The organism is Streptomyces sp. NPDC107550, assembly GCF_055639095.1.
Genome location: NZ_JBVKBC010000018.1, coordinates 56,350 through 113,501, shown reverse-complemented (window position 1 = coordinate 113,501; position 57,152 = coordinate 56,350). Strand labels below are relative to the sequence as shown.

49 protein-coding genes and 1 pseudogene (2 of these 50 only partly in view) are annotated in these 57,152 nt (G+C 73.0%); 26 read left to right on the top strand and 24 right to left on the bottom strand.

The window, feature by feature from the left end; all coding sequences use genetic code 11:
• The 6 genes from ACZ7LY_RS23115 to ACZ7LY_RS23090 form a co-directional block, all read right to left on the bottom strand.
• A protein-coding gene (locus ACZ7LY_RS23115) for a hypothetical protein (RefSeq protein WP_471626560.1) crosses the window boundary here: on the bottom strand, positions 1-290 show its 5' portion. Its footprint begins 226 nt before the window's first position; only the first 290 of its 516 coding nucleotides appear in the window; the start codon lies at positions 288-290; its stop codon lies off the left edge, out of view.
• A gap of 34 nt (positions 291-324) precedes the next feature.
• Positions 325-723 (bottom strand): hypothetical protein, encoded by a 399-nt coding sequence (locus tag ACZ7LY_RS23110; protein WP_471626559.1) that lies wholly within the window; start codon positions 721-723, stop codon positions 325-327.
• A gap of 130 nt (positions 724-853) precedes the next feature.
• Positions 854-1,327, bottom strand: a complete 474-nt coding sequence (locus tag ACZ7LY_RS23105) for a hypothetical protein (protein ID WP_471626558.1) — start codon at positions 1,325-1,327, stop codon at positions 854-856.
• Positions 1,328-1,422: 95 nt separating this feature from the next.
• Complete coding sequence (locus ACZ7LY_RS23100; protein WP_471626557.1) at positions 1,423-3,207, bottom strand: alpha/beta hydrolase; 1,785 nt, start codon at positions 3,205-3,207, stop codon at positions 1,423-1,425.
• A 5-nt stretch (positions 3,208-3,212) separates the two neighbouring features.
• A complete protein-coding gene (locus tag ACZ7LY_RS23095; protein ID WP_471626556.1) occupies positions 3,213-3,659 on the bottom strand; it encodes a hypothetical protein in 447 nt (148 codons plus the stop codon).
• 825 nt (positions 3,660-4,484) lie between these two features.
• The gene (locus ACZ7LY_RS23090) at positions 4,485-4,997 is read right to left on the bottom strand and encodes a hypothetical protein (protein WP_471626555.1); all 513 of its coding nucleotides are present in this window, start codon (positions 4,995-4,997) and stop codon (positions 4,485-4,487) included.
• A gap of 356 nt (positions 4,998-5,353) precedes the next feature.
• Between ACZ7LY_RS23090 and ACZ7LY_RS23085 the strand changes: the two genes are divergently transcribed.
• The 4 genes from ACZ7LY_RS23085 to ACZ7LY_RS23070 all read left to right on the top strand — a co-directional run bounded on the left by ACZ7LY_RS23085 (position 5,354) and on the right by ACZ7LY_RS23070 (position 8,145).
• Complete coding sequence (locus tag ACZ7LY_RS23085) at positions 5,354-5,653, top strand: WXG100 family type VII secretion target (RefSeq protein WP_471626554.1); 300 nt, start codon at positions 5,354-5,356, stop codon at positions 5,651-5,653.
• 146 nt (positions 5,654-5,799) lie between these two features.
• Entirely contained in the window at positions 5,800-6,105 is a 306-nt protein-coding gene (locus ACZ7LY_RS23080) for a hypothetical protein (RefSeq protein WP_471626553.1), read from the top strand.
• Complete coding sequence (locus tag ACZ7LY_RS23075; protein WP_471626552.1) at positions 6,102-6,806, top strand: hypothetical protein; 705 nt, start codon at positions 6,102-6,104, stop codon at positions 6,804-6,806. The genes ACZ7LY_RS23080 and ACZ7LY_RS23075 overlap by 4 nt, the downstream gene beginning before the upstream one ends.
• A 10-nt stretch (positions 6,807-6,816) precedes the next feature.
• The gene (locus tag ACZ7LY_RS23070; protein WP_471626551.1) at positions 6,817-8,145 is read left to right on the top strand and encodes a hypothetical protein; all 1,329 of its coding nucleotides are present in this window, start codon (positions 6,817-6,819) and stop codon (positions 8,143-8,145) included.
• A gap of 76 nt (positions 8,146-8,221) precedes the next feature.
• Here the strand turns inward: ACZ7LY_RS23070 and ACZ7LY_RS23065 are convergent, their stop codons facing one another.
• Entirely contained in the window at positions 8,222-12,646 is a 4,425-nt protein-coding gene (locus ACZ7LY_RS23065) for an FtsK/SpoIIIE domain-containing protein (RefSeq protein WP_471626550.1), read from the bottom strand.
• A 239-nt stretch (positions 12,647-12,885) separates the two neighbouring features.
• Between ACZ7LY_RS23065 and ACZ7LY_RS23060 the strand changes: the two genes are divergently transcribed.
• Complete coding sequence (locus ACZ7LY_RS23060; protein WP_471626549.1) at positions 12,886-13,827, top strand: hypothetical protein; 942 nt, start codon at positions 12,886-12,888, stop codon at positions 13,825-13,827.
• A gap of 20 nt (positions 13,828-13,847) precedes the next feature.
• Here the strand turns inward: ACZ7LY_RS23060 and ACZ7LY_RS23055 are convergent, their stop codons facing one another.
• Together ACZ7LY_RS23055 and ACZ7LY_RS23050 are read right to left on the bottom strand one after the other, a co-directional pair.
• Entirely contained in the window at positions 13,848-14,453 is a 606-nt protein-coding gene (locus ACZ7LY_RS23055; RefSeq protein WP_471626548.1) for a sigma-70 family RNA polymerase sigma factor, read from the bottom strand.
• A 160-nt stretch (positions 14,454-14,613) separates the two neighbouring features.
• Positions 14,614-15,390: a LamG domain-containing protein gene (locus ACZ7LY_RS23050; RefSeq protein ID WP_471626547.1), complete on the bottom strand. Its 777-nt coding sequence runs from the start codon at positions 15,388-15,390 to the stop codon at positions 14,614-14,616.
• A 418-nt stretch (positions 15,391-15,808) separates the two neighbouring features.
• On the opposite strand from ACZ7LY_RS23050, the gene ACZ7LY_RS23045 reads away from it, so the two are divergent.
• Complete coding sequence (locus ACZ7LY_RS23045; protein WP_471626546.1) at positions 15,809-16,630, top strand: alpha/beta fold hydrolase; 822 nt, start codon at positions 15,809-15,811, stop codon at positions 16,628-16,630.
• 8 nt (positions 16,631-16,638) lie between these two features.
• Positions 16,639-17,496: an alpha/beta hydrolase gene (locus tag ACZ7LY_RS23040; protein ID WP_471626545.1), complete on the top strand. Its 858-nt coding sequence runs from the start codon at positions 16,639-16,641 to the stop codon at positions 17,494-17,496.
• Between the two features lie 78 nt (positions 17,497-17,574).
• Here ACZ7LY_RS23040 and ACZ7LY_RS23035 read toward each other — a convergent pair whose 3' ends face one another.
• Positions 17,575-19,032 carry an amidohydrolase family protein gene (locus tag ACZ7LY_RS23035; protein WP_471626544.1) on the bottom strand — a complete coding sequence of 486 codons (1,458 nt, stop codon included), beginning with the start codon at positions 19,030-19,032 and terminating at the stop codon, positions 17,575-17,577.
• A 194-nt stretch (positions 19,033-19,226) separates the two neighbouring features.
• Between ACZ7LY_RS23035 and ACZ7LY_RS23030 the strand changes: the two genes are divergently transcribed.
• The 16 genes from ACZ7LY_RS23030 (at position 19,227) to ACZ7LY_RS22955 (ending at position 35,249) form a co-directional block, all read left to right on the top strand.
• A complete protein-coding gene (locus ACZ7LY_RS23030; RefSeq protein ID WP_471626543.1) occupies positions 19,227-20,156 on the top strand; it encodes a LysR substrate-binding domain-containing protein in 930 nt (309 codons plus the stop codon).
• A 676-nt stretch (positions 20,157-20,832) separates the two neighbouring features.
• The gene (locus tag ACZ7LY_RS23025) at positions 20,833-22,278 is read left to right on the top strand and encodes a 2-hydroxymuconic semialdehyde dehydrogenase (RefSeq protein WP_471626542.1); all 1,446 of its coding nucleotides are present in this window, start codon (positions 20,833-20,835) and stop codon (positions 22,276-22,278) included.
• Positions 22,279-22,328: 50 nt separating this feature from the next.
• The gene (locus ACZ7LY_RS23020; RefSeq protein ID WP_471626541.1) at positions 22,329-23,186 is read left to right on the top strand and encodes a 2-keto-4-pentenoate hydratase; all 858 of its coding nucleotides are present in this window, start codon (positions 22,329-22,331) and stop codon (positions 23,184-23,186) included.
• On the top strand, positions 23,183-23,974 hold the full coding sequence (locus ACZ7LY_RS23015) for a 2-keto-4-pentenoate hydratase (RefSeq protein WP_471626540.1): 792 nt from the start codon (positions 23,183-23,185) through the stop codon (positions 23,972-23,974). The genes ACZ7LY_RS23020 and ACZ7LY_RS23015 overlap by 4 nt, the downstream gene beginning before the upstream one ends.
• Positions 23,971-24,462, top strand: a complete 492-nt coding sequence (locus tag ACZ7LY_RS23010; protein WP_471626539.1) for a RidA family protein — start codon at positions 23,971-23,973, stop codon at positions 24,460-24,462. Before ACZ7LY_RS23015 ends, ACZ7LY_RS23010 begins: the two co-directional genes overlap by 4 nt.
• Complete coding sequence (locus ACZ7LY_RS23005; protein ID WP_471626538.1) at positions 24,459-25,040, top strand: 3-hydroxyanthranilate 3,4-dioxygenase; 582 nt, start codon at positions 24,459-24,461, stop codon at positions 25,038-25,040. Before ACZ7LY_RS23010 ends, ACZ7LY_RS23005 begins: the two co-directional genes overlap by 4 nt.
• A 54-nt stretch (positions 25,041-25,094) precedes the next feature.
• A complete protein-coding gene (locus ACZ7LY_RS23000) occupies positions 25,095-26,108 on the top strand; it encodes an amidohydrolase family protein (protein ID WP_471626537.1) in 1,014 nt (337 codons plus the stop codon).
• A complete protein-coding gene (locus ACZ7LY_RS22995; RefSeq protein WP_471626536.1) occupies positions 26,101-27,057 on the top strand; it encodes an acetaldehyde dehydrogenase (acetylating) in 957 nt (318 codons plus the stop codon). The genes ACZ7LY_RS23000 and ACZ7LY_RS22995 overlap by 8 nt, the downstream gene beginning before the upstream one ends.
• Complete coding sequence (dmpG, locus tag ACZ7LY_RS22990; RefSeq protein ID WP_471626535.1) at positions 27,054-28,073, top strand: 4-hydroxy-2-oxovalerate aldolase; 1,020 nt, start codon at positions 27,054-27,056, stop codon at positions 28,071-28,073. Before ACZ7LY_RS22995 ends, dmpG begins: the two co-directional genes overlap by 4 nt.
• A 74-nt stretch (positions 28,074-28,147) precedes the next feature.
• Positions 28,148-29,311 (top strand): 3-hydroxy-9,10-secoandrosta-1,3,5(10)-triene-9,17-dione monooxygenase oxygenase subunit, encoded by a 1,164-nt coding sequence (hsaA, locus tag ACZ7LY_RS22985; RefSeq protein WP_471626534.1) that lies wholly within the window; start codon positions 28,148-28,150, stop codon positions 29,309-29,311.
• A complete protein-coding gene (hsaB, locus tag ACZ7LY_RS22980; RefSeq protein ID WP_471626533.1) occupies positions 29,308-29,877 on the top strand; it encodes a 3-hydroxy-9,10-secoandrosta-1,3,5(10)-triene-9,17-dione monooxygenase reductase subunit in 570 nt (189 codons plus the stop codon). The genes hsaA and hsaB overlap by 4 nt, the downstream gene beginning before the upstream one ends.
• A 573-nt stretch (positions 29,878-30,450) precedes the next feature.
• On the top strand, positions 30,451-30,981 hold the full coding sequence (locus ACZ7LY_RS22975) for a toxin-antitoxin system HicB family antitoxin (protein WP_471626532.1): 531 nt from the start codon (positions 30,451-30,453) through the stop codon (positions 30,979-30,981).
• Between the two features lie 103 nt (positions 30,982-31,084).
• The gene (locus ACZ7LY_RS22970; RefSeq protein WP_471626531.1) at positions 31,085-31,927 is read left to right on the top strand and encodes a DUF4097 family beta strand repeat-containing protein; all 843 of its coding nucleotides are present in this window, start codon (positions 31,085-31,087) and stop codon (positions 31,925-31,927) included.
• Positions 31,928-32,042: 115 nt separating this feature from the next.
• Positions 32,043-33,029 carry an ATP-binding cassette domain-containing protein gene (locus tag ACZ7LY_RS22965; RefSeq protein WP_471626580.1) on the top strand — a complete coding sequence of 329 codons (987 nt, stop codon included), beginning with the start codon at positions 32,043-32,045 and terminating at the stop codon, positions 33,027-33,029.
• Positions 33,026-33,814 (top strand): ABC transporter permease, encoded by a 789-nt coding sequence (locus ACZ7LY_RS22960; RefSeq protein ID WP_471626530.1) that lies wholly within the window; start codon positions 33,026-33,028, stop codon positions 33,812-33,814. Before ACZ7LY_RS22965 ends, ACZ7LY_RS22960 begins: the two co-directional genes overlap by 4 nt.
• Before the next feature lie 106 nt (positions 33,815-33,920).
• Positions 33,921-35,249, top strand: coding sequence for a peptidoglycan-binding protein (locus ACZ7LY_RS22955; protein ID WP_471626529.1), 1,329 nt, complete (start codon positions 33,921-33,923; stop codon positions 35,247-35,249).
• Between the two features lie 103 nt (positions 35,250-35,352).
• Here ACZ7LY_RS22955 and ACZ7LY_RS22950 read toward each other — a convergent pair whose 3' ends face one another.
• From ACZ7LY_RS22950 to ACZ7LY_RS22925, 6 genes are all read right to left on the bottom strand, one after another.
• Complete coding sequence (locus ACZ7LY_RS22950) at positions 35,353-36,582, bottom strand: SPFH domain-containing protein (RefSeq protein WP_471626528.1); 1,230 nt, start codon at positions 36,580-36,582, stop codon at positions 35,353-35,355.
• Positions 36,579-37,394 carry an RNA polymerase sigma factor gene (locus tag ACZ7LY_RS22945; protein WP_471626527.1) on the bottom strand — a complete coding sequence of 272 codons (816 nt, stop codon included), beginning with the start codon at positions 37,392-37,394 and terminating at the stop codon, positions 36,579-36,581. Before ACZ7LY_RS22945 ends, ACZ7LY_RS22950 begins: the two co-directional genes overlap by 4 nt.
• 45 nt (positions 37,395-37,439) lie before the next feature.
• Entirely contained in the window at positions 37,440-38,195 is a 756-nt protein-coding gene (locus tag ACZ7LY_RS22940) for a response regulator (protein ID WP_471626526.1), read from the bottom strand.
• A gap of 75 nt (positions 38,196-38,270) precedes the next feature.
• Entirely contained in the window at positions 38,271-40,085 is a 1,815-nt protein-coding gene (locus ACZ7LY_RS22935) for a GMC family oxidoreductase N-terminal domain-containing protein (protein WP_471626525.1), read from the bottom strand.
• Positions 40,078-42,009, bottom strand: coding sequence for an AMP-dependent synthetase/ligase (locus ACZ7LY_RS22930; RefSeq protein ID WP_471626524.1), 1,932 nt, complete (start codon positions 42,007-42,009; stop codon positions 40,078-40,080). Before ACZ7LY_RS22930 ends, ACZ7LY_RS22935 begins: the two co-directional genes overlap by 8 nt.
• Positions 42,010-42,140: 131 nt before the next feature.
• Entirely contained in the window at positions 42,141-42,809 is a 669-nt protein-coding gene (locus tag ACZ7LY_RS22925; protein ID WP_471626523.1) for a TetR/AcrR family transcriptional regulator, read from the bottom strand.
• Positions 42,810-42,882: 73 nt separating this feature from the next.
• Here ACZ7LY_RS22925 and ACZ7LY_RS22920 point away from each other — a divergent pair, with 73 nt between their 5' ends.
• Entirely contained in the window at positions 42,883-43,350 is a 468-nt protein-coding gene (locus ACZ7LY_RS22920) for an SCP2 sterol-binding domain-containing protein (RefSeq protein WP_471626522.1), read from the top strand.
• 9 nt (positions 43,351-43,359) lie between these two features.
• A complete protein-coding gene (locus ACZ7LY_RS22915) occupies positions 43,360-44,571 on the top strand; it encodes an acyl-CoA dehydrogenase family protein (RefSeq protein WP_471626521.1) in 1,212 nt (403 codons plus the stop codon).
• Positions 44,572-44,928: 357 nt separating this feature from the next.
• On the opposite strand, the gene ACZ7LY_RS22910 is transcribed toward ACZ7LY_RS22915, so the two are convergent.
• The 8 genes and pseudogenes from ACZ7LY_RS22910 to iolC all read right to left on the bottom strand — a co-directional run.
• Positions 44,929-45,807 carry an ABC transporter permease gene (locus tag ACZ7LY_RS22910; RefSeq protein WP_471626520.1) on the bottom strand — a complete coding sequence of 293 codons (879 nt, stop codon included), beginning with the start codon at positions 45,805-45,807 and terminating at the stop codon, positions 44,929-44,931.
• On the bottom strand, positions 45,804-48,497 hold the full coding sequence (locus ACZ7LY_RS22905) for an alpha/beta fold hydrolase (RefSeq protein ID WP_471626519.1): 2,694 nt from the start codon (positions 48,495-48,497) through the stop codon (positions 45,804-45,806). The genes ACZ7LY_RS22910 and ACZ7LY_RS22905 overlap by 4 nt, the downstream gene beginning before the upstream one ends.
• A 66-nt stretch (positions 48,498-48,563) precedes the next feature.
• On the bottom strand, positions 48,564-49,967 hold the full coding sequence (locus ACZ7LY_RS22900; protein WP_471626518.1) for an APC family permease: 1,404 nt from the start codon (positions 49,965-49,967) through the stop codon (positions 48,564-48,566).
• A gap of 576 nt (positions 49,968-50,543) precedes the next feature.
• Positions 50,544-52,052, bottom strand: coding sequence for a CoA-acylating methylmalonate-semialdehyde dehydrogenase (gene mmsA, locus ACZ7LY_RS22895; RefSeq protein WP_471626517.1), 1,509 nt, complete (start codon positions 52,050-52,052; stop codon positions 50,544-50,546).
• A 40-nt stretch (positions 52,053-52,092) separates the two neighbouring features.
• On the bottom strand, positions 52,093-53,970 hold the full coding sequence (iolD, locus tag ACZ7LY_RS22890) for a 3D-(3,5/4)-trihydroxycyclohexane-1,2-dione acylhydrolase (decyclizing) (protein WP_471626516.1): 1,878 nt from the start codon (positions 53,968-53,970) through the stop codon (positions 52,093-52,095).
• Between the two features lie 13 nt (positions 53,971-53,983).
• A complete protein-coding gene (gene iolB, locus ACZ7LY_RS22885) occupies positions 53,984-54,787 on the bottom strand; it encodes a 5-deoxy-glucuronate isomerase (RefSeq protein ID WP_471626515.1) in 804 nt (267 codons plus the stop codon).
• The gene (locus ACZ7LY_RS22880; RefSeq protein ID WP_471626579.1) at positions 54,784-55,728 is read right to left on the bottom strand and encodes a Cgl0159 family (beta/alpha)8-fold protein; all 945 of its coding nucleotides are present in this window, start codon (positions 55,726-55,728) and stop codon (positions 54,784-54,786) included. The genes iolB and ACZ7LY_RS22880 overlap by 4 nt, the downstream gene beginning before the upstream one ends.
• A 33-nt stretch (positions 55,729-55,761) precedes the next feature.
• A pseudogene (gene iolC, locus ACZ7LY_RS22875) lies at positions 55,762-56,763 on the bottom strand (5-dehydro-2-deoxygluconokinase); the annotation flags it as partial.
• A 184-nt stretch (positions 56,764-56,947) separates the two neighbouring features.
• Here iolC and ACZ7LY_RS22870 point away from each other — a divergent pair.
• On the top strand, positions 56,948-57,152 hold the beginning of the coding sequence (locus tag ACZ7LY_RS22870; RefSeq protein ID WP_471626514.1) for a sugar phosphate isomerase/epimerase family protein. Its footprint extends 698 nt past the window's final position; the window shows 205 of its 903 coding nt (coding positions 1-205); the start codon lies at positions 56,948-56,950; its stop codon lies beyond the right edge, outside the window.

Below are 57,152 nucleotides of genomic sequence, written 5' to 3'. Positions count from 1 at the left end.
TCGATGTCGACGCAGACTTCGGCCTCGTGGGTCGCGCCGTTCAGTCGTATCCGGAACTTCACCGTGCGCTCGACCTGCCGTCGTCCTCGTCCGCTGCCAGTCGCCGGGTCGGTCACGTTCCACTCCGCCACCACGTCCGCGTTCTCTCGGGAGAATCCAGCGCGCACGCGGTAGGGCTTGTCGGGGCCGTTGAGCGCGAGCAAGGCCGCCTCGACATGGGAGCGTTCCATCGGCTCGACACCCTCATCCGGGTATCTGTTTCCATACCGCCAGTCCAGATAGCGGCCCATAGGCACTTCCTTCCACAGCGGAGTTGAGCCGCCGTCAGAGCTGGAACACTCCCCGCCAGGTCCACCCCGCCCGCAGGACCGCGACCTCCAGGGGGTTCGTCATCTCCCGGGTGTCGAAACGGAACACCTCAACGCGTCGCTTCCGGCCGTCGGGCCCCGTCACCGTTTCCTTCTGAGTGAATACCGCAGACGCGTGACCACGCCCGTACTCCTTGTCGGCGTTGCCAGCGGCACGGTTCACCCACCGCTCGTGGAGGACGCGCACCTCGTGCTTCTCCGGGACCAGGCGCATGCTGATCTTCATTCTCAGGCCGACCCTCTTGATGTGGCACTCCGCCACCAGGTCCGCCTTCTCCCCCTGCTGTCCTTCCCGCACGCTGAACGGTAGGTCCGGGCGGTTCAGCGAGAGCAGGGCCTCACGGACGTCGGTCACCGGCTTCGGGGCACGGCCGTCCGGGAACCTCGTACCGGTCCACCTACTCAAGAACCCCACTGCTCTGCCTGCCTGCACCTCGGCGTCGGAGTGAATTGCGCGGATGAAGTCCTGAAGCTCCCCAGCGCGGCTAGTACTCCTTGTTGAGGTCCGTGCCCTTCGGAGCCTTGAAGCAGCCAGAGACGACAGTGACTTCGAGGAGTGGTTCCTTCTTGCCGGACTCGCCGGTGATGTGCAGGGAAGCGTTGACGGAGAACCGTTCGGTCTTGGAGTCCGCGGTCAGTTCGAGGTTCTTGTTGGGGCTGCTGTCCTGCCCGTAGTCGACGATCTTCCAGCCGTGACTGGGCAGCGCGTCCTTGAGCCTTTGGAACCCCGCCTGGAGCTTCTCGGGTGCCACTTCGTAGATCGACCACGGGTGACGCGTCTTGTACAGGTGGTCGGGATCCTCGTCGCAGGTGGAGATGCCAGGCCCGGGTTCGGTGACCTTGCCTTCTTTGATGGCGATCATGTCGAGGATCTGGCTGGAGAGGGAGCTGGCCTTCTCGCGGGCCTTGTCGACGGACAGGGTGGGGGGCGGTGTCTTGTGGCCGGGGTCGTCTTTCACGTCCTTGGAACATCCTGTCAACAGAAGCGGAAGGGCCACGGCCATGGTGAAGGTGCCCCACCGCCAGCTGGGCCGATTCCTGAGCGAGTTCACGATCATTCCTTCACGTCGCCGTATTTGCCGACCACTACGGCCCCCTGGTTCTGCAAAGACACAGAACCATAGTCCCAGTAGCCGCTGTGGCCACTGGTGTCGACGTCCATGCGGTGCGCGCCGAACGCCTCGTCGGTAGGGATGTTCTGGATGTATCCGGCGTTGTACGGGATGTGGTGCCAGGTCGAGACGCCCATCTCGCTTCCGGCGAGGAATCTCTTTCCCAGAGCGGGGACGGGGTCGTTTCGGGCGCCTTCCGCCCACACGTGGTCGCTGCCGACGTCGAGGTCGTCAGCGTTGCCGACGAGCATGCCGGGACTGCCGGCGACCAGGATGTCGTCGGCTGCGATGTGGCCGTCCGCCTTGACGGCGGCGCCGACGGTGGTGGAGCCGTAGCTGTGGCCGATGAGCGTGGTGTGGCTGGAGTCCGGGCCACCCTGGGCAGTCTGGAGGCCGTCCATGAACTGATTGAGCGGCGCTGCAGCATCCTCGGCATAGTGCTTGACGGTGGCGTTGGGGATCTGGTCCGGCGCGTCGTAGCCGATCCACGTGATGGTGGACGTGCTCTGAGTTGGGGACTGTTGGTTGGCATTTCGCCATAGGTCCGACATCCGGCCGATGTCGCCATGGGCGTTGGCCAAACTCGCTCCAGTTCCCGGCACGTAAACCGCCGTGTTGTCGGCGGTATCGGGGTTGCCCGTGGCGACGATCGCGCGCCCGTCACCCTCGGTACTGAAGCCCAGGAGGTAGGCCTGCGGCAATCCCGCGTGGGTGTTGCCCTGCTTGTCCTTCTCGGACAGGCCGCTCGCATCGAGGCGGCCCTGGATCGCCTGCATGCCCGTCATTCGGTCGTGGAGCGGGACCCACTTCTGCCACGCCGGATTCACCACCGAGGAGGGCGGGTCGCCCTTCATGATGTACTGCGGCGGGTTCGTGGGCAGCTGGTCCAGTTCGAGCTGCGTCTGCGCCATCGTCTGCGCGAGCACCATCCGGTTCGAGGTGTCGCGGGCGATGCTCGGGATGCCGTCGAGGGCGCCGATCTGCGCCGGGTACAGCGTCATGTACTCGTCGCGCTGTTCCTGGGTGAGGTGGTCCCACCAGCCCTTGTTCTCTGCCGGACTCTTGCCGTGCGGAATGTCGCCCTTGTCGACCACGTTGCCCGCGGTCTTCTGGACGGCCTGCATATCCTTGCCCGAGTCGGCGAGCATCTCCTTGGTGACTGCCAGCCCTGGCGGGGCTTTGAGTCTGCGCAGCGTCCCGGCGTAGCGGCTGTCGATCTCGGCCGCGTCGTTGACCGCGGTGGAGATGCGTTCGGCGATGTCTTCGGCCTTGCCCTTGTTCTCGTTGCCCTGGGCCTCGCCCTTGCCGGGCAGGAACGGCAGCTGCGAGCCGGCGGTGGCCTTGCCGTTGCCGGGGACAAGTGGCACCGGGTTGTGGTAGGTCACCGAGCCGTCGGAATTGACCGTGAACCCGAGCGACTCCGCGTCCTCCAGGGCCTGTTTCAGCTTGCGCTGCGGCGCGGCCAGCTCGGTGGCGAGTGCGTTCAGGGTGGTGCGGATCAAGCCGCACTCGCTGTGCAGGTACTGGTAGTTGTCCCGCAGCTGGTTCAACCGGCCGACCGCCGCGTCCGGCGTCTCGCCCTTCTGCGTGCTGCGCACGGGGATGGACATCTCCTGGTCCACCCGGACCCGGGCGGCATCCGAGCGGTTGCTGACGTTGTTCCAGCCGTCGGCGGCATCCTCGTACTCGGTGATCTTCAAATCGCGCAGCTGCTGCCAGGTAGGCATCTAGATCACCTGGCCCAGCCGGGCTTGTTGGGCGTGTGCACACCGTCGACATCGCCCTTGACCTTGTGGTCGGTCTCGCCGAACTTCTTGCCCGTCTTGCCGAGCGTGCCGTGCAGGTGGTCGCATTCGTCGCGGACCGCTGTCAGCCTGGCTTCCCAGGTCGGCTGGATCTCCTTCAGCGCGGCCGTGCAGTCGAACCCCTCGGTGCCGCCGCCGACGCCGTCGTCCGACTTCTTCAATTCCGTCAGACCGGTATTGGTGGAGGTCCGCAGTTCTTTCGCGACGCGGGCGGCACCCGTCCACGGGGTGTCAGTGATCAGCAGATCCGGGCCGCCGCTGCCGGTGGTGGGCTGAGAGTAGCCGCCCTCGCCTGTCAGGCTGTTGAGCTGCGTGTGGGTGGTGTTTCGCTCGGCCGCTTGGCTCTTGAGCTGCTCCCACTCGTCCCACGCCATGCGCGTTCCCCCCTTACCCGGTCTCCTACCGGGAAGCTCCTCGGCCCAGCCCTCGATCCCGATCCTCATTGCTACTGCACACGTTACGAGTGCTGGCTTTCTGATGCCTCCGTGCGATCACTCAAAGTCGAGCCTGAGTATCTGTACCTAGACCCTCATCACGGGCACCGAACACGCAGGCAGAATTTGGGTGTGGCTCAATACGATCGGCGCTCGTCCTGCGGATTCGTGCTGGATGGTCCATACGTAGGTGGCGGTCCGTATGGCCCCTGAGGGTGGGCAACCTGTCCGAATCCGGCCGTACGTTTGCGGCGCCGCATGACCGTGAAGCCGACCACAGCACCGGCCACGACCACGGCACCGACTCCCGCCGCTACCCATGTCGTAGTGCTCGACGAGTTGTCATCGCTCTTCGCTGCCGTCTGGTGGTCCTTGCCGCCGCCCGCTCCGGTGGCGGCAGACGAGGACGGCTTCGCGGATGCCTTCACCGGGAAGTCGGGCAGCGGGTACTGGTCGGCCGGGCCCGGGTTTCCGGGGTTGGTCAGGGCGATACGCGGGCGGACGATGCCGTAGCCGATCGCGTCCGTACGCTTCGACCCGTCGACCGGGGCGCCTTCCACCGGCACCACCCGCGCCCGCCCCTCCACTCGCACCGTCGCACAAACCCGTAGGTCAGCGCAGTGCGCAACACCAGCCATGTTCGCTGGCTCCCGCCGGGGCGCCTAGCCTTCTGAACAGCGGAAAAGCTGGCCTTCTTCTTTTGGCCGCATTGTGCAGCAGCCCGGTCGCCGCCTGCGGATCAGCGGGCCAGGGCGGCCGGACCCCTCAGTACTCCGTGTTCAGGTCTGTGCCCTTCGGTGCCCGGAAGCAGCCCGACACGACCGTGACGGCGAGCAGCGGCTCCTTTTCGTGGCCTGCCGCGGGGCTGGAGACAAGCAGTTCCACGTTGATCGAGAACCGCTTGGCCGTCGAGTCAGCGGTCAATCCGAGGGTCTTGGCCTTACTGGCGTCGTGACCGTATCGGACGGTCTTCCAGCCGTGCCGGGGAAGCGCCCTGTGGAGGCGTTCGAAGCCCTGCTTCAGGACCTCCTCGGACGACACTTGATAGATCGACCACGGATGACGCGTCCTGTACAGGTGGTCCGGGTCTTCGTCGCACGGGGAGACGCCTGGTCCGGGCTCGGTGACCTTGCCTTCCTTGATGCCGGTCAAGTCGAGGATCTGGCTGGAGACGGCGCTCGTCTGCTCGCGGGCCTTACCGACGGCGAGGGTGGGAGGGGTGGGGCCGGAAGCGGCAGAGCGGGTGGGGGACTTCGGGCCCGGGGCGGGATCATTCACGTTCTTGGCGCATCCCGCGGTGAGGAGGGACACGGCGAGACCGATGGCTGCCGCGCCCGCCCAAGACCGGCGGGGACAGCGTGGTGGACGTCGTGCGAGTGCGCAGTTCATCAGCCTTCTTTCATCCGGTTGTATCGGCCAACCACCACATTCGCCTGGTTCTGGGGCGACGTCGAGCCTTCGTCCCAGTACTCGCTGTGGCCGCTGGTGTCGGCGTCCATGCGATGCGCGTCGAACGCTTCGTCGGTAGCCGCATCATGGCGAATCCGGGTGGTGTGAACCGGTGATCCGTTCTCTCCGTAGTCCCCGTAGTGCGCCGGGGAAGATCCTCGGCCGGGACGAGAGGGAGGCGCTTCATGGGTGACGGGAACATCAGGATCAGCCCGGAGGACATGCGGGAGGCCTCGACGTGGCTGCATCACCAGAAGGAACTGATGCAGCAGAGCTTGCACGAGGCGAACACCAAGATGGAGGAGATGGTCGAGGCGGCGTACGCGACGCCGGGGTCCGAGACCAGGTTCCGGCCGTTCTGGGAGGAGTACAAGAACGGGACGGACAAGGCCATCGAGGGGTTGCAGGGCGTCAGCGAGTTCATTCAGCAGGTCGCCGACGCGTTCGTCGACACCGACGACCAGACCGCCGGGTCCATCGGCTGAGAGTGCGGCCCACGTCCGGCCGGTGGCGCGCCTCCGGTACGGAACCGGCTCCGGCCCCGCCGCCACGGGGCACGGAGCCGGCGCGCCGTAGGACAAGCGGGCGGGCAGGAATCAGCAGGCGCAGGAAAGAGTGAGGGGAAGCCGGGATGGGGCGCATCAGCGTGCCCGTGCAGGATCTGAAGGACACCGCCGCCGAGCTGGAGCACATCGGCGAGCTGATCGGGAACTCCGCGACGCTGTATCACGCGGCCGACGACGCCGACTCGTTCAAGAGCGTCGTCGGGGACTCCACGCTCGCCTCCGCCCTCGACGGCTTCGACAAGGCGTGGGTCGCCGGGCACGAGAAGGTCGCCGACAACGTGAAGGTGTTCACGGAGAACACCGACAAGATCGCCGAGAACTTCACGTCGACGGACGACGAGAGCGCCCAGGCGTTGGAGAAGGACGCGTGAGCGCCGGCGACGTCCTCGGCGCCCCGCACCGGTACCGGCTGCGCTTCCCCGGGTCCTGGTGGCACCTCGATCTCGACCCCGCCACCCGCGACGCCGCCCTCAAGCGCGCTGTCGAGGCGCAGGTCGAGAACGTGCCGCAGTTGTCACGCGCGCAGGTGGACGAGCTGGTGCGCGCGAGCCGGCGTACCGCGCGGGACGCCCACGCGCAGGGCGCCCTCCAGGCCGCCGGCATGCTGCGCGTCCTCGGCACCGGGGACGGGCCGCTCGTGCTCAGCGCGACGACGCTCGTGCTGCGGGTGTCCGTCCCCGAGCACGAGTCGGAGGAGCTGTCCGACCTCGTCATCGCGGCGGCGCTCCAGGTCGGCGCCGACGCGGAGGGCACGGGGCTGCCGGTGGGCGAGGTGGAGATGGTCGATCTGCCCGGCGTCGGGGCCGTGGGACGGATCACGCGCATCGAGGAGGTCGACGTCAAGGGGCGGCGCGTGCCGACGGCGACGCGGCACACCCTGATCCCCGTACCGCACAGCCGGGACTATCTGGTGCTGGCGAGTTCGACGCCGAACGTGCGGCTGGCGGAGCAGTTCTACGAGGTCTTCGACGCCATCGCGGAGTCCTTCCGCTTCGAGGACAACCCCGTACGGAACAACCCCGTACGGGACAGCTCCGTACGGGGCGACGACGGCGCCGGCGCGGGAAAGTGAGGGGGATGTCATGGCACGGCCTGCGCTGAGCGACTGGCAGGAGGTCTTCGGGTTCGACGACGACCCGACCCCCGGTGACGCCGATGTCCTCGCCAAGCTCGCCCGGAGCTACCGGTCGGTGGCCGACGACGCGGGTTCGGCGCTGCCGCTCGTGACGCGGCTGGAGAACCAGCAGGCGGGCGAGGGCAAGTCGATGGAGAAGCTCCGCGACAAGCTCGGTGACCTGGCCGAGCAGGTACGTAAGCTGCACAGCTCGTACGACCAGGCGGCGAGCGCGCTGACCACGTACGTCCACTCGCTCCAGGACATGCAGCGCAAGGCGGACAACGCGCTGGCCGAGGGGCGCGCCGCGAAGAAGCGGCTGGACGCGGCGAGCGAGGTCGTGCGCGCCGCCGGTGCCGACATCGGGCGGCTTGACGCGGCGGCGCCCGCGCCGGACGACGAGGCGACGCGGCGCAGCGTGCGGCGTTCGCTGGACGAGGCGGAGCACCGCAGGTCGCTCGGGCAACGGGACGTGGACGACGCGCAGTCGGACCTGGACGCGGCCCGGCTGCTCGCGCAGGACGCGCGGGAGGTGCGGGAGGACGACGCGCTGGTGGCGGCGCGGGCGCTCGACGAGGCGCGGGACGAGGCGGTCGCGGGCAAGAGCCTGTGGGAGAAGATCCGCGACAAGCTCAGTCTGGCGTTCGGGATCATCGGCGGGGTGCTCGGCGTGCTCGCCATGCTCGTCCCGGGGTTGCAGGGGCTGGGGCTCGCGCTGACGATCGGGAGTTTCGCGTTCAGCGCGGCCGCGTTCGGCATCAACATCGCCAAGAGCGCGGAGACCGGCGAATGGGACCCTCTCGACATCGTGCTCAGCGTGATCGGGCTCGGGCTCGGCGCGGGCGCGATAGCGAAGGCCGGGTCGGGGATCGGGGCGCTGCTCAAGAACATCCCGAGCGAGATCAAGACCATCCCCGGCGCGTTCAAGACGGTCCCGCGCAACATCCGGATCGCCGTCAACGACTTCAAGAACCTGCCCGGCGACATCGTGAACGCCGTCAAGGGCATCGGCTCGAAGATCGACGACTACGCCTGGCTGGCGCAGGTGCCGAAGAACCCGCTCGGCGCGCTCACCACGGGCATCGGCAACACCGTGGGCGCCCTGCTGCGGTTCCGTCCGCAGACCATGCAACTGCCGACGATTGCGGGATTGTTGGGGATCACCGCACGCTGGTCGCGGCCCGACGTCGCCGGGTTCCTCCTCGGCGTCGGCGGGCTGATCTACGGGACTGCCGCGTACGGGGGCCACGCGATTCCCCCGGCGCGGGACGGGAGTTATCTGCCCGGCACCACCTGAGCGACCCCGCCTGACGGTCAGGACCCGCGCCCGGCAACCCCCGCACGCAAGACGGGAGTTGCCGGGCGCCGGCGCCTCAGGGCGCTGTCGGTGGCGCGGCCGTCGTCTCCGGGACCTGGACCGTGCGCAGGACCCCGTCGCCCAGGTGCAGGATGGCCCGTCCGGGGCGGCTCGCGCCGAGCCGGCCGCGCGGGACCTTGACGCCGATGAGGTCGCCGTCGCTCATGGCCTGCGGCTTGAGGAGCAGGCCGCAGCGGTTGCGGCGGGCCTCGGTGTGCCAGCCGGAGAACCCGGAGGAGAGCCGGTCGGTCTGCCCGGAGATCACCAGCGCCCGGCCGTTCTCCGTACCGGACTTGGCGATCTGCGTGAGGACCGGTTCGGCCCGCGTCTTCAGCAGCAGGTCGGCGTCGTCGAGGAGGACGACGGCCCCCTCGGGCGCCGCCGCGAGCGTCTGCTCCAGGGCGAGGGGGTCGATGTCGGTGCCGTCGTACAGCGCGAGGACGCCCGGGTGTCCGGCGAGGTCGCGCAGCGGGGAGCGGACGGGCGCGCCGACGACGAGGGGCGTGCCGGACGCGAGCAGCGACGCGGCGAGCGTGGCGAGGGCCGTGCTGCGGCCCGAGCGGGCGGGACCGGCGACGAGGAACGTCGGCGTCACCGCGAAGTCCGGCCCGTACGCGGCGAGTTCGTCGCCGCCGATCCCGGCGAGCGCCCAGCGCGGGGACGCGGGCGCGGCGGGCGCGTAGTGGACGGCCTCGTCCCAGGTGAGGTGGTCGGGCAGGGTGTCGACGCGGAACGGCCGGTGCGGGGGCGGCTGCCGCTCGGCCAGTTCGCGGCAGTGCGCGGCGATCCGCTGGAGCGCGGCGGCCTGCGCCTGGCCCTCGGGGCGCGCGTCGAGGAGCGCGATCTGCGTCTCGGCCTTGTCGGCGGCGCGGAAGGCTCGGCCCGGCGGGATCTCGTCCGGTACGTGGCGCTGGGCGATGCCGATCATGCCGTACTCGGACTTCTCGTTGAGCTTGAGGACGAGCTTGTCCTCGGTGGAGCCGTTGACGCGGCTGGAGAACAGCGCCCGGTCGCCGGTCATCAGCAGGTGGATGCCGACGCTCGCGCCGTCGCGCAGCAGGGTCAGTACGGACGCCAGCAGGTTGCCGGAGTCGTACTCGCCGAGCTGCTTGTCGAAGACCTCCCAGCGGTCGAGGAACAGCACGATGTGCGGCGGGCGTTCGCTCTCGGGCAGGGCGCGGCGCAGCTCGGGCAGGTCGGCGCTGCCGCGTGCCGCAAGCAGTTCCTGACGGGCGGTCAGTTCGCGGGTGAGGCGGGCGAGGAGGCGGGCGACGCGGTCGGGCTGGGTGCGCTGGGTGACGGCGCCGCAGTGCGGCAGGCCCTCCAGGGGCAGCAGCGCGCCGTTGCCGCAGTCGATCGCGTACATGTGGAGCTTGCCGGGGCTGTGGGCGGCGGCGAGGGTGCCGGCGATGGTGCGCAGGGTCTGGGAGCGGCCCTGGCGGGGCGAGCCGACGATGTGCAGGTGGCCGAGGGTCGCCGGGTCGATGACCAGGGGCGTACGGGCCTGCTGCGCGGGCAGGTCGACGACGCCGTAGGCGACGGGCGGCAGGTCGTAGTCGCCGGGGGCGGGCGCCGGGAGGTCGGCGGCGACCAGCGTGTCGGGCAGCGGCGGCAGCCAGGGGCTGTGCTGGGCGGGCAGGCCGAGCTGCCGGTCGGCCTCGCGGATCGCGGCGACGAGCCCGGTCAGGTCGGTCTCGACCTCGGCGGGGGCGCTCGCGGCGCGGGGGCGGGCGGGCAGCGGGTCGCCGAGGCGTTCCCAGGTCAGCGGCAGGGCCCAGGGTTCGGGCAGCGCGACGGCGGCGGAGCCGGGACGGCGGCCGCCGACGCGGCCGGACTGGAAGGGCACGAGGGAGTTCTGTCCGAGGCGGACGTAGGCGCGACCGGGGGTGGCCTGCGAAATGGCCGCCGCCTCCGGTGAGTTGATGACGTCCTGGCTCTCGCCCGCGTCGGTGACGCGCAGCGCGATCCGCAGGTTGGTGTTGGCGCGGATCTCGGAGGAGACGACGCCGCTGGGGCGCTGGGTGGCGAGGATGAGGTGGATGCCGAGGCTGCGGCCCCGCTGGGCGATGTTGACGAGGCCCTTCACGAAGTCGGGCAGGTCGCGGACCATCGAGGCGAACTCGTCGATGACGATGAGGAGCCGGGGCATCGGGGCGCGGCCCGCGTGCGGCTCGCGCTCCAGCAGGTCGACGTAGTCCTCGATGTCCTTGGCGCCGGCGGCCGCCAACAGGTGTTCGCGGCGCGTGAGTTCGGCCGTCAGCGAGACGAGGGCGCGCTCCACGAGGTGGGCGTCGAGGTCGGTGACCATGCCGACGGTGTGCGGCAGGTCCACGCAGTCCTTGAACGCGGAGCCGCCCTTGTAGTCGACGAGGACGAACGTCATGGCGTCGGGGCGGTTGGCGACGGCGAGGGACGCGACGAGCGTCTGGAGCAGTTCGGACTTGCCGGAGCCGGTGGTGCCGGCGACCAGGCCGTGCGGCCCGTCCCGCTTGAGGTCGAGGTGGAAGGGGCCGTCGAGGGAGACGCCGACGGCGGCCCGGGTGGAGCGGCCCCCGGCGGCCCAGCGCGTGCGGATGGCGTCGGCGTGCGGCGGGTCGAGCGCGAGGACGTCGAGCAGCCGCGCGGCGCCCGGCAGCACGGCGGCCTCCTCGTCGGCGCCGCCCGGGTCGCGCAGCGGGCCCATGGCGCGGGCCAGCGACCGGCACCAGTCGAGGGAGACGGCGTCGGGCCTGATCCCGCCGACCGTGCCGCGCCCGGAGCGGCCGACGCGCAGGGTGCCGCCGGGCTCCTCGGCGACGACGGCCTGGCACTCCTCGGGCAGCAGCCGTTCCTCGGCGTCGAGGCAGAGTGCGCGGACGCCCACGGCGGGTCCGTCGCGCAGGATCTGGGCGACGCCGGGCAGGGAGCGCAGCCGGCGGGCGCCGTCGAGGACGACGAGCACGTCGGGCCCGGCGGGGGCGCGCCGGTCGGTGCGGGCGGCGCGGTCGGCGATGAGGGCGCCGAGTTCGGCGACGCGGCGGGCGCAGCTCTCGGTGCCGTAGCCGATGCTCGCGGGCGTGTCGCCGGCCTTCTTGCGCACGTGCGGCAGCCAGCGCAGCCACGACCAGCCGTCGCGGCCGGCCTCGCCGGTGGTCAGCAGGTGGATCTGGAGGTCGCGGGGGCTGTGCAGGACGGCGGCCTGCGCGACCGCCCAGCGGGCCACGGCGCGGGCCGCGTGGCCCTCGCCCGCGATGCCGAGGACGTCGTGCTCGCGCAGCGGCACGGTCACCGGCACGTCGTACGCCGTCCAGGGGTCCTCGCGGCGGTGCTCGTCCTTCGTCGGGTCCTGGAGGACGACGTCGGAGTCCATGTCGGCGGTCCCGACGCGCAGTTCGAGGAAGTCGGCGTCGGTGGTGCGCCGCTCCCATAGCCTGCGGCGCGGGCCGACGGCTGTGAGCGCGACCTCGGCGGGGTCGGGGAAGCCGCGGCGGCGTGCGGTGCGTTCGGCGGCGAGCGCGGCGGCGGCATCGCCCTCGATACGGGCTTTTTTCTCCTCGTACGCGGCGACGCTCTCGGCGTGTCCGCGGCGGCCGGTGCGGCGGCTCATGACGTAGTTGCCGACGATGGCGACCGGTGAGAGCAGGCCGAACAGGAGCATCGACATCCGCCCGAAGACCAGCGCGCCCGCGCCCGCCATGACCAGCGGGGCGAGGGCCGTGATCCACGGCAGCGGGCGGGCGGCGGGCGGCGGGGGCGGTGCGGGCAGGGTGAAACGGGTGGCGGTGGTCGCGGGGCGCAGCCGGGGCGGGCGGTTGTAGTCCCAGCCGGTGCCGTCATCGGCGGGCTGGAGGGCCGCGTCCGGCTTCTGCGGCAGCGCCAGCTCCAGGAGGCAGTCGCCGAGCAGGAGTTGGGCGCCGGGGAGCCAGGGGGTGGGGCCGGTGAGGTCCTCACGGTCCAGTTGGAGGGTGACGCCCGTGGCGGCGGCGGCCGCATCCGGGGTGATCGTGCTGCGCCCGCCGGGGCCCACGGCGATCACGGCAAGCGGCAGGTCGGGGTCGGCGCGCAGCGCCTGGGGGCTGCCGTCGCGGCCGAGCCCGATGCGGAACTCGCCCATGTTCAGGCGGTGGATCGTGCCGGCGCCCCTGCCGCCCGCCGTGCGCAGTTCGACGAGTCCGTCCGGTTCGGCGGCGGCCGTCCCCGCGGGGCCCGCGTGCGTCTCGGGTCCTGTGGGCCGGTTCAGGCCGACGACCGCCGCGTGGTGCAGTGGCGCCGCCCGCAGGGGCACGTCCGGTGGCAGGGGGGTCGTGCCCGTGTACAGCGTGGGTACGGGGGTGCTCGCGCCGGTTCCGGCGGCCGCGGCCAGGGTCCGGGCGACCGCGTGGAGGGGGGTGTCCGGGTCCGCTTCGAGGTGGACGTCGAAGGCGTCGCCGGTCTCGTCTACGACGGTCAGCATCAGCGTCATGGCGGGGGCCTCCGGCGGGTCGGTGTCGGGCGCGGTCGCTCGGTGTCGGGCGCGGTCGCGGTGCGGGTCGTGCGGGGGTGCGTCGGGGACTACGGGAGGCCGCGGCGGACGGTTCACGGCGGGGCGGGGCTGTGAGCGGGGCGGGACCTTCGGGGCGGCGCGGTGAACCGGATGCGGGAGGCGGACGTAGGGGCACGGAGGGGGCTGGTGCGGTCCCGTGATGCTGCGAGGAGCGGAAGATGATCTGGTACGTCCTGGCCGTGGTGCTGGGGCTGGCGCTGGCCGTGGCCGTGGGGGCGCTGGTCGTCACCGAGCGGCGGCGGCCCCGTAAGCCTGCTCGGGCGGGCACCGCGGAGGCGGTCGTGGGCCGGGAGGCGCTGGACGTGGTGAACGCGGGGCTGCGCCGGCTGACCGGCGAGTGCGCCAGGTCCGAGCGCGCGCTGCCCGACCTGTACGCGGTGCGCTACCGCGAGGAGCGGCTGGCGCTGCTGCTCGCCGGGGCCGAGAAGGACGCCCCGGCGCCGTGGGCCGTGGAGGCGGACGGGGAGCGCTGGACGATCGCGCCGGACGATCTGCACCGGCCGGGCCCCGAGGGCGAGCCGGCGCTGCCGTACACGATGACGGTGACGGTCGGGTACGACGGCGCCGACCGGGTGCTGGTCGATCTGTCGCGGGCCGCGGGGCCGGTGTCGCTGACCGGGCCGGAACGGGAGGTGCGGGCGCTGGCCCGGGCCGTGGTCGTGGAGGCGCTGGCCGGACCGGTGGGCGCGCTCGCGGAGGTCACCCTGGTCGGTTCGCTCGCCGGCGGCACCCTGCTCGGCGGCGACGAGGCGCGGACCTCGCGGCTGCACGGCGCGGCGAGCCTGGAGGAGGCGTTCGCCACGGTCGCGTCGGCGGGCGGGACGCCGGTGCCGGGCGCGCCGGACGTGACGCAGATCTTCCGGCTGATCGAGGGCAGCAGCACGACGGCGGTACGCGGGGAGGCGCCGCACCTGTTCGTCGTGGAGGCGTCCCAACTGCCGCGCCGGGACGGGGTGCTGGCGGGGCTGCGGCGCGGGGACGCCCTCCTGGTGATCGGCGAGGCGCCCACGGGCTGGCGCTGGCGGATCACGGAGGACGGCGCGCTCGACACCGGTCCGCTCGGCGTCGAGGTGGCGCGGCACGCGGGGCGCGCGGGGTGACAGCCGGCGGCCGGTGCGGGTCAGCCGGCCTCCCGGTCCGCGCCGCCCGCGGTCAGGCCCCGGTTGTGCAGCGCTTCGCGCAGGGCGCGGGCCGCGTAGTACGTACGGGACTTGACGGTGCCGGGCGGGACGCCGAGGAGGCGGGCGGTCTGGTCGACGCTGCGGCCCATGTAGTGGACGTGCAGCAGGACTTCGCGCTGGGCCGGGCGCAGGTCGCGCAGCGCGTCGACAAGGACCCGGGAGGTGAGGACGTGGTCGACGCCGTCGGAGACCGGCAGGTGGACGAGTTCGGCGTCGCCGCTCTCGGGCGGCCGGGCCTGGCGGGCGCGGTGGCCGTCGATGACGAGGTTGCGCAGCGCGGTGTAGAGCCAGGGGCGTACGGCGTCGGTGGTCGGGTCGAGTTCCCCGGAGTGCCGCCAGGCGCGGATGGCGACTTCCTGGAGGGCGTCCTCGGCGCGGTGCCAGTCGCCTTCGAGGCGGCGGGCGGCGAACCGGAGCAGGGCGCTGCCGTGGAAGTCGTAGAGCGCGCGCAGGAACGCGTCGGGCCGCTGCGGCTCGGGGTCGTGGGGGTCGCAGGGGGTGCGGGGGCGCGGTATGCGGTCCTCGCTCGAAGCGCCGGCCGTCAAGGGCCTTCCTCTCCGGTGGTCGGTGGGTGCGGTGCGGGGGTGCGGTGCAGTGGGGTGCGGGGGGCGCGCCGCCCCGGACGGGCCGTGCGCTTGGTGTGCGGCGCGCGGCGGCCCGGGGCGGCGGCGGATGCGGAAGCGGAAGCGGTACGGGGACGCCGGATCAGCGGGGTTCGTGCGCGCTGAGCGCGGCGACCTCGCGGGGGCCGAGCAGCCGGTCGTAGACGTGGACGTCGGAGAGGTCGCCGTGCCAGGGGTCGACGGCCTTGCCCTTGAACTTGCCGCGCCCGGCGACGACGGTCCCGGTCGGCTTCACCGTGCTGCGGGCGACGCGGCTGCCGGCGAGGCGGCCGTCCACGTAGATCCGCATGCGGTGGTCGCTCTGGCGGTAGGTGCCGGTGAGGTGGTACCAGCGGCCGGGGCGGGGCGCGTCGGCGGTGTCGGCGACGGTGCGGGCCCCGGCGAAGCTGAACGCGAAGTTCCCGTCGGCGCCCGAGTACTGGAGGAAGAAGGTGCTGAACCGCTCGCCGTCCTGGGACAGCGCGGTGTGCATGCCGTCCATGCCCTTGGCGTCGAGGCGGACGCGGACGGCGACGGAGTAGTCCTTGTGCGCGGTGTCGAGGCGGGTGCCGGTGTCGGCGTAGCCGTCGGTGCCGTCCAGGCGCAGGGCGCCGCCCTGCGGGCCCGCGACCCAGCGGGTGCCGCCGACGGTGATCGCGTCGTGCTCGCCGGTGCGGGCGGTGCCGGAGCGGTGCAGCGGCCACCAGCCGAGGCCCTCCGCCGCGCCGGTCGCGCCCGCGGCCGGGGTGGTCGAGGCGGCCGGCCGTGCCGCCTCCTCGTCGGCGCCCGAGCCCTTGCCGCGGACGAGCTGGACGACGACGAAGGCCAGGGCGACGGCCAATACGGCGATCGTGGTGATGAGTGGCCATCTGCGCGTCATGAATTCCCCCAAGAGCTGCGGCGTAAAAGGTGTCACCGGCGACCACGCCGACCGGTCGAAAAGCGGTTCAGTGTGCCGGTGAATTGTGACAGGCACACCGCTTGACAGCAGTGGCACCCCCTCTGGTCTGCGGCGTTACCGCTGAAATGTGAATTACTTGTGGGGACGTGACGGCGATTCGGAAACCGCCGCGTTCACTTTTCCGTACGGCACCGAAAAAGACACCGGAGGCATTTCGGGGCGTACGGGGATTTCGGCGGGGCAGAAAAGGGAGGGGTCGGGGCAGGGGCCTGGACCCATGCCCGCCGGGGCATGGCCGCACCCCGAAACGGCATTCGACACACATGGCCGGGCTGGTGAGGATGGGCCTCGGCGCGTACGCGTGGGGCGGACGCGCGGCACGTGAAAGGCGCTCCCGATGGCTACCTCCAGGCTCGAGACGGCCGTGATCGACGGCCGTCCGCTCACCTACGACCTGCACGGCGACCCGGCGCGCCCGGTCGTCGTCCTGCTCAGCGGGTGGTGTCAGGACCACCGCCTGTTCGACCCGCTCGTGCCGCTGCTCACCGACACCCACCGCGTCGTACGGATCGACTGGCGCGGGCACGGCGAGGACCGCACGCCCGTCGCCGACTTCGGCTACCGGGAGCAGGCCGACGACGTGATCGCCGTCCTCGGCCGGCTCGGTGTGGACCGCTTCCTGCCGGTGTCCACCTCGCACGGCGGCTGGGCCAACGTGGAGATCGCGGACCGGCTCGGCACGGCCCGCGTCCCGCGCGTCGCCGTCATCGACTGGATCATGACGCCGGCCGGCGCCGACTTCCTCGCGGGACTGGAGGCGAGCCAGGACCCGGAGCACTGGCGGGAGGCGCGGAACGCCCTGTTCGACGTGTGGATCGGCGACAGCGGCCACCCGCTCGTGCGGCGCCATCTGGACGAGGAGATGGCCGCGTTCGACTACGAGATGTGGGCGCGCTCGTGCCGGGTCATCGCGGACGCGTACCGCACGTGGGGCTCGCCGCTGGAGCGGATGGCGGCGCTGAAGGAGACCCGCCCGGTGCGCCACCTGTTCTCGCAGCCGACCGCGCCCGGGTACGCGCGGGCGCAGGACGACTTCCACGCCGCGCACCCCTGGTTCTCCTACCGGGCGGTCGGCGGCCCGACGCACTTCCCGACGCTCGACTCCCCCGGGGTCGTCGCCGAGGAGATCCGCGCGCTCGCCCCGGCCGGCGAGCGCTGAGGCGCGCCGTGTCCGATCCGCGTACGGACGCCGCGTACAACGTCCGTCTGAGCGTGCCGCCCGAGGTCTTCGACCGGACCCTCGCCGCCTACCGCGCGCGCTCGGAGGAGGCCGTACGGGGACTGCCGGGGCAGGGCGGGATCGGCTACGACGAGCGGTCGGGGGAACGCCTCGACGTGTGGGGCACGGGCCCCGGGCCGCGGCCCGTGCTGCTCGTCGTGCACGGCGGGTACTGGCGGGCGCTGTCGCGCCACGACACGGCGTTCATGGCGCGGGCGATGGCCGGCGCGGGGATCGCCACGGTCGTGCCCGACTACACGCTCTCCCCGGCCGCGCCCCTGGAGGAGATCGTGCGGCAGGTCAGGGCCGCCGTCGCCTGGGTGCACCGGCACGGGCCCGCCCACGGGCTCGACCCGGATCGCCTGGTGGTGGCGGGGAGTTCGGCGGGCGGGCATCTCGCGGCGGCCGCGATGAGCGGCGGCTGGCAGGCGGCGCTCGGGCTGCCGGACGACGCGGTGAAGGCGGGACTGCCGATCAGCGGCCTGTTCGACCTGCGCCCGCTCGTCGACTCGTTCGCCAACGCGTGGCTCGGCCTGGACAGTTCACGGGCCGCCGCGCTCAGTCCGCTGCTCGCGCCCGCGCCGCCGCCGGGGAAGGCCCCGCGGGCGGTGGTGGCGGTCGCCGAGCACGACGGGTCCGGATTCCTCGCGCAGAGCGCGGAGTTCGCCGGGGCGTGGGGGCGGCACGCGGACACGGATCTGCTCGTGGTGCCGGACCGCCATCACTACGACGTGTTCCTCGATCTCGGCGACCCGGACACGGAGTTGTTCACGCGGGCGGTCGCGCTCGTACGCGGGACGGGCTGAACTCCCGTACCGCATCTACTTGTTCGTGGGGCCCGGCATGCGGCGGCGTGCCGGGCCCCACCGTGTCGTGCGGGCGGGTCAGCGGGCCGTGTGGTCCTCGGCGTAGGCGGCGGCGAAGTGGACGCAGGCGGCGCGTTCGGCCTGCGCGAACCACTGGCTGATCTCCTGCGGGCCGTGCTGCGGCTGGTCCGCGCGGGCGGCCTCGATACGGTCGAGCGCGGCGCCGGCGCGGACCCGCAGGGCGGCGAGGTCATGGCCGACGAGCCGCCCGTCGCGCTTGCGGACCTCGCCGCCGACCAGGACCGTGTCCACGTCGGCCGCCGTGCACTGGAGCACCACGGAACCCGCCGGGTTGCTGGAGCGCACGAGGTGACGGGTGTCGGAGACGACGATGACGTCGGCGCGCTTGCCGGGCGTCAGCGAACCGACCTCCGCGTCCAGGCCGAGCGCCCGCGCGCCGTTGCGGGTGCCCCAGGTCAGCGCGTCGCGCACGCCGAGCCCGACCGTCGCCGGCATCGTGCCGCGCCGGTGCACGGCGTCGTGGTCGAGGCAGCGCTGCGTCTGGAGCCCGAGCCGCATCTGCGAGAACAGGTCACCGGAGCCGACCGCGACGATGTCGGTGCTGACGGCCGGTTCGAGACCGTGGTCGAGGGCGGCGCGGAACGGGGGTATCCCCATGCCCATCTGCATCTCGGTCTCGGGCGCGATGGTGACGCGGCCCCCGGTACGGGCGACCAGCTCCCACTCGGCGTCGTTCAGGGCCGGGCAGTGGATGTGCAGATGGCCGGGGCGCAACAGCCCGTGGTCGTCCAGCTCCCGCAGCCCGCGCAGGAGTACGGAACCGGTGGCGGCGCCCGTGTGCGAGGCGGTGAGCACGTCCAGTTCGGCGGCGAGGCGGAACTCAGCGGCGCTCGCCTCGAACGGCACGGTGCCGAAGTCGCTGAGCAGCATCGCCATCCGCGACAAGTCGCCGCCGTCCGCGAAGAGTTCGGCGCGCAGGGCGCGGGCGTCGCGCAGCCGGTCGGCGTGCGCGGCGAAGGCGCGGGGCCGGTAGTCGTACTCCTGCATGCCGTACGCGTACAGGGAGCGAATGCCGGAGGCGCGCAGCGCGGCGACGGCGGCGCGGGCGTGGTCCGGGCTGTTCACGCAGTCGCAGCAGTCCAGGATGGTGGTGACGCCGCTGTCCAGGGCCTCGAGGGCGCCGACGAGGGTCGCCGTGCCGAGGTCGTCGGCGCCGAGGATCGCGCCCGTGCCGTGGAAGGTGGCCGCGAGGAACTCCAGGAGCGACTGGTCGGCGGCGCCCGCGCGCAGCAGCGACAGCCAGGTGTGGCGGTGGCTGTCGACCATGCCGGGAAGGACGAACCCGCCCTTCGCGTCGATGACTTCGGCGTCGTGCCCGGCGAAGTCGGCGGCGTCGCCCGCGATGGCCGCGATCCTGCCGTCCTCGATGAGCAGGGCGCCGCCGGGGAGGTCGCCGATGGCGGGGTCCATCGACAGGATGTGGCCGCCGGTGATCACGGTCCGGTGCGTGGGCATGGGCTCTCCGCTCTGAGTTCCGGTGCCGGGGCGGCGACCCGCCCGGGGTGCGGGCGTGCGGGCGCGGGCCCGGCGTCTGCCCGTGATGGTGCCGAGCGGTCGCGGGGCGCGCCAATACCTGTTCCGCCTCGACGTATGCCCGCCCGGTCATGGCTTCCTTCCCAGGCGGCGGGGAGCGGCTATAGGGTCCGGGCGTGGACCTACCTCGCCTTCTCGACGGGCGGCTGAAGCTGCGCCATCTGATCCTCGCCGACGTGCTGTCCGAGCAGGGCAGCGTCGTGGGCGCCGCCGCCGCGCTGCACGTCACGCAGCCCGTCGTGACGCGGAGCCTGCGCGATCTCGAGGCGATCCTCGGGGTGCCGCTGTACGAGCGGGGGCCGCGCGGGATCACGCCGACGGTGTTCGGCACGGCGTTCACCGAGCACGCGCGGGCGGCGCTGGCGCAGCTCACGCAGGCGGCCCGGCACGTGACCGAGCTGGCCGACGCGGACCGGGGCACGGTCGTCGTCGGCACGCATCTGGCCGGCTCGAACCTGCTGCTGCCGCGGGCCGTGTCCCGGCTCAAGGACGCGCATCCGCTGCTGACGGTCGTCGTACGGGAGGCCACGCCCGAGTCGCTGCTCGTCGACCTCGAAGCGGGGCGCACCGACCTCGTCGTGGGGCGGCTCACGGCCGACTCCAACGACAGCGTCGTACGGGAGAATCTGTACGACGAGTCCGTACGGGTCGTCGTCGGCAGCGACAACCCGCTGGTCGGGCGGGACGATCTGACGCTGGCCGCGCTCATGGACTATCCGTGGATCCTGCCCGGGACGGAGACGGCGCTTCGGGGGGAGCTTGAGGCGCACTTCGCTCGGAACGGGATCCGGTTGCCGGAGAATCGGGTGGAGTGCACGTCTTTCCTCGCGGTGCGGCAGATGTTGATCGACAACGCGGTGGTGGGGGTGTTGCCGGCGCTCATCGGGCAGGACGATCCGCGGCTCACCGCGTTGCCGGTGTCCCTTGATCCGATCGGGCATCGGGTGGGGGTCACGTATGTGAAGGATCGGGCGCTCAGCCCTGCGGGGGTGGCCATGTTGGACATGCTCCGTACGGTGGCGCTGGCGCTGGCGGCGGATTCCTGACGCAAGCTCTTTCAGCGCGGGCCCATTGCAGCGCCGGCTGTGCGCAGTTCCCCGCGCCCCCTAGGTGGGTGGGTGGCTCCGGCCGGTGGGGATCCTCGACGCGCGTCGTGGCTGATCGCGCAGTTCCCCGCGCCCCTGGGTGAGTGGGCCTGCCCGTGGTCGTGATCCTCGACTCTCGTCGTGGCTGATCGCGCAGTTCCCCGCGCCCCTGGAGGGGCGACTGCGTCGCACCCTCCCCCCGGGGGGTGCGGGAGGGGCGACTGCGTCGCCGCCTCCATCGGGGGAAGCAGGGGCGAAGCCCCGCTTCCCAGAGGGGAAGCTGCACGAAGTGCATGCTTCAGGGGCGCGGGGAACTGCGCGAGAAGCCCCACACACCCGCAGATGAACACGCACGGTCGTGCCCCGAAGGGGCGCGGGGAACTGCGCGACCAGCCCACCACCGGGCCGCAGGTGACCACGCACGCGTAGTGCCCCGATAGGGGCGCGGGGAACTGCGCGATCAGCCCCCACCGGGCGAAAGGTGACCAACTGCCCTTAGGGGCAGCGCCCCTACAAGGGCTCGGGGCATGTTCATACGGCTATAGCGGGCGCAGCAATGGGTATTAGACAGGCATATCTCGACAGCCCCATGCTCCTGGTGACGGCAAGACACCGGACGTACTGGCGAGGGGCTGAGATGGACGCGGCGCACTACGTGGGCGGGGCCTTTGAGGGCGGGGAGACGGGCACCCCGACGTTCCCCCTGATCGACCCGGCGGACGGCACCGTCAGGGGCCGGGTCCCGGAGGCGAGCCGGGAGACGGTGGACCGCGCGGTCACCGCCGCCCGCACCGCACTGACCGGCGCCTGGGGCGCCACCGGAGTACAGCAGCGGGCGGCGGCCCTGCACCGGATCGCGGACGGCATCCAGGCCCGCTTCGAGGAGTTCGTGGACGCGGAGACCGCCGACACCGGCAAGCCCCGCACCCTCGCGGCCACCGTCGACATCCCCCGCGCCATCGGCAACTTCCGCGCCTACGCCGACCTGCTCTACGGCCGCCCCGAGCGCGCGTACACGACCCCGGTCCCCGGCTGGAGCACCGGCACGGGCGAGGCCCTGAACTACACGGTCCGCCGCCCCCTCGGCGTCGTGGCGATCGTCTCCCCCTGGAACCTGCCCCTGCTCCTGCTGACGTGGAAGGTCGCCCCCGCGCTCGCCGCGGGCAACGCGGTCGTCGCCAAGCCGTCCGAGGAGACCCCGTCGACGGCGACGCTGCTCGCGCGGGTCGTGGACGAGGCGGGCCTGCCGGCGGGCGCGTTCAACCTGGTGCACGGCCACGGCACGGCCGCCGCGGGCGAGTTCCTCACCACGCACCCGGGCGTGGACGCCATCGCGTTCACCGGCGAGTCCGCGACCGGCGCCGCCATCATGCGCGGCGCGGCCCGCCACATCACGCCCGTCTCCTTCGAACTCGGCGGCAAGAACGCCGCGTTGGTGTTCGCGGACAGTGATCTGGACGCGGCGGTCGAGGGCACGGTCCGCTCCTCGTTCACGCACTCCGGGCAGATCTGCCTGTGCACCGAGCGCGTGTACGTGGAGCGGCCGGTGTACGAGGAGTTCGCCGCGCGTCTCGCCGAGCGGGCCCGCGCGCTGACCGGGTACGGCCCGATGATCTCCGCCGAGCACCGCGACAAGGTGCTGTCCTACTACCGGCTCGCCGTCGAGGAGGGCGCCACGGTCCTCGCGGGCGGCGGCTCCCCGCACTTCGGTGACGCGCGCGACGGCGGCTATTACGTCGAACCGACCGTGCTCAGCGGCCTGCCGCAGCACGCCCGTACCGTCCAGGAGGAGATCTTCGGGCCGGTCTGCCACCTCGCCCCCTTCGACACCGAGGACGAGGCGGTCGCGCTCGCCAACGACAGCCGGTACGGGCTCGCCGCGACCGTGTGGACCCGCGACCTGTCCCGCGCCCACCGCGTCGCGCCCCGCCTGGAGAACGGCATCGTCTGGGTCAACTGCTGGAACCTGCGCGACCTGCGCACCCCCTTCGGCGGGATCAAGGACTCCGGCATCGGCCGTGAGGGCGGCGAGTACTCCCTCGACTTCTTCTCCGAGCCGGTCAACGTCTGCGTACAGATCTGACCGCCCTCTCCTCCGCTCCCCCACCGCACCTTTCCGAAGGGACAGCTCCCGTGAGCGACACACCCGACCCCGCGGCCCCGGCCGGCGCCGTCGCCGCAGCGGCCCAGCGGCTGCTGCGGGCCCACGAGACCGGGACGCCCTGCGCGCCCGTACGCGACCTGATCGACGGCGTCGACGCCGCGTACGAGGTCCAGGACACGCTCACCCGGCACTGGCTGGGCCAGGGGCGGAGGCTCGTCGGCCGCAAGATCGGCCTGACCTCCACCGCCGTGCAGGCCCAACTCGGCGTGGACTCCCCCGACTTCGGCGTCCTGTTCGCCGACATGGCGGTGCCGGACGGCGCCGAGGTGCCGTACGGGGCCGTGCAGCAGGCCCGCGCCGAGGCCGAGGTCGCGCTCGTCCTGGAGCACGACCTGACGCACGAACGGCACACGATCGCCGACCTGTTGCGCGCGACCGCGTTCGCGCTGCCCGCCATCGAGGTGTGCGGCAGCCGCGTACAGGACTGGGACATCACGCTCACCGACACCGTCGCCGACAACGCCTCCTGCGGCATGTACGCGCTCGGCACCCGCCCGGTGTCCCTGCGCGACGTGGACCTGCGCGGCGCCGGCATGGTCCTTGAGCGGCGCGGCGAGCAGATCTCCACCGGCGTCGGCGCCGCCTGCCTCGGCCACCCCCTGAACGCGGCGCTCTGGCTCGCCGACACCCTCGTACGCGCCGGACGCCCGCTGCGCGCCGGGGACACCGTGCTGACCGGCGCGCTCGGCCCGATGGTGCCGGTCGCCGCCGGGGACGTGCTCGAAGCCCGCGTCGACGGGCTCGGCGAGGTCCGCGTCGCCTTCGCCCCCGCCCCCGAAGCCCCGGACCCCGAAGCGTCCGCCCCCGCCCGAGGAGCCGCCGCATGACCGCCATCACCACCGCCGGCACCGAGGCGCTGGCCCGCGCCCTCGACGAGGCCTCCCTCACCGGCCGCACCACCGCCCTGCCCACCGCGACGACCGACCTCGACGTGCCCGGCGCGTACGCCGTGCAGCACGCCGTCATGGAGCGCCGCCTCGCCCGAGGTGAGCGCCCCCTCGGCATCAAGATGGGGTTCACCAGCCGCGCCAAGATGGTCCAGATGGGCGTCGACGACGTCATCCGGGGCCTGCTCACCGACCGCATGCTGGTCGAGGACGGCGGGGTGCTCGACACCTCGGGCCTGATCCACCCGCGCATCGAGCCGGAGATCGCGTTCCTGCTCGGCCGCCCCCTGTCGGGCCGGGTCACGCCCGCCGAGGCGTCCCGCGCGGTCGCCGGGGTCGCCGTCGCCTACGAGATCCTCGACTCCCGCTACGAGAACTTCCGGTTCACGCTGCCGGACGTCATCGCCGACAACGCCTCCGCCGCCGCGTTCGGCACCGGCCCCTGGTGCGCGCCGGACGCGCCCGGCACCCCCGACACCGGCAACCTGGGGCTGATCGTGGAGGAGGACGGCCGGCAGATCGCCGCAGGGTCGTCCGCCGCGATCCTCGGCCACCCGCTGCGCTCCCTCGCGGCCGCCGCCCGCCTCGCCGCCGACGCCGGGATCACCCTGGAGCCCGGGCACATCGTCCTCGCGGGCGCCGCGACCGCCGCCGTACCGCTGCGCCCCGGCACCCACGTCCGGGTCACCGCCGCGGGACTCGGCCGTACGGAGGTGACGGTCCGATGACCGGGCAGGGCACCGGGGTTGAGCGCCCCGGCGAGGACCGCGCCGGGCTGCTCGTCGCCGGGAAGGCCACCCCGCGCGGCCGGTTCCCGCACGTGAAGCGGGCCGGGGACCTGGTCTTCGTGTCGGGGACGAGTTCGCGCAGGCCCGACGGCACGTTCGCCGGGGCGAGCGCGGACGCCATGGGCACCACCGACCTCGACATCCGCGCGCAGACCCGCGCCGTCATCGAGAACATCCGCGACATCCTCGCGGCGGTCGGCGGCACCCTCGACGACGTCGTCAGCGTCACCTCGTACCTCGTCAACATGAACGACTTCGGCGGCTACAACGAGGTCTACGGCGCGTACTTCGACGAGCGCGGGCCCACCCGGACCACCGTCGCCGTGCACCAACTGCCCCACCCGCACCTCCTCATCGAGATCGCCTGCGTGGCCCACGTCCCCGTGCCGGGCCCGAACGAGCCGCACCGCAAGGGAGTCACCTCATGACGCTTCCGAAGCTGCCGAAGCTCTCCAACGGCATGCCGTTCAACTTCCAGCAGTGGATCGACGAGCACAGCGACCAGCTCAAGCCGCCCGTCGGCAACATCCAGCTCTGGCAGGACGCGAACCTCATGGTCACCGTCGTCGGCGGGCCCAACCAGCGCACCGACTTCCACGACGACCCGCTGGAGGAGTTCTTCTACCAGCTCCGCGGCACCATGGTGCTGCGCGTGATGGAGGAGGAGGGCGCCCCGCCGGTCGACGTGCAGATCAACGAGGGCGACGTGTTCCTGCTGCCGCCGCACGTGCGCCACTCGCCGCAGCGGCCCGAGCCCGACAGCATCGGCCTGGTCGTCGAGTTCGCGCGGCCGGCGGGCGAACTCGACGCCTGCGAGTGGTACTGCGTGGAGTGTCACCGGCTCGTGTACCGCTCCGAGTTCCAGCTCACCTCCATCGTCGAGGACCTGCCGCCGATCTTCGAGGCGTTCTACGGCGGCGACCGCGCCTGCCCGCACTGCGGCGCCGTCCACCCCGGCCGCCAGTGGCCCGAGCCGATGCGCCCGCGCACCGCACCGCGCGGCTAGGGCCTTTCCTTCGGGTCAGGCCCTGACCCCCACATCCCGTAAACGGAGTACGACTTGACTGTCATCGACGTCCACGCGCACGTCTTCCCCCGCATATCGAAAACCGAGAGCCGCGTCCTCGCGGGCGCCGGCGAGCCGTGGCTGCGCGTCCACGGCGACGGCACCGGCATGATGATGAGCGGCGACGACGAGTACCGGCCCGTGACGGCCGCGCTGTGGGACCCCGAGACGCGGGTGGCCGAGATGGACGCCCTCGGCGTCGATGTGCAGGCCGTCTCCTCGACCCCGCTGACCTTCGGCTACGGCGCGGACGCGGCCGCCGGCACCGAGTGGTGCGACCTCGTCAACGCCCGCATCCTCGACTACTGCGCCCAGGCCCCGGGCAGGCTGCTGCCGCTGTGCCAGGTGCCGTTGCAGGATCTGCGCGCCGCCTGCGAGACGGTCTCCAAAGCGGCCGTCGCCGGGCACCGGGGCGTCCACATCGGCAACCACGTCGGCGACCGCCCGCTGTCCGACGCCGACATCCTGGCGTTCCTGCGGCACTGCGCGCGGGAGGACATGCCGGTCCTCGTGCACCCGTGGGACATGCCGGACTCGCCGCGCATGCGCCCGCACATGCTCCAGTGGCTGGTCGGGATGCCCGCCGAGACGCAGCTCAGCATCCTCGGCATGGCCCTCGCGGGCGCGTTCGAGGAACTGCCCGCCTCGCTCAAGCTGTGCTTCTGCCATGGCGGCGGCAGCTTCGCCTATCTCCTCGGCCGCGCCGACAACGCCTGGCACCAGCGCGACATCGTGCGCGCCGACTCGCCGAAGCCGCCGTCCGCGTACGTGGACCGCTTCTACGTCGACTCGGCCGTCTTCGACCCGCGCGCGCTGCGGCTGCTCGTGGACGTGATGGGCACCGAGCGCGTGATGCTCGGCACCGACTTCCCCTTCCCGCTCGGCGAGCGCGAGCCCGGGGCCGCCGTGCGCGCCTGCGCCGGGCTCGACGACGCGGAGCGGGCCCTGCTCCTCGGCGGCAACGCCGCCCGCTTCTTCTCGCTCCCCAAGGAGGCACCCGGTGCCTGACCCGACGAAGGTCGCCGTGATCGGCTCCGGCAACATCGGCACCGACCTGATGATCAAGGTGCTGCGCCTGTCGGAGTCGCTGGAGATCGCCGCGATGGCCGGCATCGACCCGGACTCCGACGGCCTCGCCCGCGCCCGCCGCCTGAAGGTGGCGACCACGCACGAGGGCGTCGAGGGGCTCGTCGCGCTGGACGCGTTCGCGGACGTACGGATCGTCTTCGACGCCACGTCGGCGGGCGCCCACCGCCACCACGACCAGGTGCTGCGCGCCCTCGGCCGCACGGTCGTCGACCTCACACCCGCCGCCCTCGGCCCCTACGTCGTACCGCCGGTGAACGGCGACGCGCACCTGGACGCGCCCAACCTCAACATGGTGACGTGCGGCGGGCAGGCCACCATCCCCGTCGTCGCCGCCGTCGCCTCGGTGACGCCCGTGCACTACGCGGAGATCGTCGCCTCGATCTCCTCGCGCTCGGCGGGCCCCGGCACCCGCGCCAACATCGACGAGTTCACCGAGACGACCGCCGCCGCCATCGAGCGCGTCGGCGGCGCCGCCCGGGGCAAGGCGATCATCGTCCTGAACCCGGCGGAACCCCCGCTGATCATGCGGGACACCGTGCACTGCCTGGTCGGCGACTGCGACGAGCGGGCGGTCGCCGGGGCGGTGGAGGAGATGGCCGAGCGCGTACGGGCGTACGTGCCGGGCTACCGCCTCAAGCAGCGCGTGCAGTTCGAGCGGGTCGCCGCCGACGATCCGCTGCGCTCCCTGCTGCCCGCCGGCTCCGGCCCGCGCGAGACGGCGACGAAGGTCTCCGTCTTCCTGGAGGTGGAGGGCGCCGCCCACTACCTGCCCGCGTACGCCGGGAACCTCGACATCATGACGTCGGCCGCGCTGCGTACCGCCGAACGCGTCGCCGCCCACCGCGCCACGGAGGTGGCCCCGCGATGACCAGCCTGTACATCCAGGACGTGACCCTGCGGGACGGCATGCACGCCGTCCGCCACCGCTACACCGTCGAGCAGGCCCGCACGATCGCCGAGGCGCTCGACGCGGCGGGCGTGGACGCCATCGAGGTCGCGCACGGCGACGGTCTCGCCGGGTCCAGCATCACGTACGGGATCGGCGCGCACACCGACTGGGAGTGGATCGAGGCCGTCGCGGGCAGCGTCCGGCGCGCGGTGCCGACGACGCTGCTGCTGCCGGGCATCGGCACGCTGCGCGAACTGCGGCAGGCGCACGCGCTCGGCATCCGCTCGGTGCGCGTCGCCACGCACTGCACCGAGGCCGACATCTCCGCGCAGCACATCGCGGCGGCCCGCGAACTCGGCATGGACGTCGCCGGGTTCCTGATGATGTCGCACATGGCCGAGCCCGCCGAACTCGCCCGCCAGGCCAAGCTGATGGAGTCCTACGGCGCGCACTGCGTGTACGTCACCGACTCCGGCGGCCGGCTCACGATGGACGGCGTACGCGAACGGTTCCGCGCCTACCGGGACGTCCTCGACCCGGCGACCCGGCTCGGCATCCACGCCCACCACAACCTCGCGCTCGGCGTCGCCAACTCGGTCGTCGCCGTCGAGGAGGGCGTCACCCGGATCGACGCCTCGCTCGCCGGGCAGGGCGCCGGCGCCGGCAACTGCCCGCTGGAGGCGTTCGTCGCCGTCGCGGACCTGCACGGCTGGGAGCACTCCTGCTCCCTGTTCCCGCTGATGGACGCGGCCGACGACCTCGTACGCCCGTTGCAGGACCGGGAGGTGCGGGTGGACCGGGAGACGCTGACGCTCGGGTACGCGGGCGTGTACTCCAGCTTCCTGCGGCACGCGGAGGCCGCCGCCGCCCGGTACGGGCTGGACACCCGCACGATCCTCGTCGAGGTCGGCCGCCGGGGGCTCGTCGGCGGCCAGGAAGACATGATCACCGACATCGCGCTCGACCTCGCCGCGCGGCGGACGACGGCCGCCTGACAGCACTCCGGCACGGCACGCATGGCACGTACCCCCCCGACCCCACCGACCCCTCAGGAAAGGCTGGTTCGACCATGAGCACCACGGTTGTCGAGAGCGTCAGGGCGCTCCTCCCCACGCTGCGGGAACGCGCCCAGGAGACCGAGGACGCCCGCCGGGTGCCCGCCGACTCCATCAAGGCGCTGCACGAGACGGGCTTCTTCAAGCTGCTCCAGCCGGCCCGCTACGGCGGTCTGGAGGCGGACCCGCTGGACCACTACACGGCCGTCAAGCTCGTGGCGAGCGCCTGCGGTTCGACGGGCTGGGTCGCCTCGGTGCTCGGCGCGCACGCCTGGCACCTGGCGACGTTCCCGGCGGAGGCGCAGAAGGACATCTGGGGCGAGGCGCCGGACACGCTCCTGTCGTCGGCGTACGCGCCGCTCGGCAAGGCGACGCCCGTCGAGGGCGGCTACCGGCTCTCGGGCTGGTGGAGCTTCTCCTCCGGCGTGGACCACGCGGGCGGCGCGATACTCGGCGGGCTCGTCAAGGACGGCTCGGGCGCGACGAGCGACTTCGCGGCGTTCGTCGTGCCGGCCGCCGAGTACACCGTGGACGACGTGTGGAACACGTGCGGACTGCGCGGCACCGGCAGCAACGACATCGTCGTCGAGGACGTGTTCGTGCCCGCGCACCGGGTGCTCAGCTTCTCCGACTCGTTCCGCTGCGTGTGTCCTGGCCAGGAGGTCAACACCGCGCCGCTGTACCGGATGCCGCTGTACTCGATCATGACGACGACGATCACGACGCCGCTGGTCGGCATGGCCGAGGGCGCGTACGAGGCGCATGTGGCGCTCCAGCGGGAGCGGGTGCGGGCGTTCGCCGGCTCGAAGGCGAAGGACGACCCGTTCGCCAAGGTACGGGTGGCGGAGGCGGCCAGCGAGATCGACGCGGCCTGGCTCCAGTTGACCCGCAACGTGGACGCCGTCCACCAGGCCGCCCGCGCCGGCGGCGAGATCCCCCTGGAGCTGCGTACGCGGCTGCGCCGGGACCAGGTGCGGGCCGCCGAACGGGCGATCGGCGCGACGGACCGGCTGTTCGAGAACTCAGGGGCGGGGGCGCTGCGCGCCGGTACGCCCATCCAGCGGTTCTGGCGCGACGCCCACGCGGCCCGCGTCCATGTCGCGCACGACGCGCCGCCCGCCCTCCAGGTCTTCGGTGACGGCGAGTTCGGCGTCACCATCGACGGCGGCATGCTGTGAAGGGGGCGTCGCAGGTCGTGCCCGAGGTCGGCGGGCGGCGCTTCCGGGACGTCATGGGGCACTTCTGCACGGGGGTCGTCATCATCGCCGCGCAGGGCGAGGACGGGCCCGCCGGGTTCGCCTGCCAGTCCTTCTCGGCGCTCTCCCTCGATCCGCCGCTCGTGCTGTTCTGTCCGGCGCGGACCTCGCGGAGCTGGCCGCTGATCGAGCGGGCCGGGCGGTTCAGTGTGAACGTCGTCGCGGAGGAGCAGCGGGCGGTGAGCGAGGTGTTCGGGCGCAGCGGGCCCGACAAGTTCTCCGCGTCTTCCTGGGGGCGTACGGAGGGTGGGGTGCCGGTGCTTCAGGGGGCTGCCGCGTGGGCCGAGTGTGCGGTCGAGCGGGTTCATCCTGCCGGGAATCACTTCATCGTGGTCGGGCGGGTGAGTGATCTCGGGGCGGATTCGGGGGTGCGGCCTCTTCTGTTCCACCGGGGTGGGTATACGGGGGTTGCGGTTGACCGGGATCCGGTGCGGCCGGCGTTGGCCACGCGGCTGGCGGCCCCTTTCGTCACCGGCGACTGGTTCTGACCCCGCCACCTCCACTCCAGGGCCCTGCCGGCCGGCGGGGCCCTTCGCCGTGAGCGGCACCATTCTGACACCGGGTGACACCATCTCCGCTCCGCGGTCCTAGGGCGCCGGGTGCGTCGTGGCCGCTCGCGCAGTTCCCCGCGCCCCTTACGGGGCTGTCAGCCCCGGCACTTCTCAGGCGCCCCGCGCCGCCTTGGGCAGTCTGCCGCCTGGGGCGGCACGGGTGGGCAAGGCGGCACCCCAGCGCCGGGTGCGTGATCGTTGTACGTCCAGTTCAGCCCCGGTGGGGCTTCTCGCGCAGTTCCCCGCGCCCCTTACGGGGCTTGTCTGAGCGCCCGCTCTCGGCCTCCGGCTCTGGGGCCCTGGGGGCTGGCCTCGGCGCCAATTTCCAGCCCCTCCGGCGATTGAGGAGCGGGGGCTGGGGCAGCGCCCCAGAGTGCCGGGTGCGCCGTGGCTGGGCGCGCAGTTCCCCGCGCCCCTGGCGGGGCTGATCTGAGCGCCGGATCCCGGTTCCGGCAGCGCGGGGTGCCAGGTGGGTTGCCGGTGGTGCCATGATGGTGCCATAATGGCGTTATGGACCTCACCCCGTATGTCGACTCCCTCCGGCAGGACCTCGCCATCGCCGCAGAATCCGCAGGCGAAGACGCAAGGGCCCTGGCCGACCGCCTCACCGCCCCCCTGGAATCGGCAACCCGGCTGACCCTCCTGAACGTGCTGTCCGCCGCGATGGACGAGGTCACCCGGGACCTCGCCCCCGGCTCCGTCGACGTACGCCTGCGCGGCCTCGACCCCGACTTCGTGGTCACGCCCCCGCCCCGCACCGACCCCTACGCGGACGCGACCCCGCACCCCGAGCCGGCGACGCCCCCGCCCCCGGCCCCCGCCGACACCCCGGACGACGGCGGCACCGCCCGCGTCAACCTCCGGCTGCCCGCCCATCTGAAGGCCCGCGCCGAGGAGGCCGCGACCCGCGAGGGCCTGTCGGTCAACGCCTGGCTGGTGCGGGCCGTGTCCGCCGCCGTCGAAGGCGGCGCGGCTCCCACCCGCACCGCGCCGCAGAAGTCCCGTAGCACCGGACAGAGCTTCACGGGCTGGGTCCGCTAGCCCGCGCCGCCCGAGCCCCCGTACCCGAGCCCCCGTACCCGCTCCACCCACACCACGTCCCACCTGCGGGGACGATCTGACGAGCCATGAGGACGGTACAGCCATGCCTTCTTTCGACACCCCCGAGCCGATCACCCTGGACGCGCACATCGGCGCCGGTTCCCTGCGGCTGCTGGCGAGCGCCCGCCCCGACACGGCCGTCGAGGTGCGGCCCGCCGACCCCAAGCGCGACAAGGACGTACGGGCCGCCGACCGCACCGAGGTGGGCTTCGCCAACGGCGTGCTCACCGTGCGGACCAAGGAGCGCCGCATGATCGGCCCCACCGGCGTCGTGGACGTGAGCGTCGAACTGCCCGCCGGTTCCGCCGTCGAGGTCACCGGCGCCTGGACCCACGTCACCGCCGAGGGGCCGCTCGGCGCGACCCGCGTCAAGACCTCCGGCGGCGACGTCCGCCTCGACGCGACGGGCACGCTGACCGCGACGGTCGCCCACGGCTCGGTCTCCGTGGACCGGGTCGAGGGCGCGGCGGAGCTGACCACCAGTTCCGGCACCCTGCGCGTCGGCACGGTCGAGGGCTCGGCCACCCTGAAGAACTCGCACGGCGTCACCCTCGTCGGCACGGTCCTCGGCGAGCTGCGCGCGAACGGCGCCCACGGCGACATCGACATCGCCCGCGCCGCGGGCCCGGTCACCGCGACGACCGCGTACGGCGCCCTGCGCGTCGCCGAAGTCACGGCGGGCCGCGTGCAGTTGGAGACGTCGTTCGGCGCCATCGACGTCGGCGTCCGGGCCGGCACCGCCGCCTGGCTCGACATCAGCGCCGAGCGCGGCCAGGTGCACAACGGCCTGGACGGCACGGACACCCCCGACGAGAGCGAGCACACCGTCGAGGTCCGCGCCCGCACCCGCTTCGGCAACATCGACATCCACCGCGCCACGAACTGACGGCCCCTCACGCGACCGTCCCCGTAAGGCTTTTCGCGTCCGGGGAACACCGGAACACCCCTATCCCGCGCACAACCCATCCAGCGAGCCGGAGGGCTCCATGCCTGTATCTGTCATGCCCACATCCAAAGAATCGCCCGCAGTACCGCTCGCGGTCTCCGCCCTCGGTCTGCGCAAGGCGTTCGGCGGCAAGACCGTGCTGGACGGCATCGATCTGCGTATCCCGGCCGGTTCGGTGTTCGCGCTGCTCGGGCCGAACGGCGCGGGCAAGACCACCACCGTGCGCATCCTGTCGACGCTGCTCGCGGCGGACGGCGGCCAGGCGCAGGTCGCCGGGCACGATGTCGCCGCGTCCCCGGCGGGCGTCCGCGCCGCGATCGGCGTCACCGGCCAGTTCGCCGCTCTCGACGACCTGTTGACCGCCGAGGAGAACCTGCTGCTCATGGCGGACCTGCTGCGGCTCGGCAAGGCCGAGGGGCGCACCCGTACGGCCGGGCTGCTGGAGCGGTTCGGCCTCGGCCCGGTGGCCAAGGAACGGGCCGCGACCTTCTCCGGCGGCATGCGGCGCCGCCTCGACCTCGCCATGACGCTCGTCGGGGATCCGCGCGTGATCTTCCTGGACGAGCCGACGACCGGGCTCGACCCGCGCAGCCGGCGGACCATGTGGGAGACGGTCCGTACGCTGGTCGCGGGTGGCGTCACCGTTTTCCTCACCACGCAATACCTGGACGAGGCCGACCAGTTGGCGGGCCGGATCGCCGTCCTGGACGGCGGCCGGATCGTCGCCGAGGGCACCCCGGACGAGCTGAAGTCCCGTATCCCCGGCGCCCATGTACGCCTGCGCTTCGACGACGGCGACGGCTACGCGCGCGCCGCCCGCGCCTTCCCCGACGCGGCCCGCGACGACGAGGAACTCGTGCTGCGCGTCGCGGGCGACGGCGATCTGGCCGCGCTGCGCGCCCTGTTCGACCGACTCGACACCGCCGGGGTCCGCGCGGCGGGCTTCTCCGTGCACACCCCCGACCTCGACGACGTGTTCCTCGCCCTGACCGGCGACGGCACGCCCGCCGGCTCCCTCCACGTCAAGGAGACCCTCCGATGAGCGCCCTCGCCCTCGCCGTGCATGACTCGACGACCATGCTGCGGCGCAACCTCAAGCACGCGCTGCGCTACCCGGCCGTCTCGCTCGGCCCGGCCCTGATGCCCATCCTGATGCTGCTGCTGTTCGTGTACGCGTTCGGCGACTCGATCGGCGCCGGGCTGCCCGGCGGCGACGGCCGGGCCGCCTACCTGGAGTATCTGACGCCCGGCGTGCTGGTGATGGGCGTCGCGTCCGGCGCGATGACGACGTCGATCGCGGTCTGCCAGGACATGACCGAGGGCATCGTCAACCGCTTCCGCACCATGAACATCAGCCGTACGTCGTTCATGACCGGGCACGTCTGCGGGAGTGTCCTGACGACGATGGCGGGCCTGGTCCTGGTCGTCGGCGCGGCCCTCGCGCTCGGCTTCCGCTCGGACGCCTCACCCCTGGCGTGGCTGGCCGCCTTCGGCCTGCTCACCGCCCTGTCCTTCGCCGTCGCCTGGCTGTCGGCGGCGCTCGGGCTGATCTCCAGGACGGTCGAGTCGGCGAGCAACAAGCCGCTGCTCATCCAGTTCCTGCCGTTCCTCGGCTCGGCGTTCGTGCCGGCCGCGTCCATGGCTCCGGGCCTGCGCCGGTTCGCGGAGAACCAGCCGTTCACGCCGGTCACCGAGACCCTGCGCGGGCTGCTCACCGGCACCCCGATCGGCTCCTCGGCCTGGATCTCGCTCGCCTGGTGCGCGGGCATCGCCCTCGGCGGCTACCTCTGGTCGCGCTCCCTGTTCGGGCGCTCGGTCAAGCGCTGAGCGGCGAGCGACCGCCGGGGACGAAATATCGTAGGAAAATCACTGAAAACCGCACGAGCCGCGCCTCACCTCACTCCTCCTCATGAAGACACTTCAGGAGGGTGATGTGACTACACCGGTGTTCTACGAAATAGACGTCAGCGCCGACGCGGCCGTGCGGGGCCTGTGCGCGTGCCCGAGTTGCGCCCTGGAGCGGCTCGGCACGCGCCCGGCGCCGTCCTCGGCGGGGCGGCCCCTCGCGCGGGCGGCGGCGGTCGCTGCCGTGGGCGCGGTGGCGCTGACGTCGACGGGCGCGGCGCACGCGATGAACGCGCCCCGGACGGCGCGGGCGACGCCGGACAGCGCGACCGCGCCGACCGCGCAGGGCGCCCCCGGCCCGCTCGTGACAGGCGGGCCGTCGGACGTGACGCAGGCGGCCTACCGGTCGTCGGCGCCGATGAAGCTGACGCGCGCGGAGATCCTGGCCCGCGCGAAGACCTGGGTGAACGCGCGCGTGCCGTACAGCATGGGTGCCTACCGGGGCGGCTACCGCACGGACTGCTCGGGGTTCGTGTCGATGGCGTGGGGCCTCGGCTCCAACCAGTGGACGGGCAGCCTCGCCTCGTACGCGACGCGGATCACCAAGAGCCAGTTGCAGCCGGGCGACATGCTGCTCTTCCACAACCCGTCGAACCCGACGGCGGGTTCGCACGTGACGATCTTCGCGGGCTGGACGGATTCCTCCCACACCCGCTACCTCGCCTACGAGCAGACCCGCCCGCACACCCTGGCCCGCTCCACGCCGTACGCGTACTGGAACAACTCCGGCGGCTATGTCCCGTACCGCTACAACCACGTGGTGGGCGGCGGGGGTTCGGGGGGCGGGGGCTCGTCCTCGACCGCGTTCCCCGGCGCGGGCAAGTTCGGGCCCGGCGCGAACAACGCGTACGTCACCAAGCTCGGCAAGGCGCTGGTGGAGCGGGGCGGCGGCCGGTACTACTCGGTGGGGCCCGGCCCGCGCTGGTCGGACTCGGACCGCAAGGCGACGCAGGCGTTCCAGCGGGCGCAGGGCTGGCGGGGCAGCGAGGCGGACGGCTACCCCGGGCCCGACACCTGGCGGTACCTGATGGAGGGCAAGGGCCGTGACATCGGCGGCGGGAGCAGCGGCGGAAGCGGCGGTGGCGGTGGCGGTGGCGGTGGCGGTTCGAGCGCGGGCAGCTCCGCCTTCCCCGGCGCGCACTACTTCCGGCCGGGACAGTCGAACTCGTACGTGACCAAGCTGGGCAAGCAGCTCGTCAAGCGCGGGTTCGGCCGGCATTACACGCAGGGTCCTGGCCCGCGCTGGACGGAGTCGGACCGCAGGAACGTGGCGGAGTTCCAGCGGGCGCAGGGCTGGCGCGGCAGCGAGGCGGACGGCTACCCCGGGCCCGACACCTGGCGGCACCTGTTCGGCTGAGGTGCGGCTGACGCCCGGCTGAGGGGGCCGCGTACGCGGACGGGCTCCGGGGTCGACTTCCCGGAGCCCGTCGCCGTACGGGGCCTGCCTCGCGCGGGCGCGGTCAGCTAGAGCTGCGGGTGAACGCCACGGTCAAGTCCCTTACCAGGGCGTTGCGTTCGTAGTCGTCCAGCTCGACGAGGCCGCGGCCGGTGAGGCGTTCGACGGTGTCCTGCACGGAGTCGACGACTCCGCTGAGCACTCCGGCGCGGTGCCGGGCGTCGAGGACGGCGATCCGGCGGCGCCGCATGACCTCGGCGACCTCGGGCGCGTACTCGATCCGGGTGGGCTGCGCGGAGAACACCTCGACGCCGACGGCCGCGCACTCGGCGGCGAGCAGGCGGGACAGCTCGCCGCCCACGGCCTCGGCGTCGCGCAGGGTGGGCGTCGCCTCGTGGAAGGCGTCGGCGGGCAGCCGCGACAGGACGCGCGCCATGGCCGCCTCGATCTGCTCGCGCAGGTACACGACGTGGTCCTCGACGGCGAACAGGGCGCGGGCCGTGTCCCGCACCCGCCACACGACCAGGACCTCGACGCGCAGCGCCATGCCCTGCGCGTCGACGGCGGGCATGGGTTCGCTGCGCCAGTGCCGCAGCCGTACGTCGACGCGGCGGCGCAGCACGAGCGGGCTGATCCAGCGCAGTCCGGTGCGGCGCACGGTGCCCCGGTAGCGGCCGAACAGGCTGAGCACCCAGGCGCCGCCCGAGCGGCAGCGGGTGAGGCCGCCGAAGGCGAGGACGGCGAGGACCGCGCAGGCGGCGGCGCCCGCGCCGACCGCGACCCGGGCGCCGGTGGTGAGGCCGGGCGCGGGGTGCGGCAGGCGCAGGAAGTCGACGGCCTGGCGCGGCACCCAGTCGAGCCACCACACGCCGTACAGGACGCCCGCGACGGCCGCGAGGCCGGTGAGCAGCGCGAGCCAGCCGGGCAGCGAACGCCCCTCGCGCTCCACGAGCCCGGGGTCGGCGCCGGGCACGCGCCGGGCCGTCGCCCTCTCGCGTACGCCGGTGCCCTCACCGGCCGCACGGGACGCGGGGGCGGCGGGAGTGCCGGGAGCGGGAGGCGCGGCGGCGGGGGGCGCGGCGGCCGGGGCCGGGGCCGGCGGGGGCTCGGGGGCGGTGCCTGGCGCCGGGGCGTCGGGGGGTGCGGGGTCGGGGTCGGCGGCGGTGCGTTCGCGGAACAGCATGTTCATCGGTATGCCGTCGTCGTGGCGCACGATGCGCACCGGCACCGGCACGGGCTCCGTGTCCCTCCCGCGCCCCTCGGTCCGCTCCTTGCTGTCGTCGGTGGTGGTCATCGGCCCTCCCGTATGCGCCTGGGCAGTGTGGAATTGACGTCGTACAGATGGCGGCGGGCGGCCCGGCAGTCGACGCAGCCGTGCAGATGGGCGGCGACCCGGTCCCCGAACCGGCGTACGGGACGGCCGCGCAGCGCGGCGACGACCCGGTCGAGCACCTTCGCGCACTCGTCGTCGCCGGCCCGCACATGGCCGCGCAGGAATCCGGTGCGCAGCGCCTCGCGCGCCCGGTGCCCGAGGGAGGCGGCCGCGCCGGGCCCGACGCCGAGCAGCGGGGCGGCGGACGCGGCGGTGCGGCCTTCGAGGGTGAGCAGGCGCAGGGCGAGGCGGCGCCGGTCGGACAGGGCGCGGTAGGCGGCGCGGGCGCGTTCGGCGTCGAAGCGGGCGGTGGCCGGGCAGTCGTCCTGGTGGCCCTGGGCGGGCGAGTCGGGCAGGTCGAGGCTGTCGCCCGCCGGTATCTCGCGGCGGCGCCGGACGAGGCCGCGGGCGGCGGCCCTGCGGACGCAGACGGAGAGATAGCCGGGGACGTTGGCGACCGGTCCCGCGCCCGCGTGCAGGGCCTGGAGCAGCGCGATCATCGCCTCGGAGACCGCGTCGTCGGCGTCGGCCGCGCTGCCGCGCGTGTGGCGCAGGGCGACGCGGCGGGCGGCCGGCACGTGCCGTTCCCACAGGAGGGCGAACGCGCGTGCGTCTCCTGCGCGTACCCGCGCACACAGTTCGCTGTCCGCCTGCTCGTCGCGCCGCACTCCCTCGCCCTTCGACGGTGCCCCAAGAATCCGGAGACCAGGATTCCGCTCACTGTCGGACGACATGCCGCACACTATGCGTACAGGAACAACCAAAGTAGACAAATTCCGTCATCTTTGGCTTATCCGGCGGGCAGGAACGGGCGTCGCCGTGCGACGGGCCGCGCCCTTCGCCCGCTCCTTCTCCGGGGGCAGCTCCGGGTCCAGGCCCAGCTCGTGGGCGAAGAGAGCCGCCTGCGTCCGGTTCTCCAGCTCCAGGCGGCGCAGCACGCGGGACACGTACGTCTTCACGCTGGTCAGCGAGAGATGCAGGACCTCGGATATCTCCCGGTTGGTCATGCCCGCGCCGACCAGCGCGAGGACCCGGCGCTCGCTGCCGCCGAGACCCTGGGCGCGGCACACCCGCTCCCCCGTGGCGACGCGCCCGCGCGCGGCCGAACGCGCGGCGAGCCGGCGCAGCACCGCGTGCGACACGACGGCCGCGCCGGCGGCCACCGAGCGTACGGCGGCGACGAGTTCGGGCCCGCTCGCCGCCTTGAGCACGAACCCGCTCGCGCCCGCCTCCAGCGCCCGCAGCGCGAGGTCGTCGGCGCCGTCGCGCGGGGCGAGCGCGAGGACGCGGGGCGCGGACTCGGCGCGGGTCAGGCGGCGCGCGGTGTCGTAGGCGTCGATGCCGGTGTCGGGCGACAGGCCGAGGTCGAGCAGGACGACGTCGGGGCGCAGCACGCGGGCCGCGCTCACCGCCTCGGCGCCGTCACCTGCCTCGCCCGCCACACTCAGGTCCGGCGCCTCGGCGAGCAGCGCGCGCAGCCCGGCCCGCACGACGGGCTCGGCGTCGACGAGCAGCACACGGACGTCCTGTGTCACCGGGCATCACGCCCGAATTGCCGCACTGCGATCAGCTTTGAGCATGTTGTCATGGAAGCTGATCCTAACCATGCGTCAGAAACAGCCCCCGGCCCCGGGCTCCGCGCCCCCTCCGCTCCCACCACTGCCACCGCTCCCACCGCTCCCGCCGCTCCCCCGCAGCCGCAGTTCCCCGTACGCCCCCGCCGGCACCGCGGGCCGGCGCGGCGGGACGGGGCTGAGGGCGCGGTACGGCTCACCGGGCGCGGGGCGCGGGTCCGGCTCCCCCTTGTTGGGCCAGTACGCCATCGCGCGCTCGGCCTGCGCGGTGATGGTGAGCGAGGGATTGACGCCGAGGTTCGCGGAGACCGCCGAGCCGTCTACGACGACGATCCCCGGGTGCCCGTACAGCCGGTGATACGGGTCGACGACCCCGCTGCCCGGGCCGTCCCCGATGACGCAGCCGCCGAGGAAGTGCGCGGTGAGCGGCTTGCCGAGCAGTTCGCCGAGGTTGGTGCCCGCGAAGCCGTTCAGGGACTCGGCGATGAGTCCGGCCGCCTCCCAGCCCTCGGGGATGTGCACGGGGTTGGGCGCGCCGTGGCCCTGGCCGGCGGTGAGCCGGCCGCGCCGGGTCAGGCTCGTGGTCAGGGAGTTGTCGTGGGTCTGCATGACGAGCCCGATGATGGTCCGCTCCGACCAGTGGCGCAGCGCCGCGGTCCGCGCGACGAGCACCGGGTGGGAGAGGAACGCGAGGGCGGCGGCCAGCGGCTTCGGCAGGTTCCGCCGGTACTGCGGCACGCAGATCAGCGCCATCAGGTTGGAGCCCTTGCCGTACCGGACGTTCTCGATGTGGGTCGTGGGGTTCGGGTGGATGGACGACGTGATGGCGACGCCGCGCGTGAAGTCGATGTCGGGGCGCCCGAGCCTGCGCGGCCAGGTCAGCGCGCCCACCAGCGCCTCGGAGTTGGTACGGGTGAGCGTGCCGAGGCGGTCGGACAGGCGGGGCAGGGTGCCGGTGGCCTTCATGCGGTGCAGCAGCGTCTGGGTGCCGTGGGTGCCGGCGGCGAGGACGACATGCCGGGCGCGCAGCACGGTGCGGCCCGCGCGGCGGCGGACGCGGCGCCCGGTCGGCTCGGCGGTCACCTCGTACGTGCCGTCCGCCCGCTCCCGCACCGAGGTCACCGTCGTCAGGGGGCGGACCTCGGCGCCCGCCCGCTCGGCGAGGTGCAGATAGTTCTCGGTGAGGGTGTTCTTCGCGCCGACGCGGCAGCCCGTCATGCACGACCCGCACTCGACGCAGGCGGTACGGGCGGGCCCCGCGCCGCCGAAGTAGGGGTCGGGAACTTCCTCGCCGGGCGCGGCCGTTGTACGACCGTCGGCGTCCCGCCCGTCGCCGAAGAACACGCCCACGGGCGTCAGCCGGAAGGTGTCCCCCGCGCCCATCCGTCCGGCCGCCGCCCGCAGCAGCTCGTCGGCCTCGGTCGTGGTCGGGTTGGTGCGCACCCCGAGCATGCGCCGGGCCTGGTCGTAGTAGGGGGCGAGTTCGGCCTGCCAGTCGGTGATGTGCGCCCACTGCCGGTCGCGGAAGAAGGCGGGCGGCGGCACGTACAGCGTGTTGGCGTAGTTCAGCGAGCCGCCGCCGACCCCGGCGCCCGCGAGCACCATCACGTTCTTCATCAGGTGGACGCGCTGGATGCCGTAGCAGCCGAGGCGGGGCGCCCACAGGTAGTCGCGCAGCCGCAGCGAGGTGCGGGGCAGGCTCTCGCGGGTGTGACGGCGGCCCGCTTCGAGTACGCAGACGCGGTGGCCCTTCTCGGTCAGGCGCAGCGCGGCGACCGAGCCGCCGAACCCGGAGCCCACGACGACGACGTCGTAGTCGTGGTCACGGTCGTCAGGGGTGGGTTCAGGCACCGTACAGCTCCTCGATCTCCCGTGCGTACGCCGCCGCCACCGCCTGCCGTTTGATCTTCAGGGAGGGGGTGAGCAGCCCGTTGTCCTCGGTGAACTCGCCCTCGACCAGGGTGAACTTGCGGATGGACTCGGCGCGCGAGACGGCCTCGTTGGCGTAGTCGACGGCCCGTTGCACCTCCGCGACGATCCGCGGGTCGCGGATCACGTCCGCGAGCGGGGTGTCGGCGGGCAGCTTGCGCACGGCGAGCCAGTGCGCGACGGACTCGGGCTCCAGGGTGATGAGCGCGGCGACGAAGGAGCGGTTGTCGCCGACGACCATGCACTGGCCGACCGGTGACCGGCTGCGCAGCCGGTCCTCCAGGACGGCCGGTGAGACGTTCTTGCCGCCGCTGGTGACGATGATGTCCTTCTTGCGCCCGGTGATCGTGAGATAGCCGTCGTCGTCGAGCGCCCCGAGGTCCCCGGTGGCGAACCAGCCGTCCGCGCCCAGGACTTCGGCGGTCGCCGCCGGGTCGCGCCAGTACGAGCCGAACACGATGCCGCCCTTGACCTGGACCTCCCCGTCGTCGGCGATGCGTACGGAGGTGCCGGGCACGGGGAGGCCGACCGTGCCGGGGCGCGGGCGCAGCGGGGGCGTGATCGTGGCGGCGGCGGAGGTCTCGGTGAGGCCGTAGCCCTCGTAGATCACGACGCCCGCGGCGTAGAAGAAGAGGCTGAGGCTCCGGTCGAGCGGGGAGCCGCCGCTGATCGCGTACCGCAGCCGGCCGCCGAGTTCCCTGCGGACGCGGCGGTAGACGAGCAGGTCGTAGAGGCCGGCGGCGAGCCGCAGCCGGAGCGAGGGCCCGGGGCCGCCCTCCAGGAACCGGGCGAGGTGGGCCTCGCCGAAGCGGACGGCGATCCGGTCGGCGCGGTCGAAGGAGGCGCCGCGCCCGATCTTCTCGGCGGTGGCCCGCCCGGTGTCGTGGATCTTCTCGAAGAGGTACGGCACACCGACGACGAACGTCGGCCGGAACGAACGGAGTTCGGGCCGCAGCTCGGCCGGTTTGATGCTGGGGCAGTGGCCCAGTTCGATACGGGCGAGCATGCACGCGATCTGGATCGTGCGGCCCAGGATGTGCGCGAGCGGCAGGAACAGCAGCGTGGACGCGGTCTGTCCGGTGGCGGCCTTGAAGATGGGGTGGAGCAGTTCGACGGTGTTGGCGGCCTCGGCGTACAGGTTGCCGTGGGTGAGGACGCAGCCCTTGGGCCGGCCGGTGGTGCCGGAGGTGTAGCACAGGGTGGCGACGGAGTCGGCGGTGAGCGCGGCGCGCCGCTTGGTGACCTCCTCGTCGGCCACTTCCCGTCCCAGGGTGGCGAGTTCGAGGACGGCGCCGTCGTCGATGAGCCAGGTGCGGGGGCGTTCGCTCGCGGGCGCGGCGGCGAGTCCGGTCTCGGCGGCGCGGGCGTGGTCGGCGTTCTCGACGAGGAGCATGCGGGCGCCGGAGTCGCGGACGATCCAGGCGACCTGCTCGGGCGAGGACGTGGCGTAGATCGGTACGGTCTGCCCGCCGGCGGCCCAGATGGCGAAGTCCAGGACCTGCCACTCGTACCGGGTGCGCGCCATGAGCGCGACGCGCCCGCCCGGCTCCAGGCCCGCCGCGATCAACCCCTTGGCAACGGCGGTGACTTCACGGGCGAACGCGGCGGCGGTGACCGGTTTCCAGCGGCCCGTCTCCTTGCGCCGCAGCACGACGGCGTCCGGCGCCTCGGCGGCGTTGACGAACGGCAGGTCGGCGGCGGTCGTGCCGTCGGCGGGCGGCGCGGCGAGCGGCGCGGCCCGTGCCTCGCGCACGACTCCCCGCTCGTCCCGCACCAGTTCGACGCGCACCCGGTCGGCGAGGTCGGTGCGCTTGGTGGCCCGCTTCAGATCCTTGCGTACGCCCATGACGGCTCCCGGTGGCGCGGCGGCGGCGTGCTGGAACTTACTCGGGAGTCAACTTACCGACGCGTAAGGAGAATTCAAGGGGTCGCACACAGATCCCCGCCCCCGGAAGCGTCCGGGGAGCGGAGCGCGGCTCAGGGGGTCCAGGCCTGCCCGGCGAGGACGTCCCGCATGCCGACCCAGACCATGTTCATCAGCCGCAGCGCCACCGCGTCGGGCGATTGGTCCGGGTGGCGTTCCATCCAGTCCGTGAGGGAGTCGGCCGCGCCGACGAGGGCGTGCGCGACGAAGTCCGCGTCCTGCTCCCCGAGCCGCGCGCCCCGCCCGCTCTCCGAGATGCCGTCACGCACGAGCCCGGCGACCTCCGCCATGACGGCGGCCCGCGCCTCAGCGACGGCGGCGGCGATGGTCTCGGTCAGCTCGGACGCCTGGCGGTGCAGGACGTACCAGCTGTCGCGGTGAGCGACGACGAACGCGAAGAACGCCGAGAGCCCCGCGTACAGCCGCCTTTCGGGGGCGCCGCCCGCGCCGCGCGCGCTGCCCCTGAACCCGGTCACGAGCCGGTCCGCCTCGCGGCGCAGGCACGCGAGGAACAGGCCCTCCTTGGACTCCAGGTACAGATAGACCATCGGCTTGGAGATACCGGCGAGTTCGGCGATCTCGTCGACGGAGGCCGCGTGGTAGCCGCGCTTGGCGAAGACGCGTACGGCCACGTCGATGATCTGCTGTTCGCGCTCGTGCCGCGGGACACGCTTGCGGCGCCCCGCCGCGCGCCCTCGGGCCGCTCCCGATGTCTCCGTCACCCTTGTCAGCCTATCTACGCGGTCGTAACCTTACCAATCAGTAAGCTTACTTAAGAGTAAGGAGCTGGGGATCATGAGCGGTGCCGAAGAGATCGCCTCCCTCGACTTCGGGAGCGTCACGCCCGAGGAGTTCGCCCGTATCGTCAAGAAGCTCTCCACCAAGGAGATCAACGAGATCGCCCGGGACGGCGCGCTGCGCGCCCGCATCCTCAAAGAGGTCTTCGGGCGCATGGAGCGCCAGTTCAAGCCGGACGTCGCGGGCTCCCTCGACGCCGTCATCCGCTGGAAGGTCACCGGCCAGGGCGACAACCCCGAGGCCGTCTACGAGACGAAGATCACCGACGGGACCTGCACCGTCACCGAGGGCCGCTCGGCGGGCGAGCCGCGCGTCACGCTCATCATGGGCGACGCCGACTTCCTCAAGCTCGTCTCGGGCAACTCCTCGCCGGTCACCATGTTCATGATGCGCAAGGTCAAGATCGCCGGGGACGTCGCGCTCGCCTCCGGACTCACCCGCTACTTCGACATCCCGAAGGCCTGAGGTCCCGTCATGCCCTTCTCTCTCGAACTGACCGAGGAACAGCGGGACCTGCGCGACTGGGTCCACGGCTTCGCTGCCGAGGTCGTCCGCCCGGCCGCCGCCGAGTGGGACGAGCGCGAGGAGACGCCCTGGCCGGTGATCCGGGAGGCCGCGAAGATCGGCCTGTACGGGTTCGAGTCCCTGGCCGACATGTTCGGCGACCCGAGCGGGATCTCGCTGCAGATCGCCAACGAGGAGCTGTTCTGGGGCGACGCGGGCATCGGCATGGCCCTGTTCGGCACCTCGCTCGCCGTCGCCGGGATCTTCTCGGCCGGCACGCCCGACCAGCTCGCCGAGTGGGTCCCCCAGTGCTACGGCGAGCCCGAGGACCCGAGGCTCGCCGCGTTCTGCGTCTCCGAACCGCAGGCCGGGTCCGACGTCGCCGCGATGCGGACGCGGGCCCGCTACGACGAGGCCAAGGACGAGTGGGTGCTGAACGGGCAGAAGGCGTGGATCACCAACGGGGGCATCGCCGACGTGCATGTCGTCGTCGCCTCCGTCGACCCCTCCCTCGGCGCGCGCGGCCAGGCGGCTTTCATCGTGCCGCCGGGCACGGCCGGTCTGGAGGGCGCCCGCAAGATACGCAAGCTGGGACTGCGCGCCTCGCACACGGCGGACGTCTTCCTCGACGACGTACGGGTGCCGGGGCACTGCCTGCTGGGCGGCAAGGAGAAGCTCGACGCGCGGCTTTCGCGGGCCCGCGAGGGGTCCCGGGCCAAGGGGCAGGCCGCCATGTCGACCTTCGAGGTCAGCCGGCCGACGGTGGGGGCGCAGGCGCTCGGGATCGCGCGGGCCGCCTACGAGTACGCGCTGGAGTACGCGGGCGACCGGGTCGCGTTCGGCCGGCCCGTCATCGAGAACCAGGCCATCGCGTTCGCCCTCGCGGATCTGCGCACCGAGATCGAGGCGGTGCGGTTGCTGATCTGGCAGGCGTCCTGGATGGCCCGCAACGACAAGGCGTTCGACGCGGCGCAGGGGTCGATGTCGAAGCTCCGGGCGGGGGAACTGGCCGTTTCGGCGACCGAGAAGGCGGTTCAGGTGCTCGGGGGTGCGGGGTACAGCCGGGAGCATCCTGTGGAGCGGATGTACCGGGACGCGAAGATCTACACGATCTTCGAGGGCACGAGTGAGATTCAGCGGCTGGTCATAGCGCGGGCCATCTCCGGCCGGCAGCTCCGCTGAACGGGCGGGGTTCGGTAGGCACCGGGGCATCACACCGAGGCGGCCTCGAACGGTCTCACCTCCACCTGCGGCCCGGTGGGGGTCGCTCGCGCAGTTCCCCGCGCCCCTGGAAGCGGGGCTTCGCCCCAGCTTCCCCCGATGGAGGTGGCGACGCAGTCGCCCCTCCAGGGGCGCGGGGAACTGCGCGACCAGCCACGACGAGAGTCGAGGAAACCCACCGGCCGGAGCCACCCACTCACCCAGGGGCGCGGGGAACTGCGCAACGTTCAGGCCAGCGGACCTGGACCGGAGAACTCCCTAGGGGCGCGGGGAACTGCGCGGGCAACCACGACGTGGCCGTCAGACGAAGCACCCGCCCTAAGACACCACGTCCTTCTTTGTGAACGTGCGGAACGCCAGTGCCGTCAGTACCAAGCCGTACGCCACGGAGACGACCGCCCCCTGGACCACCCCGCCCCACTCGGCCCGCGGCTGGAGAACATCCGCCCAGGCGAACTGCCAGTGCGCAGGCAGGAACTCCCGCCACCGCCCCAGCGCGGTCACCGCATCCAGCACGTTCCCCAAGATCGTCAGGAACACCGCCCCACCGACCGCCCCGAGCGGCGCGTCCGTCACCGTGGAGAGCCAGAACGCCAGCCCCGCGGTGACCAGTTGGGAGACGAAGACGTACGCGACCACGACAAGCAGCCGCTGCACAGCCGTCCCCGCGTCGAGCGACCCCCCGGTCGGAAGCTGGAGCGGCCCCCAGCCGTAGGCCACCGCGCCGACGCCGAGCGCGACGACCGGCAGCACCACCATCGCCGCCAGACTGAGCCCGAGCGCGACGACGAGCTTGGACCACAGCAGCCGGACCCGGGGCACAGGCGCGGCCAGCAGATAGCGCAGGCTCGACCAGCTCGCCTCGGCGGCCACCGTGTCGCCGCAGAACAGGGCGACAGGGATGACAAGCAGGAATCCGGCGGAGACGAACAGACAGGTCGCCGCGAAGTTCCCGGCGGACGCCGTGGCCGTGTCCATGAGCGTCACCCGCCCCGCACGCCCGCCCGGCTCCCCGCCCACCGCGAAGGCGACGACGAGTACGAACGGCAGCAGCGCGAGCACCGCCCCCATGACGAGGGTCCGCCGCCGCCGGATCTGCCGCGCCAGTTCGACGCGCAGCGGCAGCGTACGGCCGGGCCGGTACCCCTCGGCGGCCCCCCGCCCGGCGGCAGCGGCAGCGGTGTCGGGCAGGGTCATGCGGTGCCTCCGATCAGGGTGAGGAACGCGTCCTCCAGGCGCCGGTGCGGCCCCACCCCGCTCACCGGCACGCCGAGCCGGACGAGGTCCGCGACGAGCGCGGCGGCGCTGCCCTCGGGGGCGAGCCGGACCACGAGTCCGTCGTCCGCGCGGGCCGCCGAGTCCACGCCGTCGAGCGCGGCGACCTTCTCGGCCAGCGCCTCGGACACCTCGCCCGCCACGGTGACGAGCAGCGTGTCGCCCGAGCCGACGACCTCCGCGACCGCGCCGGCCCGTACGAGCCGCCCCCGGTCCATGACGACGAGGTCGGTGCAGGTCTGCTCGACCTCGGCGAGGAGATGGCTGGAGACGATGACCGTGCGGCCACCGCGCGCGTAGCGGATCATCACCTCGCGCATCTCGCGGATCTGCGGCGGGTCGAGCCCGTTGGTCGGCTCGTCCAGGATGAGCAGGTCGGGCATGCCGAGCATGGCCTGCGCGATGGCGAGGCGCTGCCGCATGCCCTGCGAGTACGTGCGGACCGCGCGGGCCAGCGCGTCGCCGAGCCCGGCGATCTCCAGGACCTCGTCGAGGTGCGCGTCGGCTGCCGGGCGGCCGGTGGCCTTCCAGTACAGCTCCAGGTTCTCCCGGCCGGACAGATGCGGCAGGAACCCGGCGCCCTCGACGAACGCGCCGACCCGCGACAGCACGGGCGCGCCAGGCCGGATCGCGTGGCCGAAGACGCGGATCTCGCCCTCGTCGGGCCGGATGAGGCCCATGAGCATGCGCAGGGTGGTCGTCTTGCCCGCGCCGTTGGGTCCGAGCAGGCCGAGGACCTGGCCGCGTTCGACGCGGAAGGAGAGGTCGCGTACGGCGTAGCGGTCGCTCGCGCGGGCGTACTTCTTGCCGAGCCCGGTGATGACGAGCGGCACGTCCGCGAGGGCGGGGTCGGGCGCGGGGGCCGTGGTGCGCCTGCGGGCGGTCAGGAGCAGGCCGCCCGCGACGAGGACGGCGCCCGCGGGCAGCCACCACACCCAGGACGGCAGCGGCGTCCCCGCGGTGCGCACGCCGGGCGCGGTCGGCAGGCTCAGCGCGCTCAGCGGCCGCACGGTGTACGTGGCGGGGGTGCGGGGCGAGGCGTAGCCGAGGTCGGTCGCGGACAGGACGAGCCGCAGCCGGTGCCCCTTGGCGACCTGGTGGTCGACGGCGGGCAGGGTGATCTCGACGTCCTTGCCCTTGCCTCCCGCGCCGGTGACCTTGAGCGGGGTGACGAGCTGGCGGGGCAGCACCTCGCGGGCGCCGCGGGGCCCGGCGTCGTACACCTTGGCGAAGAGGACGGCGGTGCCGGTGGAGGACGTGACGTGGGCCCGTACGGTCGGGGAGCCGGTGACGCGGACCGGGCGGGTGAGCGGCGCGGTGTCGAAGCGGGCGAACTGGCCGGGGAAGTCGAGGGCGAAGCCCCCGGCGATCGACGGCAGCGAGGCGGCTTCGCTGAGGCCCGGCACGGCCGACAGGGACGGCGGGCTGGCGCCGGGCGGGTTCTGGAAGGACTCGGTGGCCGTCTTCAAGGGCACCGGGACCCGCCGCTCGCCGCGCAGTCCCGGGTAGGCGGGGCCGCTCGCGCCGCGCAGGACGGCGGCGCCGTCGGTGGAGTCGACACCGCCCGCGCGCGTGACGCGGAACGCGGGCCCGGTGTCGGCGCCGCGCTCGCCCTTGAGCCAGCGGTCGAACCAGGAGGTGACGCGGGCGCGGACGCGGTCGGTCTCGCGGTCGCCGCCGTCGTGGCCGCCGTCGATCCAGTCGACCTTGACGGGCGCGCCGTTGGCCTGGACTTGGCGGACCATGGCGTCGGCCTGGGAGAGCGGGAACAGCGAGTCGGTCTGCCCCTGCGTGATGAGCATGGGCACCCGGATGCGGTCCCCGACGGCCACCGGGCTGCGCTCTTCGAGCAGGCGCCGGGCCGCCGCGTCGGGCGTGCCGGAGACGGCGACGCGCTGGTACATCGCGCACAGGTCCTTCTCGAACCGGCCGCAGTGCAGTCCCGCCTCGCTGGTGCGCGAGCCGAGGGGCGCGGAGCCCGAGGTGAAGAAGAGTCCGGCCCACAGCTTCTTGAAGACGCCGTCCGGGAAGAGGGCGTCTGCGAGGTTCCAGTACGTCATCTGCGGGGCGATGGCGTCGACGCGGCGGTCGTGGGCGGCGGCGAGCAGGGAGACCGCGCCGCCGTAGGAGGCGCCGGACAGGCCCACGCGCGGGTCGCCGCGCTTGTCGAGCCGCACCTCGGGGCGCCGGGCGAGCCAGTCGATGAGGCGGGAGACGTCGGCGACCTCGCCCTTCGGGTCGTTGAGGCCGATCTTGCCGGTGGAGTGGCCGAAGCCGCGCGCGGACCAGGTCAGGACCGCGTACCCGTGCCGGGCGAGTCCCTCGGCCTCGGCGCGCACGTCGGCCTTGCTGCCGCCGAAGCCGTGCCCGATGAGGACGGCGGGGCGGCGGACGCGGGGGTCGCCGGCGGTGAAGTACGACGTGTCGAGCCGGACGCCGCCGCCCATCGGCAGCATGCGGTCGGAGCGGTGCACGGCCGGGGTGCCGCCGGAGGCCGAGGCGAGCGTCCAGGTGCCCGCCCCGGCGAGCAGGGCGAGGACGGCGAGCAGGACGGCCGTGCGCCGCCCGTGCCGCCGCGCCCGCTCACGCCATGCGCCCAGTCGAAGATCCATGCGCCCCACCGTATGCGCCGCCACTGACAGGGCCCGCACCCCGGGTGGGCCGGGGTGCGGTGCGGGTCAGTCGAGTTCGTCCTCGGGGAGCGTGACGAGCCAGCGGGTCTCGCGGCGGGGGCGCAGGTACAGGGCCCAGTACAGGGTGGCGACGGCGGTGATGCCGCCGGTCCACAGCAGGTACGTGACCTCCTGCGAGACCAGGATGTAGGCCATGACGGCGATGAGCAGGACGGGCACGGCGGGCCACAGCGGCATGCGCCAGGCGGACTGCTCGCGGTGGTGGCCGCGCCGGGCGAGCAGGGCGGCGACGGCGACCAGGAGGTACATGCCGGTGACGGAGACGCCGGTGACGCCGTAGAGGGTGTCGAGGTTCACGAAGCACAGGGCGGCGCCGGGCACACCGACGACGAGGGTGGCGACCCACGGCGAGCCGAACCGGCCGAGCTTGGACAGCGCCTGATTGACCGGTCCGGGCCAGGCCTTGTCGCGGGCGGAGGCGAACAGGACGCGGGAGTTCTGGATGACCATGACGATGCCCGCGTTGATGATGGCGAGGGCGACGCACAGGGAGACGAAGGTGCCGACCGCCGAGTTGGACCACGCCTGGACCATGCCGCTGAGGTCGCCGGAGGTGAGCGCGGTGAGGTCCTTGGCGCCCATGGTGATGGCGACGACCGGGACCAGGATGATCACGGTGGAGATGGCGAGGGTGGCGAGGACGGTCCTGGCGACGGACTTGCGGGGGTTCTCCAGCTCCTCGGAGAGGTAGACGGCGGTGGAGAAGCCCTGGGTGATGAAGAGGGCGATGGCGAGCCCGGAGACGACGAGCATGGCCGTCACGGTGTCGGCGTGTCCGTTCGAGCCCGCGACCTGCATGGAGACCAGCGAGCCCGCGCCGCGCTCGGAGTGGGCGAAGCCGAGGACGGCGACGAGGGCCGCGGCGATGACTTCGAGGACGAGGAAGATGCCGGTGATCCAGGCGTTGGCGCGCAGGTCGAGCAGGCCCGCGAGGGTGGCGAGGAGCATGACGGCGGCGCCGGCGACCGAGGGGTCGAGGTGCACGAGGGGCGCGAGGTAGTCGGCGGTGCCCATGGCGATCACGGGCGGCACGATCATCACGACCAGCAGCGACAGCACGAAGACGAGCCAGCCGGCGAGGCGGCCCGCGAGGGTGGAGACCATGGCGTACTCGCCGCCCGCGCTGGGGATGAGGGTGCCCAGCTCGGAGTAGCAGAACGCCACGCCGATACAGAGCAGCGAGCCGATGGCGATGGTGAGGGCGGTCGCGGTGCCGAGCGAGCCGAAAAGGTCGGGCACGACGACGAAGAGGGTGGAGGCGGGCGTCACGCAGGAGAGCGTGAGCAGGGTGCCGCCGACGACACCGATGGAACGCTTGAGCTTCTGGGGCGGGGCCGAGTTGGGCAGGGGCTCCACCGCGGGGGCGGCGGGGCGAAGCGTGTCGGTCATGAAGCGGTTCCGATCGACTCGTGCGGCAGGTGGTTCGGCCGGGAGCGCCTATCGCCTCCGAAGGCTGGGGGGTGGTGCGCGGGGGCTCCGGTGGAGCCCGGGGTGTCCACTCCCGGCGCGTCATGGAACCCCGCCGGTATCCGGAACGTCAACGGCCGTTTCCCTGCGGATTCCGCACATGTGACCTTGTGCAACTGCCCGCACTTCGTTAGCCGTTCGCAAAGTCGGCCGTCTTCACCACACCGAAGTTGAAAGTTGACCTTGTTTTCGAAGGTCGTACTCGCGCGGGACCTCCGTCACCCGTTTCATCCCCTACGTACGGGAACCGCAGCCGCGCGCCCGAAAGTTTTCCGGAATTCGTCCGCACTCCGGACACCTGGAGGCGTCCGCGGACCCCCTGTGACCTGCCGCGGACCGCTGGTGACGGGTTCGCGCCGGGCCCGGACAGCCGGATGCCCCGGCCGTCGCGGGGGACGTGCCGGGGCATCGGGGCGCCGTGCGGAGCGCCTGAAGGGGTCGTACGGGGCGCCTGAGGGGACGTACAGGGCGCCATGGGGCGTACGGGCAAGCGCCGCCTCAGTGGTTGCGCGGGAAGCCCAGGTCCACGCCGGTGGGGGCGTCGGCCGGGTCGGGCCAGCGGGTCGTGACGACCTTGCCGCGGGTGTAGAAGTGCGTGCCGTCGTTGCCGTAGATGTGGTGGTCGCCGAAGAGGGAGTCCTTCCAGCCGCCGAAGCTGTGGTAGCCCACGGGGACCGGGATCGGCACGTTGACGCCGACCATGCCGGCCTCGACCTCCAGCTGGAAGCGGCGGGCCGCGCCGCCGTCCCGCGTGAAGATCGCGGTGCCGTTGCCGAACGGCGAGCTGTTGATGAGGGCGATGCCCTCCTCGTACGTGTCCACGCGCAGCACGCACAGGACCGGGCCGAAGATCTCGTCCTGGTAGGCCTTGGCGCTGGTGGGGACGCGGTCGAGCAGGCTCAGGCCGATCCAGTGGCCGTTCTCGAAGCCCTCGACCGTGTGGCCGGTGCCGTCCAGGACGACCTCGCAGCCCTCGGCGGCGGCGCCCTCGACGTAGGAGGCGACCTTGTCGCGGTGGGCGGCCGTGATGAGCGGGCCCATCTCGGAGGACGCGTCGTCGCCCGGGCCGATCTTGATCTTCTCGGCGCGCTCCTTGATCTTGGCGACCAGCTCGTCGCCGACCGCGCCGACGGCCACGACGGCGGAGATCGCCATGCAGCGCTCGCCGGCCGAGCCGTACGCGGCGGACACGGCGGCGTCGGCGGCGGCGTCCAGGTCGGCGTCCGGCAGCACCAGCATGTGGTTCTTGGCGCCGCCGAGGGCCTGTACGCGCTTGCCGTTGGCGGAGGCGGTGGTGTGGATGTACTTGGCGATGGGCGTCGAGCCGACGAAGGAGACCGCGGCGACGTCCGGGTGGTCGAGGAGGCGGTCCACGGCGACCTTGTCACCGTGCACGACGTTGAACACGCCGTCGGGCAGCCCGGCCTCCGACAGCAGCTCGGCGATCTTCATCGACGCCGACGGGTCCTTCTCGGACGGCTTGAGCACGAAGGTGTTGCCGCACGCGATGGCCAGCGGGAACATCCACATCGGCACCATGGCCGGGAAGTTGAACGGCGTGATGCCGGCGACCACACCGAGCGGCTGGCGGATCGAGGAGACGTCGACACGGCTCGCCACCTGCGTCGACAGCTCGCCCTTGAGCTGCACGTTGATCCCGCAGGCCAGGTCCACGATCTCCAGGCCGCGCGCGACCTCGCCGAGCGCGTCCGAGTGCACCTTGCCGTGCTCGGCGGTGATCAGCTCGGCGATGGCGTCGCGGTTGGCGTCCAGCAGCGCGCGGAAGCGGAAGAGGATCTCGGTGCGCTTGGCGAGCGAGGACTGGCCCCAGCTCACGTACGCGTCCTTGGCCGCGGCGACGGCCGCGTCCACCTCCTCGACCGAGGCGAAGTCGACCTGCGTGGTCACGGCGCCGGTCGCGGGATCGGTCACCGGGCCGTGGTTGCCCGACGTGCCCTCGACGGTCTTGCCGCCGATCCAGTGGTGGACCAACTTCGTGTCAGACATGTGGGCGACTCCTGTTTACGTCCGGTGGTTCTCAGAGGTGTCAGAGGTGGCGGCGCCGGGCGACGGCGCGCCGGTCGTACTCCTCGCGGGCCTCGATCGCCGCCGGTCGGTCGGCGGTCTCGGCCACGGGCACATCCCACCACGCCTGCGCGGGGGGCGGGCCCGACACTGTGTCTGCCGTTTCGGTCTCCACGTAGACACATGTGGGCCGGGTCGCCGCGCGGGTCGCGGCGAGCGCGTCCCGCAGCTCACGGACGGTCTTGACGCGGTGTACGGCCATGCCGAGCGAGGCCGCGTTCGCCGCGAGGTCGACGGGGAGCGGGGCGCCCGTGTACGCGGCGCCCTCGCGGTGGCGGTACGCGGTCGCGAACCCCTCGGCGCCCACGGAGGCGGACAGGCCGCCGATGGAGGCGTAGCCGTGGTTCTGGAGGATGACGAGCTTGAGCGGGATGTCCTCCTGCACGGCCGTGACGATCTCGGTCGGCGCCATCAGATACGTGCCGTCCCCCACCAGCGCCCACACCGGCCGCCCGGGCGCGGCGAGCGCGACGCCGAGCGCGGCGGGGATCTCGTAGCCCATGCAGGAGTAGCCGTACTCGACGTGGTACTGGTCGCGGGAGCGGGCGCGCCAGAGTTTGTGCAGGTCACCGGGGAGCGAGCCCGCCGCGTTGATCAGTACGTCCGCGCCGGTCACCAGGGCGTCGAGCGCGCCGAGCACCTGCGTCTGGGTGGGCCGCGCCGATGGGTCGGGGGCGGCGAGGCAGGCGTCCACGCGGTGCTCCCAGCGCTCCTTCGCGGCCCGGTACGCGGCGACGTACGCGGGGTCGGCGCGCAGGTCCGGGGCGGCCTCGGTGAGCGCGGTCAGGGCCGTGCAGGCGTCGGCGACGAGCGGCAGCGCGGCCAGCTTGTGCGCGTCGAACGCGGCCACGTTCACATTCACGAACCGTACGTCCGGGTTCTGGAAGAGGGTGGCGGAGGCCGTCGTGAAGTCCGTGTACCGGGTGCCGACGCCGAGGACGAGGTCGGCGGCGCGCGCCAGTTCGTTCGCCGGGGCCGTGCCGGTGTGGCCGACGCCGCCGACGTCGGCGGGGTGGTCGTGAGGCAGGGCGCCCTTGCCGGCCTGGGTGGAGGCGACCGGGACGCCCGTCGCGTCGGCGAAGGCGCGCAGCGCGTCCTGGGCCCGGCTGTGCCGCACTCCGCCGCCCGCGATCAGCAGCGGGCGCCTGGCCTGCTCCAACGCCCGTACTGTCGCGTCGAGTTCGGCCGGGTCGGGGGCGGTCCTGCGGACGGTCCAGACGCGCTCGGCGAAGAACTCGCCGGGCCAGTCGTACGCCTCGGCCTGCACGTCCTGCGGCAGCGCGAGCGTGACGGCGCCGGTGTCGACGGGGTCGGTGAGGACGCGCATGGCCTGGAGCGCGGCCGGGATCAGCTGCTCGGGCCGGGTGATCCGGTCGAAGTACTTCGACACCGGCCGCAGGCAGTCGTTGACCGACACGTCACCCGCGTACGGCACTTCGAGCTGCTGGAGCACCGGGTCGGCGGGGCGGCCGGCGAACACGTCGCCGGGGAGCAGGAGGACGGGCAGGTGGTTGATGGTGGCGAGGGCGGCGCCGGTGACGAGGTTGGTGGCGCCGGGGCCGATGGACGTGGTCACCGCGTGCGCCGACAGCCGCTCGCTCTGGCGCGCGTACCCGACGGCCGCGTGCACCATCGCCTGTTCGTTGCGCCCTTGGTGGAACGGCATGTCGTCGCCGTACCGCAGCAGCGCCTGGCCGAGCCCCGCGACGTTGCCGTGGCCGAAGATGCCCCAGGTCGCGGCGATGAGCCGGCGGCGCTCGCCGTCGCGCTCGGTGAACTGGCGGGCCAGGAAGCACACCAGGGCCTGCGCGGTGGTGAGCCGGGTCGTCGTCGCGGTCATCGGCGTGCCTGCCTCATCGGTAGCCCTCGCTGACGTGGTCGGGGTGGAAGCGGATGCGCCACTCGCGCTCGTCGCCGGGGCCCGCCATGACGTTCAGGTAGTACATGGCGTGCTCGGGCGGCGCGATCGAGGGGCCGTGCCAGCCGTCGGGGACGAGGACGGTGTCCCCGGCGCGGACCTCGGCGAGCAGGTCGGTGCCGCCGGGCCGGGACGGGGAGATCCGCTGGTAGCCGCAGCCGCCGCTGTCGAACTCGAAGTAGTAGATCTCCTCCAGCTCCGACTCGACGCCCGGCAGGTGCTCGTCGTGCTTGTGGGGCGGGTACGAGGACCAGTTGCCCGCGGGGGTGACGACCTCGACGGCGATGAGCTGGTCGCAGGCGAAGGTGTCGGCCGCCGCGAAGTTGCGCACGTGGCGGGCGGTGCGTCCGCTGCCGCGCGCCTCGACGGGTACCTCCGGCGCGGGGCCGTAGCGGGCGGGGAGTCGGCGCCCGCACTCCGCTCCTGCCAGGGCGAAGCGGCCTCCCGCACCGGAGGCGATCTCTGCGCGGGCGTCCCTCGGAAGGTACGCGAAGTCGCTCGCGGCGCTGAACACGCTGTCCCTGCCCGCGAGTTCGATGATCCGCCCTTCGACCGTCACGGAGCAACCACCGCGCAGCGGCAGAACGATCCATTCGCTCCCCCCGGTGTCGAACGCGTGCCGCTCGCCGGGCCCGAGGTCGAGGACGCGCAGCGCGGCCCGCGACCAGCCGGCCGCCTTCGGGCCGACGCTGACCGCGTAGGGGCCTTCGGCCGCGGTGCCGCTCGGCAGGTGGGTCATGACGGGCTCTCTCCTCCTCGCAGCAGGGACACGGCCGTGTCGACCGCGCCCGCGACATCGCCGTCCGGCGGGTACAGCAGCGAGCGTCCCACCACCAGGCCCTGCACGGTGGGCAGGCGCAGCGCGGCACGCCACTTGTCGTACAGGGCGTCCTGGTCGCCGTCCTTCGTGTCGCCGCCGAGCAGCACGGCCGGCAGCGAGGACGCCTCCATGACGCGCGCGAGGTCGTCCGGGTCGTCGCTGTCGGGCACGGGCAGCTTGAGCCAGGTGTACGCGGAGGTGCCGCCGAGGCCCGAGGCGACGGCCACCGAGCGGACCACGGCGTCGGCGCTCAGATCGGGGCCGAGCGCGCCGGTCGCCGGGTCGCGGCGCACGAGGAACGGCTCGACGAACACCGGCAGCCGGTGCGCGGCCATCGCGTCGACCGCCCGCGCGGCGGAGTGCAGCGTCCGTACGGAGCCTTCGCCCGGGTCGTCGTAGTCGAGCCGCAGCAGCAGCTTGCCCGCGTCGAAGCGCAGGCGGCGCAGGTCCTCGGGCCGGTACCCGGTGAACCGGTCGTCCAGCTCGAAGGAGGCGCCCGCGAGCCCGCCCCGGTTCATCGAGCCGATGACGAGCTTGTCGTCGAGGGCGCCGAGCAGCAGCAGGTCGTCCAGGACGTCGGCGGAGGCGAGGACGCCGTCCACACCGGGCCGCTCCAGGGCGAGGCACAGCCGCCCGAGCAGATCGGCGCGGTCCGCCCTGGCGAGCCCCCGCTCCCCCGCGCCGAGCGCCCCGCGCGCGGGATGGTCGGCGGCCACGATCAGCAGCCGCCCGCCGCCGAAAGCGCCCCGCACACGCCGCGCGAGGGCGGCCCCGGCGACCCCCTCAGGCCCGACGGCCCGCGCCCGGGCGAGAGCCCCGAGATCCACCCCGCGCCCGTGGCCCGCCGAAGCCTCCGGCATCCCCGGCGCCCCGCGCTCTCCGGGAGCCGCCTCCACGCGCCCCGCGCGCAGCGCCGCCTCGATCTCGGGCGGGGTCGGCATCGCCGAGGAGCATTCCAGGCGGGAGGCGACGATCGCGCCCGCCGCGTTGGCGTACCGCATGACGCGCTCCAGGTCCCAGCCGCGCAGCAGGCCGAGGCAGAGCGCGCCGCCGAACGCGTCGCCCGCCCCCAGTCCGTTCAACACACGGACCGGCAGCGGCGGAACCCTCACCGTCTCCCCGCTCGGCCGCATCGCCAGCACCCCCTCCGGGCCCTGCTTGACGACGGCGAGTTCGAGCCCGTACGCCAACAACGCGCGGGCGGCGGCGCCGGGTTCCCGCTCACCGGTGGCGATCTCGACCTCGTCGAGGTTGCCGACGGCGACGGTCGCGTGCCGCAGCGCCTCCCGGTAGAACGGGCGGGCCGCCTCCGGGTCCGCCCAGAACATCGGCCGCCAGTCCAGATCGAACACCGTGTGCCCGCCCGCGTCCTCGCCCGAGCCGCCGGCGCCCCCGTTCTCGCCGCCACGCGCGCGTGCCCGGTGGGCGAGCGCGGCCAGCGTCGCGTCCCGGCTCGGCTGCGCGCTCAGGCCCGTACCGGTCATCCAGAACACGCGCGCCGCGCCGATCGCGTCGAGGTCGAGTTCGTGCGCGGCGATCTCCAGATCGGGCGCCTTGGGGCGGCGGTAGAAGTACAGCGGGAAGTCGTCCGGCGGGAAGACCTCGCAGAAGGTGACCGGCGTGGGCAGGCCGTCCACGGGCGTCACCCAGCGCGCGTCCACCCCGAACCGGCCCAGCTCGGCGCGGAGATAGTCGCCGAAGGGGTCGCGCCCGGTGCGGGTGACGGTCGCCGTCCGCAGCCCGAGCCGCGCCGCCGCCACCGCCACATTGGCCGAGGAGCCGCCGAGGAACTTGCCGAACGTGCTCACGTCCGCCAGCGACCGGCCCGCCTGGAGGGGATACAGGTCCACCCCGATCCGGCCCATGGTGATCAGATCGAGGTCGCTGCGGGCCATACGGCTTCCCTTCGGCGGCGGCGGCGAACGGGCATCGGGGCAGCAGGGGAACGCGGGCGGGCGGCACCGGCTCCCGGCCCGCCCGCTGCCAGGTCTAGCCCGGCCCACGCCCCCTGTCAACATTTTGTCCTGACATTCGGACCACGCCTTGACACCCCTCTCGGCCCGCGCCAAGGCTGGACGCATGACGACGCTGTCCCGCCGCATCCGCATCGGCTCGGCCCCCGACTCCTGGGGCGTCTGGTTCCCCGACGACCCCCGGCAGGTGCCCTGGCAGCGCTTCCTCGACGAGGTCGCCGAGGCCGGTTACGCGTGGATCGAGCTGGGCCCGTACGGCTATCTGCCGCGCGATCCGGACGTGCTGCGCGCCGAGACGGACCGGCGCGGGC

Excerpts from the sequence above, each read along its gene's own strand:
- ACZ7LY_RS23095 (WP_471626556.1), bottom strand. The coding sequence starts at position 3,659 with ATGGCGTGGGACGAGTGGGAGCAGCTCAAGAGCCAAGCGGCCGAGCGA.
- iolB (WP_471626515.1), bottom strand. The coding sequence starts at position 54,787 with ATGACCCACCTGCCGAGCGGCACCGCGGCCGAAGGCCCCTACGCGGTC.
- ACZ7LY_RS23065 (WP_471626550.1), bottom strand. The coding sequence starts at position 12,646 with ATGACGCTGATGCTGACCGTCGTAGACGAGACCGGCGACGCCTTCGAC.
- ACZ7LY_RS23005 (WP_471626538.1), top strand. The coding sequence starts at position 24,459 with ATGACGCTTCCGAAGCTGCCGAAGCTCTCCAACGGCATGCCGTTCAAC.
- ACZ7LY_RS22915 (WP_471626521.1), top strand. The coding sequence starts at position 43,360 with ATGCCCTTCTCTCTCGAACTGACCGAGGAACAGCGGGACCTGCGCGAC.
- ACZ7LY_RS23070 (WP_471626551.1), top strand. The coding sequence starts at position 6,817 with ATGGCACGGCCTGCGCTGAGCGACTGGCAGGAGGTCTTCGGGTTCGAC.
- mmsA (WP_471626517.1), bottom strand. The coding sequence starts at position 52,052 with ATGTCTGACACGAAGTTGGTCCACCACTGGATCGGCGGCAAGACCGTC.
- ACZ7LY_RS22920 (WP_471626522.1), top strand. The coding sequence starts at position 42,883 with ATGAGCGGTGCCGAAGAGATCGCCTCCCTCGACTTCGGGAGCGTCACG.
- ACZ7LY_RS23085 (WP_471626554.1), top strand. The coding sequence starts at position 5,354 with ATGGGTGACGGGAACATCAGGATCAGCCCGGAGGACATGCGGGAGGCC.
- ACZ7LY_RS23060 (WP_471626549.1), top strand. The coding sequence starts at position 12,886 with ATGATCTGGTACGTCCTGGCCGTGGTGCTGGGGCTGGCGCTGGCCGTG.
- ACZ7LY_RS23025 (WP_471626542.1), top strand. The coding sequence starts at position 20,833 with ATGGACGCGGCGCACTACGTGGGCGGGGCCTTTGAGGGCGGGGAGACG.
- ACZ7LY_RS22880 (WP_471626579.1), bottom strand. The coding sequence starts at position 55,728 with ATGCCGGAGGCTTCGGCGGGCCACGGGCGCGGGGTGGATCTCGGGGCT.
- ACZ7LY_RS23035 (WP_471626544.1), bottom strand. The coding sequence starts at position 19,032 with ATGCCCACGCACCGGACCGTGATCACCGGCGGCCACATCCTGTCGATG.
- ACZ7LY_RS23015 (WP_471626540.1), top strand. The coding sequence starts at position 23,183 with ATGACCGCCATCACCACCGCCGGCACCGAGGCGCTGGCCCGCGCCCTC.
- ACZ7LY_RS22945 (WP_471626527.1), bottom strand. The coding sequence starts at position 37,394 with ATGTCGTCCGACAGTGAGCGGAATCCTGGTCTCCGGATTCTTGGGGCA.
- ACZ7LY_RS23045 (WP_471626546.1), top strand. The coding sequence starts at position 15,809 with ATGGCTACCTCCAGGCTCGAGACGGCCGTGATCGACGGCCGTCCGCTC.
- ACZ7LY_RS23100 (WP_471626557.1), bottom strand. The coding sequence starts at position 3,207 with ATGCCTACCTGGCAGCAGCTGCGCGATTTGAAGATCACCGAGTACGAG.
- ACZ7LY_RS22965 (WP_471626580.1), top strand. The coding sequence starts at position 32,043 with ATGCCCACATCCAAAGAATCGCCCGCAGTACCGCTCGCGGTCTCCGCC.
- dmpG (WP_471626535.1), top strand. The coding sequence starts at position 27,054 with ATGACCAGCCTGTACATCCAGGACGTGACCCTGCGGGACGGCATGCAC.
- ACZ7LY_RS22930 (WP_471626524.1), bottom strand. The coding sequence starts at position 42,009 with ATGGGCGTACGCAAGGATCTGAAGCGGGCCACCAAGCGCACCGACCTC.
- ACZ7LY_RS23010 (WP_471626539.1), top strand. The coding sequence starts at position 23,971 with ATGACCGGGCAGGGCACCGGGGTTGAGCGCCCCGGCGAGGACCGCGCC.
- ACZ7LY_RS22970 (WP_471626531.1), top strand. The coding sequence starts at position 31,085 with ATGCCTTCTTTCGACACCCCCGAGCCGATCACCCTGGACGCGCACATC.
- iolD (WP_471626516.1), bottom strand. The coding sequence starts at position 53,970 with ATGACCGCGACGACGACCCGGCTCACCACCGCGCAGGCCCTGGTGTGC.
- ACZ7LY_RS22910 (WP_471626520.1), bottom strand. The coding sequence starts at position 45,807 with ATGACCCTGCCCGACACCGCTGCCGCTGCCGCCGGGCGGGGGGCCGCC.
- ACZ7LY_RS22950 (WP_471626528.1), bottom strand. The coding sequence starts at position 36,582 with ATGACCACCACCGACGACAGCAAGGAGCGGACCGAGGGGCGCGGGAGG.
- ACZ7LY_RS23080 (WP_471626553.1), top strand. The coding sequence starts at position 5,800 with ATGGGGCGCATCAGCGTGCCCGTGCAGGATCTGAAGGACACCGCCGCC.
- hsaA (WP_471626534.1), top strand. The coding sequence starts at position 28,148 with ATGAGCACCACGGTTGTCGAGAGCGTCAGGGCGCTCCTCCCCACGCTG.
- ACZ7LY_RS22960 (WP_471626530.1), top strand. The coding sequence starts at position 33,026 with ATGAGCGCCCTCGCCCTCGCCGTGCATGACTCGACGACCATGCTGCGG.
- ACZ7LY_RS22975 (WP_471626532.1), top strand. The coding sequence starts at position 30,451 with ATGGACCTCACCCCGTATGTCGACTCCCTCCGGCAGGACCTCGCCATC.
- ACZ7LY_RS22905 (WP_471626519.1), bottom strand. The coding sequence starts at position 48,497 with ATGGATCTTCGACTGGGCGCATGGCGTGAGCGGGCGCGGCGGCACGGG.
- ACZ7LY_RS22900 (WP_471626518.1), bottom strand. The coding sequence starts at position 49,967 with ATGACCGACACGCTTCGCCCCGCCGCCCCCGCGGTGGAGCCCCTGCCC.
- ACZ7LY_RS23050 (WP_471626547.1), bottom strand. The coding sequence starts at position 15,390 with ATGACGCGCAGATGGCCACTCATCACCACGATCGCCGTATTGGCCGTC.